The following is a 57,671-nucleotide window of genomic DNA, read 5'->3' as shown; positions in this document are numbered from 1 at the left end:
GCCGACGAAAGACGATATGCAAATGTATGGTTATCTTAAATATTTTGAGCTGCCTGTAATTATTGTAGGTACAAAACTTGATAAAATTCCAAAAGGCAAGAGAGTGAAACATTTAAATCAAACCATTCATACCTTACAAGTAGAATCAACGGACATTGTTATTCCCTTTTCAGCTGAAACAGGTGAAGGAAAAGCCGATGTATGGTCAATCTTAAAAAAATATATATAGGCAGATATAAGAAAAATAATCCATTGCTATTTAAATGGATTATTTTTCTTATTTAATAAATAAACTCCTAAAATAATTAAAATGAGGGACCAAAATGTTTCCAGAAAGTGAATCACGTCATAAATCCAATCTAGCCAATCCGGAACATTGGTAAAAAATAGCATGCAGAGAGAAACTCCAATTAAAATAATTCCTGAAAAAAATCCGTTTTTGGTTCTTAAAAAACGTATTAAAAATGCGATACCGATAATTAGCAAGTAAACTGCCCAGTGATCAATCCAAAGTGAATAATGTATGAGGCCGTGAAAATGCACACCCAGCCCCAAAAGAAGCGTACCACTAAATAAATTTTGATAATCCTTTGCAGCATAACTATGTATAAGCAGTGTAGCCCCGACAATAATTAACAATGTAGGCCATGAATTGAATTTCGATAAAATAGGTAAATTAATTTGTTTTAATAAAAAGTAAAATCCAATACCAATTAAGATATAAGCGGAAAATGAATTTTGTTTTTTCAATTTTTCACCTCTTTCATTCTCATTAAATCAATTTCTTGATTACCAGTATATGCTATGGTAAAGTACATTCGATAATAAAAATATATGAACTATCCTATCATAATTTTTTCGAATTCTGTTCATTTTTTTAGGAATAGTAACTGTTATTTCGTGTTATAATAGATGAAGTTATATTTTTACTACGAAAAAACTTGATTTATCTTATTATACATTGTTTAAGTTTCGTTGGGGGTAAAAAAATGCATATTATTAAAGTAGGATTTAATTACAAAACGGCCCCTGTAGAAATTAGGGAAAAACTTACATTTTCTGAAAATAATATAGAAGAGGCAATGAAACAATTAAATTTGCAAAAAAGTATTTTAGAAAATGTGATTGTTTCTACATGTAACCGTACAGAAATTTATGCGGTTGTTGATCAAATCCACACAGGACGTTATTATATCAAGCAGTTTTTAGCAGAATGGTTTCAGGTTAAAAAGGAACAATTTACTGCTTTCTTACAAATCGCAGAAAGTGATGAGGCGATTGAACATTTATTTCGCGTATCAGCCGGATTAGATTCCATGATTCTAGGCGAAACGCAAATATTAGGTCAGGTAAGAGAGGCTTTTTTCACTGCACAACAAGCATATACGACAGGGACTATTTTTAATGAGTTGTTTAAACAAGCCATTAGTTTTGCTAAACGAGCGCATAAGGAAACAGCAATTGGGGAACATGCTGTCTCGGTGAGCTATGCGGCCGTACAATTAGCTAGAAAGATATTTGGCGACTTGGCAGATAAACATGTAGTTATCAATGGTGCAGGTAAGATGGGTGAATTAGCTGTTAAAAACTTGCAAGGTTCAGGTGCAACTCAAATTACCGTAGTCAACCGTACCCTTGAAAATGCTGAAGTTTTAGCGGGGAAATTTGCGGCAAATGCAGAAGAATCTTCCCATTTGTTAAAGGTTATTCAACATGCAGATATTTTAATCAGTTCAACTGGCTCAGCTTCAACGATCCTAACTAAAGAAGCACTGAAACCTGTTCAAAAAAAGCGTAAGGGAAAGCCTTTGTTCCTTGTTGATATAGCTGTTCCAAGGGATCTAGATCCAAAAATAAGTGAATTAGATAATGTTTTTTTATATGATATTGATGATTTACAGCATGTTGTTGATGAAAATCTGGCATCCAGGGAATCTGCTGCAGAATCTATAGAAGTTCTGCTTGATGCAGAAATTGTTGCATTTAACGAATGGGTAACAACATTAGGTGTTGTTCCAGTAATTTCTGCGTTACGTCACAAGGCATTGTCTATACAATCCGAAACGATGAAAAGTATAGAAAGGAAAATACCGGACTTAACAGTGCGTGAAAAGAAGGTCTTAAATAAACATACGAAAAGTATCATCAATCAGTTACTAAAGGAACCGATCAATCAGGCAAAAGAGCTTGCTGCAAGTGAAAATCCGGAGGAAGCATTGTCGTTATTTGTTGATATTCTAGGAATTAATGAAGAGGTTAAAGAGGAGTTAGTAAAACATGAGGAAAAAAAAGACGCTAATAAAACAAACGCAACGAAAAAGTTATCCTCTCGATTGATTAGAAATCTTTTGACGAGTAACTAGAAAGGATTTCATATATGTTTGAAACAGTTTGGATGTATGAAGTTATCCTATTTATTTATGGTTTAAGTTTGATCGGTTACTTTATCGATTTTATCCAACATAACCAGAAGGCGAACCGAATTGCTTTCTGGTTACTTAGTCTAGTTTGGATTTTACAAACAGCTATTTTAATAGATGAAATTCTGATTGAAAAAAATCTGCCGGTACAAACTGTAAATGACGGGTTATTTTTTTATGCCTGGGTTCTGATAACATTTTCGCTTATCATCAATCGACTGTTCAACATTTATTTTATAGTGTTTTTTTTAAATCTTTTTAGCTTTTGTATCTTGCTCTTATATTTTTTGACCAATGCACAGATTGACACTTATTCTAACGATATACCATTAGTGCATGAAATATTAATCACCCATATTACTTTAACGATTGTCTCTTACGGTTTTTTCACATTATCATTTATTTTTGCGTTAATGTATTTGATGCAATATCGTTTTTTAAAGAACAAAAAAGGATTAAAATGGATCATGCGCTTTGCAGACTTAAGGCAGTTAGATACTCATTCCATTAAAACTGTTACACTTGGGGTGCCGCTATTATTAATTGGAATTATTCTTGGTTTCGTATGGGCTTTTGTAGCTAATGCAGAATTTTATTGGTTTGATTTAAAAACAATCGGTTCTGTTTGTGTATTGGTCGTTTATATTATTTATTTATTTTTATATGTAAGAAGAGGTCAGCGTGGAAGAGTGATAGCTGTATATAATTTCGCAGCGTTTTTAGTCTTATTAATTAATTTCTTTTTATTTAGCATACTATCAAATTTTCATTTTTAATCTATTGGAGGAAAATAAATGCGCAAAATTATTGTTGGATCCAGAGGAAGCAAATTAGCTATCACACAAACAAAATGGGTCATTAATGCTTTGAAAAAAGCTGGAGTCAAAAACGAAATTAAAATTAAAGAGATAGTGACAAAGGGTGACCGCAATTTAAACGTAGCCTTGTCCAAAGTAGGCGGCAACAATATCTTTACACAAGAACTTGAACAAGCGATGTATGATCAAGAAATTGATTTTGCTGTTCATAGTATGAAAGATCTTCCATCGGTTGAACCGGAAGGACTTGTTATTGTTGGAATACCAGAAAGAGAAGATCCCCGTGATGCATATATTGCGAAAAATTCTGTTGCGTTAAAAGACCTGCCTGCTGGTTCAATTGTAGGAACAAGCAGTTTACGGCGTGCTGCACAAATTTTAGCAGTTAGACCTGATCTGAAAACAAAATGGATTAGGGGAGCAATTGATGCTCGTCTCCAAAAATTACATGATGAAGATTATGATGCAATAATATTGGCTGTTGCTGGCTTGAAGCGACTAGGCTTAAGTGAAAATATAACAGAATACTTACCAGTCGATCCATTTGTTCCCTCGGTTGGTCAAGGAGCTCTAGCTATTGAATGTCGTTCAAAGGACAAAGAGTTACGTGAAATTTTGGCAAAGATCAATGATAAAGTTGCTTTGAAAACAGTTAAAGCAGAAAGAAAATTCCTTGATTTATTACAAGGCAGCGACCAATTTCCAATAGGGGCTTATGCTTATATGGAGAACGATGAAATTATTTTGCATGCCACTGTGCTAACAACGGATGGAAAGGTCGCCTTAAAAGAGATCGTTCGAGGTGAAGATCCAGACATCGTAGGTACAGAAGCAGCAGAAAGGTTAATTAAACAAGGTGCAGCAGATATTATTAAAGAAGTTAAAGCTGAGTTAGATAAGTAATGGAGAAGATATTGCAAGATAAAAAAATTCTAATCACTAGAGAACGCAAACAAGCAAAAGCATTTTCTGAAAAAATAATGAGATTTGGCGGGATTCCGATTGAAGTACCCTTGCTGAAAATATCCTGTAAAGAGCGGGAAGAAGACAAAACTGTATTTCAAACGCTGTCAAAATATAAATGGATTTTTTTTACAAGCGCGAATGGAGTCGAATGCTTTTTCCAACTTTTAAAAAACTATAAAATCAGCTCCGGTGTTTTCAAACATATTAGGATAGCAGTTGTAGGCCATAAAACGGAAGAAGCATTAAAAAATTATGGTTATCATGCAGATTTTATTCCGACCATTTATAGTGCCGACCAAATGGTGAATGAATTTGTAAACAACTTTGCATTAAAGGATCCATTTTTACTTGTAAGAGGGAACAGGTCAAGAAATGTACTCCCTGATTTCTTTTCACGTCTTGGTATCGAGTTTGATACCGTAGAAGTATATGAAACTTTATATAATGATGAGGTAGCGGATAAATTAAATGACGTCCTGATGAATCAGCAATTGGATTTTATTACATTTACAAGTCCATCTACCGTAGATGCTTTTATAAAAATGCGAAATAGAATTCTCATGGACGGAACAATCTGTGTTTGTATAGGCACCACAACACAGCAGCGTGCTACCGAAGCAGGTTTTAATGACACAATCACTCCAGATATATTTACGATCGAAGGCATGGTAAACTGTATGAAAGACTATATTGAAAGGATAGAATATCATGGAAAATAAATTTGCACGACATCGTCGCTTACGGTCTTCAAACGCGATGCGTTCTTTGGTAAGAGAAAATCATTTACGTACAGAGGATTTAATTTACCCCATCTTTGTGACCGAGGGAGAAAACATAAAAAATGAAGTAGTTTCTATGCCTGGAATATTCCAGGTTTCTCTAGACCGCCTGGTTGAAGAGATGAAAGAGGTTGAATCATTGGATATTCGAGCTGTAATGCTGTTCGGTGTCCCTTCTGAAAAAGATGAACAAGGCTCTGGTGCTTTTATAGAAAATGGCATTGTGCAACAAGCAACTCGACTTATTAAAAAGGAAATTCCAGACTTACTCGTTATTGCCGACACATGTTTATGTGAATACACTTCACACGGGCACTGTGGTGTAATACATAATCACGATGTAGATAATGATGCGTCTCTTAAATTATTAGCTAAAACAGCTGTTAGTCAGGCTGAAGCTGGAGCAGATATTATAGCACCCTCTAATATGATGGATGGATTTGTTGCTGTGATTCGGGACGCTTTAGATGAAGCAGGGTTTTCAAATGTTCCAATTATGTCCTACGCAGTGAAATATGCTTCAGCATATTACGGTCCATTTCGTGATGCGGCAGATAGTACACCACAATTTGGGGATCGAAAGACATATCAAATGGACCCTTCTAATCGCTTAGAGGCTCTCCGTGAAGCTGAATCAGATGTAGAAGAAGGTGCAGACTTTCTTATTGTAAAACCAGCTCTTTCTTATCTTGATATTGTTCGTGATGTTAAAAACAATTTCAATGCACCGATCGTTGCTTATAATGTTAGCGGCGAATATTCAATGGTAAAAGCAGCAGCGATGAATGGATGGATTAATGAGAGGGAACTGGTTATGGAAAAGTTAACCGCAATGAAACGTGCAGGTGCAGACATGATCATAACCTATTTCGCAAAAGATGCAGCAAAATGGTTAGGAAAGTAAATTAAAATATAGGAGTGAAAAATTATGAGAAAATTTGATCATTCAGTTGACGCCTATAAAGAAGCAGTTGATTTGATGCCCGGCGGAGTGAACTCCCCTGTACGAGCATTTAAATCAGTGGAAATGTCCCCAATATTCATGCAGGAAGGCAAAGGCTCCAAAATCATCGACATTGATGGAAATGAATACATTGATTATGTTCTTAGTTGGGGACCACTAATCTTAGGACATGCTGATGAGCGTGTAGTGACTAAACTACAGGAAACAGCAGCAAAAGGGACAAGCTTTGGTGCACCGACAACGCTAGAAAATAAGCTAGCTCAACTTGTGATTGATCGTGTACCCTCTGTAGAAATGCTTCGCATGGTAAACTCTGGAACAGAAGCTACCATGAGTGCTTTACGTGTTGCTAGAGGTTATACAGGTAGAGATAAGATTCTTAAATTTGAAGGAAATTATCATGGACATGGGGATTCTTTATTAATTAAAGCTGGCTCTGGTGTAGCTACATTAGGACTTCCTGATAGCCCCGGTGTTCCTGAATCCATTGCCAGTAACACAATAACTGTACCCTATAATGATATTGCAAGTGTTCGTTCTGCATTTGAACGTTATGGTAAGGATATAGCGGCAGTAATCGTTGAGCCTGTATCAGGGAATATGGGTGTTGTACCCCCGGTAGAAAACTTCCTGCAAGACCTTCGTACGATAACAGAAGAAAATGGCTCTCTTCTTATTATGGATGAGGTAATGACGGGCTTTCGCGTAGGGTATAATTGCGCACAAGGACACTTTGGAGTAACACCTGACTTAACCTGCTTAGGAAAAGTTATCGGCGGGGGATTACCAGTAGGTGCTTATGGCGGTAAACGTGAAATTATGGAGAATGTTGCACCAACTGGAACAATATATCAGGCGGGTACATTATCAGGGAATCCATTAGCTATGACAGCTGGATATGAAACGTTAAATGCTTTGGACGAATCTTCGTATAAAGAAATTAACCAAAAGGTAGATAAATTAGTTGAAGGTTTTAGACAAGCAGCAGCAGAATTTGATATTCCTTTACACATTAATCGTTCGGGCTCTATGTTTGGGGTGTTTTTTACAGATGACTCTGTAATTAATTATGAAACCGCCCAAAAATCCAATCTTGATTATTTTGCTCAATATTACAGGGCAATGATTGAAGAAGGAGTGTTTCTTCCGCCTTCTCAGTTTGAAGGATTGTTTCTGTCTACAGCTCATACAGATGAAGACATTGAGTATACAATTAAAGCCGTACACAATGCATTTTCTAAAATTGAAAAGTGATCACATAAAAAACTATTCTAAAAGAATAGTTTTTTATTTTTGTAAAAGCTTCATTAATAAAATGCGCATAACTTATGTTTCTTACACATATAGTGATTTAAGACAGATAATTATCGAAGAGTTAGGTTGAAGGGAGGAATTTTTGAATTGTCACACGATCAACAAAAATTTAGTTTTGAGTTAAATGAGTCTCTTTATTTTGAAAAGGGACAGGAAGTTGAAGAAATGATACAAATAGCCTTAGAACCCGAAATTTCCATACAACCTTTTAATGAATATGTTTCAATCAGAGGAGTAATTGAATTACAAGGAGAATATCAAAAAGTTGAAGGGAGTGAGGAAAACCAGCAAAAAATTGCTGATATTGACAATACCCCCTCCCAGCGATTTATGGAAAGAATTACAGATATAGATGTCAATACAGCAAGCTTTTCTCATCGTTTTCCTGTAGAAATATCAGTACCTTCCTATCGGGTGAAAGACATGAATCAAATAACAGTAAGTATTGAGTCATTTGATTACGAGGTGCCTATGAATAATCAATTAAACCTAACATCAACGATTGATATTCATGGGCTAAATACTGAAAATAGTGAACCTCAACCAGTTGATACCCGCAAGACAATTGATCATGAATCGATTGAGAATCATGATTCTATCGAGCCGGCTGATGTAATAGAAGAACAACAAAAAGTAAGTAATTCCCATGAAAATGAAACACGAAACGAAATTATAGAGAACGAAGTTGATACAGATCCTGATGAAATAAAGAAACTTTCCGAAAAGAATGACGAAGAGATAAAACAAACCCCAGCTATACGTAGTATGGAACATGATGTAATGGAGGAAACGAATACTGAAGATAGGAAAAATTTTTCGGAATCTGAGCCTATAATCTCCAATGAAGAAGAAAGCTTCACATTTGATCTAAAAGCAGAAAATCAATATGAACCAGCGACTGATGGGGACACAACGAGTTCCGCTTTGGAAACACAAGATGCAGACGAGACATCATTAGAAAAAGATAGAGAAAAAAATAAAAAATCACAAACACTAGAAGAATTTTTTGAAAGTACTGCTCCTTCTGAAGGCGCTAGTAAGTTGCAAGAGGAAGAATATCTAGAGCTGGAATCAACAAACGAGGAAGCTGAAGATACATTGACTTCCCTTGAAAGCAGTTTAGAGTCTAAAGCGGATGTCAGCTATCTATCAGATATGTTTAGAGATGATGATAGCGAGGAGCAGTATGCTCGGATGAGACTTTGTATTGTACAAGATAAAGATACAATCGAATCCATTGCTGAACGTTATCAAATACCAACCTTGCAGTTATTAAAACAAAATCAACTAGATGGAGATGACCTATTTGCAGGACAATTATTATATATACCAAATAGGAAGAAATAAGAAATGATACCCCTTGCAAATGCTAGGGGTATCTTCATCCTTTCGAGGAAGAGGGATAAATATTGGAAAAAATTAATGACGTTTTGGAAGCATATGCTATTTCTCCTTTAAAAATGGATCAAATATCAAGTAACACGGTTCGAATTGAGGATGCACAGAAAATGTATGCGCTCAAAAGAAGTGCATTAACAAAGGAATCTATTGAAAATTGGGAACATGTATTGCATCAAGCAAAAGTGAAAAATATAGTTAATGTATTGCCTGTATATTTAACAAAACAAGGCCATCTTTATAAAGAAATAGATGGTACAATATTTTATTTAACCCCCTGGATAAAAGCTGGAAAATTCAACGTGAAACAATTATACCAGAGTATAGGAAGGGTTCATGCTGCAACAAAGGTTACATATTCCGTTGAAACAGAAAACATGAATAATCAATTTCATACATATATGAATCGCTGTGAAGAAGCGCAGCAAATACTTCTACATTATCTGGGGGATTTTGAGAAAGTTCGATATATGTCCCCATTTGAATTGTTGGTTTGCACGCAATACAAAGACTTGGAATTGATATTAAAGGAAAATCAAAAGAGAGTGAAACAATTTTTAGAAGAATTCAATAGAGATCCTACATGGAATTATTGTCTATGTCATGGTAATTTACTGACATCTCATCATCTTGATGTACAAATTATAAATTGGGAAAAAGCACATTATGAGAATCCCATACATGATCTCGCATATTTTTTCAATCATGAAGTAAATTCTTATGACATAGACATTGAGGCTCTTTTGGAATCATTTTCTACTTATATGAAGGAAAATGAATTAACGTTGAGTGAGCTTTATTTACTAGCAATTTATTTATTAGACACTTCAGAATATATAACAGTTGTGGAGCAATATATCAATAGAAATTCGTCACTTTCAATGATTAATCAAGTAAAAGCTTTACAACGTATCTATCGGAGATTAACTTTTGGATTACGCTTTTCAGAGTACGTTGGGAAAGTATATGACACAATTGATTTAGACGATATAGAAAGTTAAATCCATTCCAAATAAAAAGCTACAAATAAACCAACTAATATCCCTAATAAAAATACATCAAGCGTTGTTGGAAAAAACAAGGTACGTATTAACTGAAATATCATAATAGGTAATGTAACTTTTTCTACTACAATAATACAATGTCGTGCCCACGGAGGTAATCGATGTCGATAAAATCTTGCCATATGGTTCACCTCTTTGATAATAATGATGCACTTTAAGAAGTATTTCTAATAAGATATGTATATAAAAACGCTTTTGGTACAAAAATGAGGTTAAAATTTGCTTTTATAAGGAGTAATAGGTAAAATAAAACCATAAATGAATCCCAAATGCAATGATAAGGAAAAAGTACAAAGTATTACCTAAAGAGAGGGAAATAGCAGCTGAGAATTTCCTAGGAAATAAATACTCTTGGAAAGTCGCCCTTGTAGCAGCTTCTTTGAAAAGGAGTAGAAGAAGCCGGACATTGACCGTTATCAATCATTGAGTGTGCAAGTTTATTATAACTTGTAAACAAAGGTGGTACCACGGAAATATAGCCTTTTCGTCCTTTTATGGATGAAAGGGCTTTTTATATTTTAAATAGGAGGAGTAAGGTATGAATGAACAATCGAATTCCCTACCATCAAAATACAATCCAAATGAGGTAGAGAAAAATCGGTATAAATTTTGGTTAGATGGTAAATTTTTCGAAGCTACAGAAGACAGTAAAAAGGATCCGTATACGATCGTTATTCCACCGCCTAACGTCACAGGTAAATTACATTTAGGTCATGCCTGGGATACAACGATGCAAGATACCATATCCCGGATGAAACGTATGCAAGGATATGATGTATTATGGCTGCCTGGAATGGACCATGCAGGAATTGCGACACAAGCAAAAGTGGAAGCCAAATTAAGAGAGCAAGGAAAGACCCGTCATGATTTGGGACGTGATAAATTTTTAGAAACTGTATGGGAATGGAAGGAAGAATATGCGGACTTTATTCGACAGCAGTGGGAAAAATTAGGTCTTGGCCTTGATTATTCCCGCGAGCGATTTACGATGGATAAAGGATTATCTAATGCAGTACGTGAAGTTTTTGTGAAATTGTATGAAAAGGGAATCATATACCGTGGTGAGTACATTATTAATTGGGACCCGCAAACTAAAACAGCTTTATCAGATATTGAGGTTATTTATGAAGAAATACAGGGCTATTTTTACCATATGCGCTATCCGTTAAAAGATAGTGATGAATATATTGAAATAGCAACAACACGTCCCGAAACCATGTTAGGTGACACAGCCATAGCTGTTCATCCGGAAGATGATCGGTATAAACATCTTATAGGAAAAACGGTAATCTTACCAATTGTCGGCAGGGAAATCAAAATTGTTGCGGACAGCTATGTAGATATGGAACTTGGTTCTGGTGCTGTTAAGATTACCCCTGCGCATGATCCGAATGACTTTGAAATCGGTAATCGTCATGAATTAGAACGAATATTAGTCATGCATGAAGATGGCACAATGAATGAAAACGCTGGAAAATATGCAGGACTTGATCGATTTGAATGCCGCAAGCAAATTGTAAAAGATTTGCAAGATCAGGGAGTTTTATTTGAAATCGAAGATCATACGCATCAAGTAGGACATTCAGAACGCAGTGGAGCTGTTGTCGAGCCATATTTATCAACACAATGGTTTGTAGACATGAAACCACTGGCTGAAGCGGCCGTTCAACTACAACAAGGAAATAAAAAAGTCAATTTCGTCCCTGAACGGTTTGAGCGAACTTATTTACATTGGATGGAAAACATACGTGATTGGTGTATTTCTCGTCAATTGTGGTGGGGACATCGTATTCCAGCTTGGTATCATAAAGAAACAAATGAAATATATGTAGGCAAAGAAGCCCCATCTGATAGCGAAAATTGGGAGCAGGATGAGGATGTTTTAGACACTTGGTTCTCATCTGCTTTATGGCCTTTCTCCACAATGGGGTGGCCAGATGAAGGAGCAAAGGATTATAAGCGCTATTTTCCGACTGATGCGTTAGTAACGGGGTACGATATTATCTTCTTTTGGGTATCACGAATGATTTTTCAATCGATCGAATTTACCAATGAGCGGCCATTTAAAGATGTCCTAATTCACGGGCTTATTCGCGATGCAGAGGGAAGGAAAATGAGTAAATCACTTGGAAATGGTGTTGACCCGATGGATGTTATCGATAAATATGGTGCGGATTCGCTGCGTTATTTCTTATTAACTGGATCATCACCAGGGCAAGATTTACGTTTTCATTGGGAAAAAGTGGAAGCCACATGGAATTTTGCTAATAAGATTTGGAATGCTTCAAGGTTCTCGTTAATGAATTTAGAAGGTTTCACTTATGAAGACATTGATTTGTCGGGTGAAATGTTATTAGCAGATAAGTGGATTTTAACTCGTTTAAATGAAACGATCGAACAGGTTACGAAGAATACTAATAAATATGAGTTTGGGGAAGCAGGGCGTTATTTATATAATTTCATCTGGGATGAATTGTGTGATTGGTATATTGAAATGGCGAAGCTCCCAATTTACGGTGAAGATGAGAGAGAAAAGAATACAACAAGATCTGTCCTTGCTTATGTTTTAGATCAGACAATGCGTATGCTCCATCCGTATATGCCTTTTATTACGGAGGAAATATGGCAAAAGCTTCCGCATTCTGGAAAATCGATTACCGTAGCTTCGTGGCCTAAAGTAAGAGAAGAATTTCATGATGAAGAAGCTTCAAGTCAAATGAAAAGACTTGTTGAGATCATTAAATCCGTGAGAAATATCCGAGCTGAAGTGGATACACCAATGTCTAAACAAATAAAATTGCTCATTCACGCAGAAAATGATGAAATAGTAACAGAACTTGAAAATGAACGTGATTATTTAGAAAAATTTTGTAATCCGAGTGAGTTAAAAATTGGAACAGACGTAGATGTTCCGGAAAAAGCCATGACTGCAGTTGTTACAGGAGTTGAGCTATTTTTGCCTCTTGAAGGGCTCATTGATTTTGATAAGGAAATTGAACGATTAGAAAAAGAATTAACGAAATGGAACAAAGAAGTAGAACGCGTGCAGAAGAAATTGGCGAACGAAGGATTTGTCAACAAAGCACCCAAGGCTGTGGTTGATCAGGAAAAACAGAAAGAAAAAGATTATTTGGATAAACATTCAAAAGTTAAGGCACGACTAGCAGAACTAAAAAAGTAATAAAAAATAGGCTGTATAAAAAGTTACAGCCTATTTTTTGTCTAATTGCTGAGTTTTTGTTTGATATGTTTCACGTATTCCCGCAAAATATTTATATGACTAACAGAACTTAATGTCCTAGACCCTACCACATCTTCGATTTCATTGAACAACATTTCTCCATTTGCACCAATTAAAAAATCAATACCTACCATATCGAAATCAAAATAATTTATTATTTTGTTGATCATGGATGTTTCATTATCATTTAATTCATACCAGCGGGCAGACCCACCAAGTTTGAAATTTGCTCTAAAATCATTAGTACTCATTCTTAACACTGCCCCTATAATTTCTTTGCCGACCACAAAAACGCGGATATCTTTTCCGAGTTGTACATCACATCTTTGAATAATTATGTCATTCTCGATATATTTTTCTATACCTTCCAACCATTCTTGGTAGTTTTCGATCATGTAAACCTGTTTTCCCCCGCGCCCTAAGACGTCTTTGATAACAAATGGATATGAAATAGGAGGAGTAGCAGTTATCAATTCTTTTTTTATGTAGATTGTATCTACCATTGGGATGGATAAATCTGTTATATAATGATGTGTCAAAGCTTTATTATTACAAATTCGAGCTACATTAGAAGAGTTAAAAGCTGTTATGCCGCAAGCTTCTAAGTGTTTATTTAATAGTGGCTCAATCGTACGAACGATTGCAAAATCCGGTTGCGTAATACGTTTGCCATTTTTATAAATGATACGTTCATTATTCATGATACCAATGGTTAATTCTTCTCTAAAAATTAATTTGAGTGATAGATTTTGTAAATACGCTTCACCGATAAACCAATCAATAAAGGTTTTGTTTTTTTCTGCATCTTGTTTGTTATAAATTAACCAGCCCTCTTGCATCATGCTACACCCACTCACTTTTCTTTTAATCTATCTAAAATATAGTCGATCATAAAGTCTGCTACATTAATATTTGTACAATCAAACATATTTCGTATATGTGCATTAGAGTTAACTTCACAAACTATTGGTTTCCCCGTTGGTCCTAATAATAGATCTACTCCTGCAAAATCAGCTCCAATTGCTTTTGTAGCAGCAATTGCCAGCTCTTTCTCAAGCTTTGTAGGATGGTATGATTCCATCATTCCACCAGTTGTGATATTTGCTCGAAAATCATTTGTCGAATATCTTCTCATAGCTGCAACTACTTCATCTCCTACGACATGTAATCGCATATCTTGTCCATAGCTGGAAGCAATGAATTCTTGAAATATAAACGGTTTTCCTCGAAGCTCATTTACTTTGTTAATCAATTCCGGCTCGTTATGGATGAGATAAACTTGCTCGCCAAACGAACCAAAAGCTTCTTTTACAATCATAGGAAATTCGAATGTGTCTATGGCTACTTGAATGGTTTGCGAAGCAAATGATGATATTCCAGGAAACGTTTTAGGCGCAATGATTGTTTTAGGTATAGGTATGTTATACCGAGCTAATTGTTGGTAAGACAAAATCTTATCATCGCTTACAGCAATTGCTTCTGAGCTGTTAAACACATGCACACCTTGTAATTCAAGCTGTTTTGCTAAATAAATATCTTTATCTGTAAACACTACATAATCTGGCAAATCATCTTGGTTGTTTTTTAAAAATGTTACTTTTTTACTACTGATCAATGAATGCAATTCATTATTTTTATAAATTTGAGTATGACTGTCTTTTCGATCCGCTGAGCATTTAATCCATTCTGCAAAATCAAGGAATTTACTCCCCGGTATCTGGCCATTATATATAATCCACCCTTGTAAACTCACAATCTGATTTCCTTTCTATACTTAAATTGATATACTGTTTTTGTATTTAAAACTGATTTTTGAGAGTGGTGTACAAATGTTTGAAACGATTCAACAAGTGGAAGACTTTTTTGAATACAGAAGAAAAATAGGAATAAAACCAGGTTTAGAACGCATGAGACAGTTGTTAGAATTGGTCGGTAATCCGCAAGAACAGATACAAGCTATTCATATTGCGGGTACAAACGGAAAAGGGTCAACACTATCTTATTTAGATCATGCTCTGAGAGCTAATAGCTATCTTGTTGGAGTTTTCACTTCTCCAAGCCTTACAGGTTTATGTGGATACATGAAAATCAACGATCGTCCAATATCTGAAAATACTTTCATAACTATCTTAAATGATATTTACCATCTGATTCAACGGCTAGACAGAGAACAAAGGCATCCATCCGAGTTTGAGATTATTACTGTGATTGCTTTTTTGTATTTCGCAAAACATGTCGATATTGCCTTAATAGAAGCCGGGATGGGGGGCCGTGAAGATACAACAAACTGTATTCAACCTATTATATCCATTATAACAAATGTTGCAAAAGACCATACTGTTTTTTTAGGAAATAGCATAAAAGAGATAGCTCATCATAAAGCTGGAATCATTAAGAGTGATCGGCCGGTCATTATTGGCGATATGCATCAAGACGCTCTTAAGGTAATCAAGGAGGAAGCGGTCTTAAATCAGGCCGACCTCTACCAATTAGGTGTGAATTTCACTTATGAATCTATTCGAAATGACATATTCGAACAAAGTTTTATGTGGCGTATCAATTCATTTGAATTGCAAGTTCACATACAAATGCAAGGAGAACATCAGCTAAAAAATGTTTCCATTGCAATAATGGCTTTAGTGAAATTAATAGAAGATGGGTATAGTCTTCAGTGGAATAAGGTGCTTCAAGCAATGAGGAAAACAGTTATTGCTGGCAGATTTGAAATAGTTCATCATGATCCTATGATTATCGTGGATGGAGCGCATAATCCTGCAGGAGTTCAGTCTTTTTTACATACAGTAAATGAAAATTATGAAAACATGGATAAGCATCTTATATTTGCAGCCTTTAAAGATAAGGATTTAAAAACGATGCTTGATGAACTTCATAAGCATTTCATTTCAATAACATTAACAAGTTTTGACCATCCAAGAGCAGCAAGCACAAAGACTTTATACGAACTAACTCCAGCAACTAATAAATATCAGCTTCCAAATTGGAAAGATGCAATTAAAAGGATTAGTGAAAATTCTTTTCATAAACAGTGTTATTTTGTAACAGGTTCCATTCATTTTATATCTCTTGTTCGAACATATTTTCAGTAAAATGATGTGCTGCATATTACAAATAAAAGGCATATTTTGTTGAACGAATTTTAGAAGCATTGACAAAAATCGGCTTTCTTTTTGAATTTCCTATGCTAGAGTAAAACTATTACAACTAGCAAAGCGAGGGAAGAAAAGATGGAAAATAAAAAACCAATTGTCGTGCGCATGAATGGAAAGCGGGCGAAGTCAAATCGAAAAAAAGATAACTTTGCTGCAGGCTCTAAAACGAATAATGAACAGGCAGCTACCATTGAAAAAACTGACGCTCCAGTCCCAACATTTGCTAGAGGGTACAAAAATATGAAGTCTGATAATAAAAGTATAAAGGGATCTTTGAAGCCTATTGTGATAGCTATTTTAGCTGCAATTATTACAGGTTCTATACTAGGTTTTATTATGCTGAATATGTTTGGAAGTATACAAGACAATGCAGGCAATAAGGGAGTAGGAGATAATAATGATAATGTGGCTGCAACAAATGATTCCGGCAATGAAAGCAAGAATACTTCAACTGCAATGGATAATAAATCTTTAACTGCTTATGTAATACAGGGAGGTGTTTTCTCAGAAAAGGAGAACGCTGATAAATGGGCAAAAAAGTTCAAGCAATCTGGATTTCCAGTGATTATATGGGAAAGAGATAATCAGTATTATTTACTGACAGGTATTGCAAGTACGAAGGAAAAGGCTAATCAGGATACAGCTTCAATGAAAGAGGAAAACATGGAACTGTATGTTAAGGAATGGGAAACAGGTAAAATAGAAGCCGAACTTAATAAAGGGGAAATGAATTGGTTAAAGACATACCAGAAGCAATGGGAAGATACACTTACATCATTGAATCATAAAGAAGCATTTCCAAAAAAAGAATGGGAAAAATTAGCTGAAAATCCACCACAGAATTCAAAAATGATTTCAAAATTTGCTGATTATATGACCGATTCGCTTAATGACCTGGACCATAAAAATAAGAAGCAAATACAGAAGTTCTTGCTCGTGTTATGGCAACAATATGAAAAAATATTAACATAACTATAATTATGAAATGATGTAAAATAGATAGAAAGCAGAAAATAAGTATTTTTTCAGCTAGGCAAAAAATTAAAATTGAATTTCCATTATGTGTTTTTGCAATTTAGTACCAAAATATTGCCTTAAAAGATGGTTTTGCAGATTGGTTCAAAAATATATTATCAACTATTATTGATAATATATTTTAAAAGGAGGAACCATAATGACAACTTCATCGATTATGATTAAGGATGTACCAAAGGAGGACCGCCCAAGAGAAAGATTATTAAAACTAGGGGCCAGCTATTTATCTAATCAGGAATTATTAGCTATTTTACTCGGGAGTGGAACCAAACAAGAATCCGTTATGTCTTTATCCAATCGGATACTTATGCATTTTGAAGGACTAAAATTATTAAACGATGCGACTATTGAGGAGTTAACAGCTATTAAAGGAATAGGCATAGCAAAGGGGGTTGTAATATTATCAGCAATTGAACTTGGTAAAAGAATGAATGAATATAAGCCAAACGAACGATATACAATCCGTTCACCAGAGGATGGCGCTGATTATGTCATGGAGGAGATGCGTAATCTACCTCAGGAACATTTTGTAGTTCTCTTTCTTAATACAAAAAATCAGATCATTCACAGACAAACAATTTTTATCGGAAGTTTAAATGCCTCAATCGTACATCCCCGGGAAGTATATAGGGAAGCGGTAAAACGTTCTGCAGCTTCTATTATATGCGCCCATAATCACCCTTCTGGAGTGCGCCTGCAAGGTGCGTAATTTTAGCGATTTCTTTTGAAATCTAGAACTCCTTACAATGTTCTATGGTCAGCATCTTACCTTGAGGGGAAACCCATAGAGGAAACAGAGCATGATGTGAAAAGGAGAAAAGACGACAAAACTATCTAATGTCGAGTCAGTTCTTCAGACCAAGTGGTGTACGGTAAAAGCTAAACTGCTTAAATCCTAGACGAATGAGCGATGGGTGCGCCGTTGTCTACGATAGTTAACAGGCAATGAGGGCAAAATGGGAGACACATTGCTTGTGTGTCTGCTGGGTATCTCCTGAACTCTGCCCATAGTAAGGTTTTGTCCTTCAATCCTCAACTAGAGGAAAACGTCGAAAGGGATACCTAACCATCACGTATCTAAAATTAAGACATAATGCAGGGATTACCTAAATGCAAACGCCACACGGCTATTAGATTTTGGTCTCTGAAAATTGCATATGGTAACGGAGTCTCCGTAGTACCCAACGTTCGCTTGTAATGAGTTTAGCATGGGGAAGGGAGACAGGTTGATGTTAACGTCAATGAGAAAGGAGTCATGAATATGGCGACAGATCCATTTCATCAGTTAGACGTTATAAGGAAAGCTTCTCATAACGGAAAATTCATTACTGATTGTTACCGCTTAATGTATAAAAAAGAGTTGTGGATGAATGCTTATGCCAAACTATATCCAAATCCAGGAAAACTAACGCAAGGAATATCGGATGACACGATAGATGGTTTCAGTCTACAAAAAATTGAAGGTATCATAGAGCAATTAAAAGCTGGAACATTCCGTTTTGCACCTGTAAGAAGGGTTTATATCCCTAAATCTAATGGGAAAAAGAGACCACTAGGAATTCCTAGTTTCAAAGATAAGCTAGTACAAGAAGTTATGAGAATGATATTGGAAAATGTATATGAACCGACATTCTCAGAAAACTCCCATGGTTTTAGGGGGGAAAGAAGCTGTCATACAGCCCTATCCCAAATTAAAAGCACGTGGAAGGGTCTAACATGGTGCATTGAAGGAGATATCAAAGGCTTCTTCGACCATATTGACCATAAGGTACTAATAAAACTTATCTCAAAGAAAATAAATGACCATCGTTTCTTGCTTCTCGTTCATAATGCACTTACTAGTGGCGTAATGGAGAACTGGATGTATCGTAAAACCTACAGTGGCACACCACAGGGTGGGATTATATCACCTATTTTAGCTAACATCTATCTCCATGAGTTTGACCTTTTTATGGAAAAACAATTGAAGGAATTTGATAAAGGAGCAAGAAATGGGGAATATAGAAAGATCCGTTCAAAAATTAGCACGTTATCACAAAAGATTAAAAGACTCGATCAAAGAAACGATCACATGCAATGGAAAGGTAGAGGTGAGTTAATCCTTGAGATTCAGAAACTTAAAGCAAAACAAGTAAAAGTTACCTCTATTATCGATCCAAGGGGCAGAAACTACCAAAGAATGAAATATGTACGTTATGCAGATGATTTTGTGATTGGGATTGCTGGTTCAAAGCAAAGTGCAGTGAACATGAAGAATACAATCAAACGATTTCTTAAAGATGAATTAAACCTTGACCTTAGCGATGAAAAAACTCTCATTACCCATTTAGAAAAGCCGATTCCTTTTCTTGGATATCAATTTCGTAGTTGGGATGAAATAAAGATCAAAAAGGTCACTTACAAGAATCAAAAACATCCATTGAAAAAGAGAATTTTATCAGGTGTTATTAAGTTAGAAATTCCTGAAAAGAAAATTAAAGAATTTGCAACAAAAAACAGATATGGTAATTTAGACAGCTTTAAAATTATACATCGAGCAAAACTTATTAATAATTCGGAGTTAGAAATTCTGTATATCTATAACGCTGAACTACGTGGAATTGCAAACTACTATAAGTTAGCCAATAACTATCATCATTTAGATAGGTTATTTTATCTAGCTGAAAGTAGTTTCGTTAAAACTATAGCTAATAAACGTAGAAGTACTTCTATGAAGGTTGCAACCAGCATGCGAACACATAAACAGGCAAGTTTATGCCTTATTATGAAAGGCAAACATGGAAATGAAAAACTTCATCAGTTCGTAAAGCTAAAAGATCTACCAAAGCATAAAGGTTCAATAAAAGCAGATTCCCCCGATATAGATGTCTTGATAAATGCATAAAATATTCGGGCAGAACTGAACTTGAACAGCGTTTAATGGCGAATAAATGTGAAGCGTGTGGTACGACAGAAGGTGTGATGGAAGTTCATCATGTTCGTAAATGAAAGGACTTGAAGAGTTAAAAACATTTAACATACTTGAACAAGAAAATGATAGAACACAACAGGAAAACCATTGTCCTTTGTTATAAATTCCATCATGACCACCATGAGAAGCAAATACCGATTAGTCAACTGACGAGCCGTATACGCTGAAAGGTGTACGTACGGTTCTGAGGGGGGAGTTGTGAAACCTGATTTGGGACAAAACAAGGCGCATGGCTCCTACCCTACGATCCTACACCTTCCCAAGAGGATATTAGTGTAACAAGACGATTAGTTGAATCGGGGAAAATGATAGGTATAGAACTTTTAGATCATTTAATCATTGGAAACAGAAAATTCGTATCTTTAAAAGAAAAAGGATATCTCTAACACTATCTATTTTTTTCTTTTTTTCGTATAATTGAATAGATGTATTGTAATCTAGCGCCATTTTTCGATGATTTATTGAAAGTGGCGCTATTAGCTTCATAATATAAAAAATCATTTACAAAAATTGAACTCGGTGTAAAATAAAAAAGAAGAAGTTTCATTGCCACAAATATTATAAATCGATATAGTAGTGAAGGATGAAAGAAACGAACTGTGATTGGAAAGGAAGATACTTTTTGGGAAGATTTAGTTTGTCACAAGATCTCGGAATAGACTTAGGTACCGCTAATACCCTCGTTTTTGCTAAAAGTAAAGGTGTGATTGTCAGAGAACCTACTGTAGTGGCTAAAAATATAAATACTGGAGATATAGAAGCTGTAGGGAGTTCTGCTCGAAAGATGATTGGCCGAACTCCAGGAAATATATCTGTTGTTCGCCCAATGAAAGACGGGGTAATAGCGGATTATGATACAACAGCTGTCATGATGAAATATTATCTGAAGCAAGCAATGAAAAATCGTTCTTTTTTAGCGAGTAAGCCAAATGTAATCATATGTGTACCTTCTGGTATTACAATGGTTGAAGAACGTGCAGTTGTGGATGCTACAAAACAAGCTGGAGCTAAAGACGTGTTCCCAATCGCTGAACCTTTTGCTGCAGCTATAGGATCCGGATTACCGGTATGGGAACCTACAGGAAGTATGATTGTGGATGTTGGAGGTGGGACGACAGAGGTAGCAGTTGTTTCCCTGGGCGGTATAGTTACCAGCCGTTCTATTCGTATAGCAGGAGATAATATGGATGAAGCAATTATTCAATATGTTCGTAAACATTATAATTTAATGATTGGGGAAAGATCTGCCGAATCAATTAAAATGGATGTTGGCTCAGCAAGTGAGGCTGTAGAAGATAAAGAAATGGAAATTCGCGGCCGGGATTTGGTAACGGGTTTACCAAAAACAGTTACGATCAATGCTAAAGAAATAACAATCTCTTTGCAAGACAATATCAGCGAAATTGTAGAGGCAGTAAAAAACACATTAGAAAATACGCCACCCGAATTAGTAGCTGATATTATGGATCGCGGTATAGTGTTATCTGGCGGCGGTTCTCTTTTAAGAAATTTAGATCAAGTTATTAGCGATGAGACAAAAATGCCTGTGTTCACTGCAGATAATCCTTTAGATAGTGTAGCAATTGGAACAGGCAAATCATTAGAATACATTCAGTATTTCCGAACCCATCCGAATGTTTCTTCTCGTCCTAGTACGGATACGTAAGTAGGTGTTTCTATGTCTTTTTTTCATAAACGTCGATTCTTTGTTTTACTAATTGGTATAATCATTTTGATTGCATTAATCGGTTATTCTCTAAATAATAGGGAAAATTTAACAACACCAGAGAAATTTATACAGGATGCAGTAGGATGGGTTCAAAATGTTATCCATGCTCCGGTTACATTTGTTACAAATATCTTTGGGAATCTAGATGATTTAAAAAATACGTACAATGAAAATCAAATATTGAAAGAAAAGTTAGCTGAGTACAAAAGTCTTATTTACGAAGTTCAAGAATTGAAAGAAGATAATGATGAATTGAGAAAAACCCTGGAAAAAACAGAGTCGATACAAGATTTTGACCCAATTCAAGCTACGGTTATATCCCGTTCTCCTGAACGTTGGGTGGAGCGTGTAACTATTAATAAAGGTTCACAACATGGAATAGAGCCTAATATGGCTGTTATTACTGCCGAAGGCATGATAGGCAAAGTACAGACGGTTTCTAAATTGACATCTACCGTTCAGCTGATTACTGGTTTCGATGAATTTAACCGGATATCTGCAACGATTTCTCGTGAAGAAGGAAAAGACATTTTCGGCTTAATTGAGGAATTTGATGAAGAAAGTAACTCCTTATCATTTAAAATTATTGAAGAATCTAAGAAAGATCTTGAAGAAGGAGAATTGGTAATTTCTTCAGGAATGGGAGGGGTATTTCCGGCAGGCTTATTAATTGGTACAGTTAAGGAAGTTGTTTCAGACCAATATGGTTTGACTCGTACCGCCCTTATAAAACCAGCTGCTAATATGTATGACATTAATCATGTCATTGTTGTAGATAGAAAACTACAAAAGGATGATAAACAAAATGAAGAGCAGGAGGAAAAAGAGTAATGAAACGACTATATCTACCACTTATCCTCTTCTTTCTAATGACTTTAGAAGGTGTAGCACTGGAATTATTGCCTGCAAAATTGGTCATTAATAATTCATGGATTATCCCTCACTGGGTTTTTATGTTTTTAGTGCTTATAGCCGTATATTATGATTTGGAAAGCTCCCATTTTTCCGTTATTTACGGTGTTATATTTGGTTTATTAATTGATATTGTTTATACAGGCGTCCTAGGCGTATACATGTTTTCTTACGCCTTTTCTATATCCATCATTTATGGATTGAAAAAAATGATTCACGCTAATATTTATGGAGTTCTTTTTTTAGGGTTGATTGGTACGGTGTTAACAGATATATCCATTAATTTTATTTATACTGTAGTTGGGATGACGGATATGGGATGGGGTAATTATTTTCTTTATCGCTTATTCCCCACAATTCTAGCTAATCTGTTATTTTTGATTGTTTTGTATCCACTTATAACAAAACAACTGGTTGAATGGAGAAGAGAACAAATAAATAGAAATCGTATATTGTAATGCTGTTATCTTGGTTGAATACATTCTATAACTCTTCTAAAATTACATAATAAATTCTATTAAAAATGAATGAATATTAAAGTATAGAACAGAGTTTTTTAATGAGGTGAACTTATCATGCTTGACAGTAAACAGAGGATAACGATTAAAGGTACAAGAGATGGGCTCACTCTGCTTATTGACGATTCTTGTTCATTTGAAGAAGCGGTTAATGAACTTCGTGAAAAAATAGCTGAAAGTCGTCCGAACAAGGAAGAACCGATTGTTTCTGTAACAGTTCAATTAGGAAATCGTTATTTAAATAATGTACAAAAAGAACATTTACGATATTTAATAAGTGAAGAAAATCGATTTACAATTCATTCTTTTGAATCAAATGTTGTTCACAAGGATGAAGCGTTAGCTTGGCGGGAAGAAAGCGAAATTAAGTCCGTTAATAAAATAGTTCGATCTGGACAAATTTTAAACGTAACTGGGGATCTATTGTTAATTGGCGATGTAAATCCAGGAGGCAAAGTAATTTCCACTGGAAATATTTATATCTTAGGGAATTTGCGAGGAATCGCACATGCAGGGAAAGAAGGAGATAGAAATGCAATAATAGCAGCATCTTATATGAAGCCAAGTCAGCTTCGGATCGCAGACTATATCAGCCGTGCTCCTGATTATGAAGCTGATGGTGTGTACATGGAATGTGGTCTTGTAGATGAAAAACAAGATAAAATAATTATTGATCGTATTCAGGTTCTTCCACACTTGCGAAAAGATTTAAGCGGTTTTGAGAGGAGAATGCATAATGGGTGAGGCAATTGTTATAACCTCAGGAAAAGGCGGCGTAGGGAAGACTACTACAACTGCAAATATTGGTACAGCTTTAGCCTTAATGGAAAAAAAAGTATGTTTAATTGATACCGATATTGGTTTACGTAATCTGGACGTTGTCATGGGCCTTGAGAACCGAATTATATATGATATTGTGGATGTTATCGAAGAAAGATGTAAATTAAAACAAGCTCTTATTAAAGATAAACGCTTTGAATCCTTGTTTGTTTTACCAGCTGCACAAACAAGTGATAAGTCATCTGTGACAAGTACGGGTATGCAAAAGATTATCAATGAATTAAAGCAGGACTATGATTATATTGTAATTGATTGTCCGGCAGGTATTGAACAAGGCTTTCAAAATGCGATTGTTGGAGCAGATAAAGCAATTGTTGTAACCACCCCGGAAAAGTCTAGTGTCCGCGATGGGGACCGGATAATTGGCCTTTTGGAAAAAGAAGATATAGACCCTCCAAGTCTAGTTATTAATCGGATACGTAACCATATGATGAAAAATGGTGACATGCTTGATGTGGATGATATTGTACAAATCCTCTCCATTGATTTAATTGGAATTGTTACTGATGACGATGAGGTTATCAAAGCATCAAACCAAGGTGAGCCCGTTGTAATTCACCCTAGCTCCAAAGCTTCGATTGCCTACCGAAATATTGCTCGTAGAATTTTAGGAGAAACAGTACCTCTTCAATCTTTAGAAGAGAAGAAAAGTATATTCCAAAAAGTAAAAAGTTTCTTTGGACAAAGAGCATAAAAAAACAGAGATTCATATCTTGTCCATTAGCCACATATCCTAGTATAAATATTTACAAAGGATTGTGAGGATGATGAATAAAAAAATCAAAAAAATTAGACAGTCAATTGAAAAACGAAAAAAAATGCGTAATGTTTCTGCCAATGCCAATGAGGATTTGAATAAGTATTTATTCACAACATTACCTCAAGATGAAGAGAGACATGGCAATTTTTCAACGTTTCCTGATGCAGCGTTTTCAAGCAAAGACAGTCGTAAGGTAGCCTCTGGATTAATTCTGAAAAGCTTTTTATCTGTAATGCTTTTTTTTGGTGTAGCCTTATTATTACAAACAGATAAAGAAATCCTAGATAAACCTAAGGGTTGGACGAGTAATGCATTAACAGAGGAATTTCCATTTGCTCGTGTAAATCTTTGGTATCAAGAAACATTTGGTTCCCCCTTGACTTTTTCACCGAAATCAACTGAAGCTACAGAAAGAGAGCCATCAATGGCACTACCAGTGTCTGGAAGTGTAACGGAATCATTTCAGGCTAATGGAACAGGAGTTATGATCACTCCAAGCGAAACCGATACTGTGAACGCATTTCAAGATGGGGTTGTGGTATTTGCAGGTAATGATCGTGAAACAGATAAAACAGTGATTGTACAGCATGCGGATGGCAGCGAATCAACATATGGCCATTTAAGTTCTATCGAAGTTCATCCATATCAATTCATTACGGCTGATCAAAAGCTAGGGAAATTTAAACCATCAGACCATAATAAAACAGTTTATTTTTCAATTGAGAAAGATAAAGAATATATCGATCCTGTTCAGGTGATCAAAGTTGACGACAATTTTTAAAAATATACCATCTATCCATATTCATCCTATTTTGCTTTTTTTTATTTTAATTGCAATCCTGACTGGTACATTTATGGAGCTAGCAATCATCTTGTCCATTATCTTCATTCATGAGCTTGGTCATTATACGATGGCGCAAATTTTACAATGGCGGATCAGACGTATCATGTTATGGGTGTTTGGAGGGGTCATGGATACAGATGAACATGGTAATAAACCAATATATGAGGAAGTGTTGGTTACCATTGCAGGACCTTTTCAACACATAATTATATTTTTCATCGTTTTTCTTTTCACTACTGGTGATATACTGCCTACATCTATTTTACATTTGATTGTTTATTATAATACTGCAATATTGCTTTTTAACTTATTACCAATATGGCCATTAGACGGTGGTAGATTATTCTTTTTATATTTATCATCTTTTTTACCATACCGAAAAGCTTATCATGCGATTATTATATTTTCGATTAGTTTAAGTTTACTAATCATAATATTGCAGTTTATCTTTCTTCCATTTACATTAAGTGCTTTTCTTTTAATGATTTTTCTTTGTATGGAAAATAGGACAGAGTGGAAGTACCGATACTACGTATTTATTCGGTTTTTGTTAAATCGTTATGAAGGAAAATCAACTGTTAAAGGGATACAGCCAATCACTGTTTCATCAGAAAATTCTTTAATGAATGTCTTTTTTCTTTTTAGGCGTGAAAAAAAACATCCAATATACATTATGTTTTCTAATCGAAAACGAATAGCAATTGATGAAAATGATTGTTTGCGAAGTTATTTTTATGAAAATCAATATAATAAAAAAATAGGGGAAGTTGCCAAGTCTATCCTATAGCACATGTTATTGAACGTGTAAATGTGCTTGACAAATATTTTGAATTCATGTTAATATATTAACGTTATTCATTGTAGCACCAGTGCTACAACCGCACAGAACAGGTGGGAAATTCATTCAGAATACCTGTATGGCGAGTCTTAGTTAATTGAGGAGGTGCAAAGTATGTACGCAATTATTGAAACAGGTGGTAAACAACTCAAAGTTGTTGAAGGACAAGAGATTTACGTAGAGAAAGTGGATGCGGAAGCAGATGAAACGATAACTTTTGATAAGGTACTTTTCGTTGGTGGTGACAATGTTAAGGTTGGCACTCCATATGTTGAAGGTGCAACTGTAACTGCAAAAGTTGAAAAGCAAGGACGTCAGAAAAAAATTACTGTGTTCAAGTATAAACGCAGAAAAAATTACCATCGAACACAGGGACACCGTCAACCTTATACAAAATTAGTAGTTGATAAAATTAATCAATAAGGTTAATGTTTATGATTAGTATTACTGTTTTTCGTAAAGATCATAAAATAACAGCATTTGAACTTTCAGGTCATGCCGAAAGCGGACCTTATGGATATGACCTTGTTTGTGCAGGCGTATCAGCTATTTCTTTTGGTACGGTAAATGCAATTATGCAAATATGTGAAATAAACCTCGAAATTAACCAAGAAGAAAATGGTGGGTACCTTTATGTAGCTTTTCCTGCGTCAATAGACGATAATACAAAAGAGAAGAGTCAACTTCTACTTGAAGGTATGATTATTTCACTGCAAACGATAGAACGTGAATATCATCAATTTATTAAAATTGAAAATAAGTAAGGAGGTGCAGCCAAATGCTACGTCTAGATTTACAATTCTTTGCACAGAAAAAAGGTGCTGGTAGTACAAGAAACGGTCGTGACTCTCATGCAAAACGCCTTGGTGCAAAGCGCGCAGACGGACAGTTTGTTACCGGTGGCTCCATTTTATATCGCCAACGCGGGACTAAGATATATCCAGGTGAAAATGTAGGACGCGGCGGAGATGATACACTTTTTGCAAAGGTCGATGGTGTTGTTAAATTTGAACGCATTGGTCGTGACCGTAAAAAAGTAAGTGTCTATTCAACTGTTCAAGAAGCATAATAAATATATTAGTTCACACTCCAACCAATCTAATGGTTGGAGTTTTTTTGTTCGCCCAGCATGGGCGAACTCTAACGGGTGAAAGTCCCCAGTGCGACCATGTAGCGGTAAGCACATAGCCGACAGTAAGGGTGTCTATAGCGATGTGGAATCTGAAGGAAACTCGAGGCAAACCTCTGGTCTGACGAACAGAAACCATATAGGAGGCAACATATGAGGATAAGTCTACAAAAGAAGCTGAAGTCCAATAGCTGCAACATCATGTGGTGTATATATGGCAGATAGATGGAGGGAAAGAGTTCGTACCTTAACTGGGGAGGTCTCGTATAAATGTCAAGATAAGAATGTACAGTTGTGACTATTTAAGAATGTCCACTTTTGATCTTTCTTCTGATGGAAAATGATTTTTAAGTCTGTATGAATCTCCAACAATATTTATGACTGATGCGTGATGGAGAACACGATCTAAAATCGCATTCGCAATCTTAGGATCTTGAAATACCTCTCCCCACGATTTAAAATTCGCATTGGTTGTAAGAATAGTACTACGTAATTCATAACGCACGTCGATTAACTGAAAGAATAACTTCGCATCTTCTTTACTAATAGGTAAATAACCGATTTCATCAATGATTAAAAGTTTATATTTTCTAAATGTTTAATACGTAATTCTAGCCGATTTTCAGCTTGTGCCTTTTTTAAATTTAAGATTAAATCATGGCATTTAATAAAGTAGGTACTTGTACGCTTTTTAGCTGCTGCTATCCCAATCGATGTTGCTAAGTGTGTTTTACCTACACCACTTGTACCTAGGAAAACGATGTTTTCCTTTTGTTCTATAAATCGTAATGTCATAAAGTCTAGTATTTGCTCTTTATTGATGGAGGGTTGAAATTCAAATTCAAAATCTTTTATTTCCCTTAAATGTGGAAAAGCCGCAACCTTCACCATCGATTTGACCATATTTATTTCTTTCATGTCTATTTCATAATCGGTTAATTTGATAAGGGCATCTATAAAAGATAAATCATTATTATTCATAAAATCAATTGTCTCATCTAAATGAAGATCCATTTGATTTAGTTTTAAATATTTTAGGTTTTCTTTTAATTTTAAATAACTAGTATTCATCGTTATACACCTCATTAATCGCTTCTAAGTTTTTAAGAGCTAAATCTTCTATCTCATCCTTTTCTTTATATGGAAGCTGTCTAGAAAGCAAATCAGCGTAATGATCAGGGTGATAATTAAGTTTTTTCTCACTTAAATGATGTTGTGCAATAAGATTCATGTTAGAATAAATATATAATGTTTTATCATATACTTGTAAGCCAACGGCTTTTCCAATATATCCTGGTGGTACAGAATATTGGTTGGATTGATAATTGACCATATTAGATGGGGTTACTTTCACAAGTGTATGTTTTATCCTATAGAAATCTCTTATTCTGTTACTGGGTAGTGCGGATAGGAGGTTTCTTTCTTTTTCTAGACCTAGGATTGGAATAACTCCTGTTCCTTGATGATAGCTATGATTAATTCTATTACATAATTTCTGAACAAAATGATGTAGTTCTTCATCTGAACAATTTAGTCCATGATTATCTTTCAAATATTGCCATAAAATACGCTTATAATAAAACTTTTGTGGTGATTCATCTGATAGTAATCTTTTAATATGAAATGTTTAACTCCGTGTTGATATCGATTGCGATATGCATAATATTCACCTCATAAAAATTATGCAATAATTTATCACAATTGTACATTGTCTATTCAATCATTTCTGTACATTCTTAAACTATCATTTATAGTCTCGTTTATCTGATGAATATAAGGAAACGGTAATCGGAACGCCACAAGGGGGAAACCTTTCTCCACTACTTAGTAACATCATGTTAAATGAACTTGATAAAGAGTTAGAAAGTCGTGGATTACGTTTTGTGAGGTATGCAGACGATTGCATTATCATGGTCAAAAGTGAAATGGCAGCTAGACGTGTAATGAGGTCAGTGACGAAATATATTGAGGAAAAGCTTGGTCTAATAGTGAATATGATAAAATCTAAAGTAACTAACCAAATAATCCGGATTTGAAATTCTTGGGATTTGGATTCTTTAAAGACTATCAGAACCCTCTATACAAAGCTAAACCACACAGAAAATCAGTGGAGAACTTTAAGTATAAACTAAAGCAACTAACACGAAAGAACTGGAGTATTGATACGAAGTATCAAGTGGAAAGAATAAATCAGCTAATTCGTGGCTGGGTAAACTACTTCAAAGTGGGTTACATGAAGAAATTACTGACACAAATTGATTCGCACACAAGGGTACGACTGAGCACACAAAAATAGCCACACGAGTAAAGGGGCAATAAGAATCGCATATTCATGGGTTCTCACAACCACAATTACAAACGAGAGGCTATCAAGATTTGGATTAATATTTTGTATTGAACATTATAACAAAGTACATGTATAGAATAAAATTAAACCGCCGTATACGGGTCCGTATGTATGGTGGTGTGAGAGGTCGACTAATCAAATAATGATTAGTCACCTACTCGATAAATTTTATTATAATAAAAAATTTTTATTTAATGAATTTCATTTGTTTATCTGCTATACTTTTCATACTGTGGAGGGGGAAAAATCATGAATGAGAAGGATGTTATTCAACTCTTGCAATATCAGCGTCATGAAATAATGAATGAATTACAAATTATTCAGGGATATTTGAGTATGGGGAACTCAAAAAAGGTAAAAGATAAAATTGAAACATGGATGGAATCGTTTCATAAAGAAAGGAAGCTGTTCAGTCTACAAGCTCCTCTTTTTACTTTATGGATGATTCAATTTAACGATACATATCAAAATGTACGCTTAACTTATAACATACATACCAAAAACAAAAATTTACAAGCTAGTGACCGACTACTTGTAGATGCATGTGAAAAGATAATAGATTCTATTGTTGGGACTGGCGATGCCTTAGAGTTATATCAAGCACATATACAATTAAATGAAACCACGAGTTCATCAGTTAAAGTAGAAATTTCAATTGAAGGACGTTTTATAAGTATAAAACAATTTGAAGCTAGTTTACAAAATTTGGGACAAAATTGTCCTATCAATGTTAGAAAAAATGAAAATGGTATTACATGTAGCTTAACGATTTCATGTGATAGGTGAGGTGAGTAATGGTGTTTGTAGATCAAGTAAGTGTATATGTCAAAGCGGGTGACGGCGGAAATGGCCTTGTCGCCTATCGCCGTGAGAAATATATTCCAAAAGGTGGCCCTGCAGGAGGAGATGGAGGTGACGGAGCTGACATTATATTTAAAGCGGACGAAGGTCTAAATACGTTGATGGACTTTCGCTATAACCGCCATTTTAAAGCAAAACGTGGAGAAAATGGCATGAACCAAAAACAGCATGGTAAAAACGCATCACCACTTATTTTGTCGGTCCCTCCGGGAACAATTGTGAAAGATGAAGAGACAGACGAGGTTATAGCTGACTTAATCACACATCAGCAGCAAGCAATTATTGCGAAAGGCGGCAGAGGAGGACGTGGAAATGCACGATTTGCTAGCCCTCGAAATCCGGCTCCAGACTTTGCTGAAAATGGGGAGCCAGGTCAGGAGCGTAATATCAAAGTCGAATTAAAATTAATTGCTGATGTGGGATTAGTAGGATTCCCAAGTGTTGGCAAATCCACATTACTATCTGTAGTTAGCGCTGCAAAGCCAAAAATTGCCGATTATCACTTTACTACTTTGTCTCCTAACCTTGGTGTGGTTGATACAAGCGATCATCGGAGCTTTGTTATTGCGGATTTACCGGGACTAATCGAAGGAGCACATGAAGGGATTGGCCTCGGTCATCAGTTTCTGCGACATATTGAGAGAACGCGTGTCATTGTTCATGTTATAGATATGGCTGGTATGGAAGGAAGAGATCCTTACGATGATTATTTAAAAATTAATGAAGAATTAAAAAATTATGACGAAAATCTGATGAATCGTCCTCAATTGATCGCTGCTAACAAGATGGACATGCCTGACGCAGCTGCAAATCTTAAAACTTTCATTAATAAATTAGAGCAAGAAACTCCTGTGTACGCTATCTCAACATTGACGAAAGAAGGTATAAAGGAATTATTATTTACTATAGCAGATACTTTAGAAACAATACCTAAAGAGTCCCCTAAAACAGAAGAAGAAAATGAAAAAGTCATTTACAGATATCATCGTAAAGACAAAGCTTTTGAAATAACACGTGAAGATGATGGTGCATTTGTTATCTCAGGAGAGAAAGTTGAAACATTGTTCAAAATGACAGATTTTTCTAGAGATGAGGCTGTTCAGCGCTTTGCCCGACAACTAAGAGGAATGGGTGTAGATGAAGCGCTACGAAAACGTGGTGCCAAAGATGGAGAAACCGTTCGTATATTAGACTTTGAATTTGACTTTATTGAGTAAATAATTTATTTGAGGATTTCATTAAAATATTAGATAGAAATATAAGAGAAAGGAAAGGGGAAGCATTCTTGAGTAAAATAGGCTATTTAGGACCAAAAGGGACATTCACAAAATTAGCGGTTGACACTGCATTTAACGGAGAGGAAAAACAAAGCTTTGAAACAATACCTGAATGCATTGATGCTGTTTATGAAAATCAAATTGATATTGGTGTTGTACCAATAGAAAATGCAATCGAAGGAACTGTACAACTAACCGTGGATTACCTTGTCCATCAAGTTAGATTACCAATTACTGCAGAAATAGTGGTTCCTATTCAACAACACTTCCTTGTACATGGAAATTTCACAGGACAGTTAGATGAAATTCAAGAGGTCTATTCTCATAGTCATGCGATTGCGCAGTGCCAACAGTATTTACATAAATTCATTCCTAATGCGACAATTCATTTTTCATCTTCCACAGGTAAAGCTGCAGAAATAGTGAGTAAAGCAAATAAACCAATTGCTGCGATTGGAAATAAGCTCGCTGCAAAAGAATATGACCTTAATATATATAAGGAAAATATTCACGATTATCCAAATAATCATACAAGATTTGTGGTTTTATCTAAGGATAAAAATATTATAAATATCAATCATCCTGTTAAAATGGAAAAAACAACTTTACTGATAACATTACCTAGCGATTACGCAGGTGCACTCCATCAGGTGATTTCAGCCTTTGCTTGGCGAAAAATGAATTTATCAAAAATAGAATCCAGACCAACCAAAACAGGATTGGGTAATTACTTTTTTATTATTGATGTGAACCAGTCTCTAGATGATGTACTATTCCCAAGCGTTAAAGCTGAATTGGAAGCATTGGGATGCTCCGTAACACTTCTTGGCTCTTATCCGGTTTTTCAAATGCACTTATAAAATCATTCAAAAATAAAGGGACTAACTATATAAAGTCAATAGTGCTAGCGATAAAATTTAATACTATTTTTATTGGGAATTTGGACATGGCAAATAAGCTTGGTGGTTAATGATTTTAAAATTAATCATCAAGCTGTGTATTTTTGTTAAACTTTAGTATTTTATAACGGTCAAAATATTACGTATAAACAACTTCTTTATATAATTCGCCTGTCCGCATGAAATGGAATATGACTCTAATTAATTTCTTCGCTACATGGCTGAACACCGCATTATAATGTTTGCCTTCTAAGAGCTTCTTTTCATAATATGCCTTGAACGTCGGTGAATATATAGAAATCAATCTCGAGGCATGATACATCGCCCATCGGAGGTGTGGTGATCCACGTTTCGCCATTTTTCCAGTTCCTTGATACTGGCTTGATAAATGGATGGTTCCATTCCAGCAAAAGCTAATAGCTGACCTGGGTTATTAAAGTTGTGGATGTCACCTATTTCTGCTATGATTATACTTCCAAGTCGATAGGAAATTCCGGGAATAGTTACGATTGGTGAATCGAGTTTATCCATCATTTCCTGAATTTTTTTATCGACTTCTTTTATTTGCTTATCATACAAATATATTTGTTGTATGGTTTGAGTTAATTCAAATTCCGTGATTTCGGAATAGCACCCAATACTTTCTTTCGCTAGTTGTTTAAGCATTTGAGATTGCAGGCTACTGTTGTTCACTCCCAATAATTCGGAAAGTGTTTTTTCATGAGCCTTCGCTATTCTCCTGGGGCTTGGATACTTTTTTAATAGTCGCATCATATAGTCCGAATAACGAACTTGGCCATAACTAGCTAGCTCTGGAAAACCTTTTTCAAGAATTCGAGTGTACTGCGTCTGCGTCTTAAAAAGGGCGTGGTGCTTCCCCAATCTCCTTCTGTGCCTCGTCAATTCTTTAAGCTCTACGGTAATCTTATCTTGTATTTGTTCTCTTTTTTCTAAATCGACCATGAATATCTTTGTGATTACTAAGGCATCTGCTTTATCCGTAGACTGGGACATAACTAGCCAAAATATCTTAAAAAAGGTTCCAATCATCAAAAATTGATGGTTGGAACCTTTTGAGTTTGAGTTATTTTCATCATCTATGGTTGGATTTGTGTTCATGGCGGTATACTTTCTTAAGTTTACTGCCATGAACACAAATCGTAATTCATTTTCTACCTTTTTCTTTACCTTTCACTGAAAAACGTATGAAATACAAATTAGCTTTCAAAAATCCGAAGACTGGTCCACATCTATTTTACGTTTTCCAGATCTCCCCAGTTTTCCCTTCTGAAAAGCTTCTGTCTTATATATTCTTTTTGTTGCTCCCATTTCTCGTTATCGTAAATTTTGAAAATTAGCCCACTATTACGTTGACTGGAACGAAAGGTGGCTGACTCCCTCCTGCGAGAAAAGAACGGGTCTGAAGACCGCGCAGGAAGTGGTTTTCTTCCGAGGAGGCTGAGGCCGTGCCCGCGGAAAGCAGCCACCTGCAGTGCAAATCAACGGGATTACTAAATAAGTATAAATCGCACGGAAAAGTAAAATGAAAAAGTTCGGGAGTTCCATCTAGAGATGGGACTCCCGAACTTTTTTTACATTTACTGGGGTTTTGTCCCAGCCTTTTTATTTTTAGTTTGAAGACAAAATTATTTTGATTGTCGCATAAAAGTAGATATAAGTTTCAACTTTTTCGGATTATATGCATATGTTGGTAAAGAGCAAATAGCCCACATAGTGAAAAACGAAAGGAGAATGATTTGCTTGAAAATCCATATCGTACAAAAAGGAGATACGTTGTGGGAAATCGCAAAAAAATATAATGTTGATTTCGAAGAAATGAAACAAATTAATTCACAACTCTCAAGCCCAGATATGATTATGCCAGGTATGAAAGTAAAGATTCCTAGCTCAACAAAAGTGGTCAAAAAAGAAAGTAAGGTACCGAAGGAGAAGCAAAAATCCCATTTAGAGCATCCATATAAGGATATATCCCCAAAGCCTCTTCCAACAATTGCGGAAGATGATCATAAAAAACCAAAAGAGGTCAAAGTGGAGAAACCCAAAATGGATCTATCAAAAAAACCAGAAATGCCCAAGATGGAAATGCCACAAATGCCAATGCCCGAACTACAAGAACACGAATTACAGACAACACCAAATAATTATCCAGAAGTACAACAAGAACCGCAATTTCCTAAAGGAGAGATGCCATTACAAGATCAGCAAATGATGTTTCAACCTATACCCGTGCAAATAATACCAGTATGTTGTTGCCATATGAAGAATCCATGTCACGCTGGAGCATATCATGCACACTTTTCTGAAAATATGGGAGGAGGGCCACCACATCCATATCATCACATGCCTATGCAGCAGGTGATGCACTCAGCTGATAAAGGAAATTTTGAATATTATGATTGCCCATCTCCAAGCATTGAAATGGGAGTAAAACCAGGTTATCCAAAATATGAAAATCATTATGATTGCATGGATCATCAGTATCATCCATTGAATTTCCCAATCCATACTAATCCTGTTGAAGTGCAGCATGGCTATCCATTCCGCCCTGTCTCTCATGCATCATATTTTGAGCCGGATTATTTACATGAACCGCAAAGTTGGTATGATTCCGACCATCCTAATCATATGTATCCAACACCTCCTGAGTTTCCAGGTTCAGGACTTAACCCTCAGAGGGATAAGGATAATTCAAAAGGTGAATAAGTTTAAACAAAGAGACGAAGTCCTTAAAGCTCGTCTCTCTTCTTTTTTACGTAAGGAAGGAGAATTAACGGTTCAAAGGATAACTCCTATTAAAAATCATGTCTTTTATATAGAATCCGCTTTGGGGAAAGCACTTATTTTAAAATCATACCGAAAGTTGAAAGTGATTGAACAACAATGGCATTTTTTTGAACAATTACAAGCATCTTTTGTTATTCCTTTTATTAAATATCCAAATGGAAAAAAGACAATTACAGATGGGAACTATTTTTGGACCATTGCCCCTTTCGTGCGAGGTAGACAGCTAGATTACCAGCATAAAAAGGACAGAATTACAGCAATTAAGACATTACATGCTTTCCATAAAAAAGCAAATCATATTTACTTTCCCAACCAAATAAAAAAAGATTTATTTATTTTACGTTGGAAGCACAGGTTAGCTGCTTTTAAAAAAACAGAACATGTCTTTCAGAAAAATGGTTTTGAAATGTTGTATAAGGATATGGTAACAACCATGCACTATTACTTAAAAACAGCAGAAAATCTTTCCTGGGATAAGAATGAAAAAGATGCAAACATTCATGGTAAATGGATTCATGGAGACGTTGCTTCACATAACTTTATTCAAAATGAACAAACATATATGATTGATTTTGATTTATTGTCATGTGGAACACAATTATATGATTATATCCAGCTAGGTCAGCGCTTTTTGCCTTATATCAATTGGGACCTTAATGAGTTATGTTCATATCAAATGGTTAAAGATAAAAATCAAAAGAAATGGCTAACCTCTATTATGATTCCGAGTGATATGATTAGAGAATGGATGTTCTTTCTTTCTTATGGTTCATCGTTTGCAAGAAAACAATATTTATCACAAATGGAAAAAACATGGGGAAAGCGCCAGTTCTTTTTGAAAAATGCTAAATCAATGCTAAAATCATTATAGTTATTCCATATAAAGGAGCTGTAATTGTGGAGAAAATAGTTGAAGATATAGTTAAATGGTTACAGAAACAGGCAAAGCTTGCAAAAGTTAATGGTTTATTAGTAGGAGTAAGTGGCGGCCTTGATTCAGCTGTGGTTGCTCACCTCATAAAACGGGCATTTCCAGATGAATCATTAGGCGTGATTCTTCCGTTGAATAGTAATCCTGAAGGTATGAAAGATGCGCATAACGTATTAAAAAGTTGTGATATAAAAGGCTTAAACATCGATTTATCAAAGACACATGAACTTTTGTTTTCACAAATACAAGAGCAATTGAAGCAAGAAAATGATTTTAAGCAAGAAAATGAACAACTTGCTGACGCCAATTTACGTGCAAGATTGCGCATGAGTACATTATATACAATTGCGACCAATTACAATTATTTAGTTGTTGGAACAGATAACGCTTCAGAGTGGTATACAGGATATTTCACTAAGTATGGAGATGGTGGAGTAGATATTTTACCTATCGTTGATTTTACTAAAGAAGAAGTACGACAAATGGCTTCGATTTTGGGCGTTCCTAAGGAAATTATTCATAAAAATCCTAGTGCGGATTTATGGGAAGGTCAAACGGATGAAGATGAAATGGGAATAACTTATGATAAAATTGACGCCTACTTAAAAGGTGAAAAAATCCCTGAAGCAGATGAAGAAATTATTGAAAGTATGCATAAACGTACAAATCATAAACGAAGCCTTGTCTCGAAATATAAACGGATAGATAGAACTTCCTTAATTTAACTGTGTAAAATAATCTTCCTTAAACAAACTAAATGTAAGGGAGGTTATTTAATGAAAGCAAAAATAATAACAACAATAAGTATTATTATGCTTTTTACTATTGGATGTACAAATATGAATACGGATGAAAAAAATGAAACAGGGAGTAACAATGAGACAACACATCCAATTAATTACGAGACAAAAGAACAAGAGCAAAATCGCTTAGGGGTAAATAAACAGAATACAAATGAAAATGATTATTATAAAGGGGATAACCCCGAAAGAATTAACTCAGGTAAAGATGGAAATCATAATACGGATATTTTTACAACAGATGAAGCTAAAAAAATATCCGAACAGCTTTCAAAACGAAAAGATATTAAACAAACACAAGTAGCTACAACTGAGAAAAGTGTTATAGTAGGGATTATGTTGAATGAGCAAAGTAAACAAATTGACAACCAAAATATTGTAAATGATATAGAAAAAGAAGTCAGCAAGTTATCACCAAATAAAGAAATAGTTGTATATACGGATAATATTCATTGGAACCAAATGAAAAATTTAGATTCAACGATAAGAAATAAGGATAATGGAGATAATAATATAGATTAAAACCTTTGTTTTACTACAAAGGTTTTTTTAAGTATGATTGAATTTTACTTACCATATCATCGTATTTTTGATATACTAAAAAAGGAATTTTTTAGAGAGGAGAATGTCCGATGGCAGGTCATTCTAAGTGGCATAATATACAAAGAAGAAAAAATGCGCAAGATGCCAAAAGAGGTAAAATTTTTATGCGTCATGCAAAGTTAATATACTCAGCTGCCAAACAAGGTGGGGGAGATCCTGACATGAATCCTGCTTTACGATTAGCGATAGATAAAGCAAAAACGGACAACATGCCAAATGATAATATAGATCGGGCTATTAAAAAAGCAACCGGAACATTGGATGGCGCTAGTTATGAAGAAATTACCTATGAGGGATATGGCCCCGGAGGTGTCGCTGTCATTGTTCAAGTACTAACTGACAACAAAAATAGAACTGCGGCAGAAATTAGGCATGCCTTTAATAAAAATAATGGTAATTTAGGCGAGAACGGTTGTGTTTCATTTATGTTTGATCGCAAAGGCTATATTATTATTCTAAATGAAAATGGAAAAATTAATGAAGATGAAATGACCCTGGAAGCGATAGAGGCTGGAGCGGATGATATAGCCGTTCAAGATGGAGCGTTTGAAATCTTTACGTCTCCTGACAGCTTTGAAGCTGTTTGCGCATATCTACGGGAAGCTGGGTATAGCTTAGCGGATGAAGAAATTACATTGATTCCTCAAACATATAGCAGTATAGATGAAGATAATGAGGAAAAAATGATGAATTTGATTGATATGCTTGAGGAAAGTGAAGATGTGCAAGATGTTTTTCACAACATGGAAATTTCCAGTTAAATAGGTACATTATGTAAACTTCCATTTCTTTTATTTAAGAGGTGGAAGTTTCACTTTACTACATCTTCTATGTGTAAATATGTTAATATAGAAGAAGGAGTGTAAAGGAGAAGGTCAATGATTGCATTTATAAAAGGTAATCTTACATACATATTAGAAGAGTCTATCATAGTTGATGTGCATGGGGTTGGGTATGAAATATTTTGTGCTGATCCCTTCATGTTTCAATCATCAATAAATCAAGAAATGAAGATCTATACATATCATCATGTACGAGATGATGCTCAAGTTTTGTATGGTTTTAAGAATGAAGATGAAAAATATTTATTTACCAGGCTCATCTCTGTCTCGGGAATAGGACCAAAAGGAGCTTTAGCAATTCAAGGCAGCGTTGATGTGGAGTCATTTGTTTCTGCGGTGGAACGTGAGGACGAAAAATTTTTAACGAAGTTTCCAGGTGTTGGTAAAAAAACAGCGAGGCAAATAATCCTTGATCTTAAGGGGAAATTAACTTCAATGATATCGATTGCGCATGAATCGGAAAGCAAAGTAGATACTAATCAGGAAAATGCAGATAGTTTGAAAGAAGCACAAGAGGCATTGAAAGCTCTCGGATATACAGAAAAAGAAATTAAAGCAGTGCTGCCAAAATTGCCAAAAGATCAGAATGTGAGCACAGATGAACTCATACGTAAAGCGTTAAATTTATTTATGAAAAACTAACAAATGGGGGATAATAATGGAGGATCGAATGGTCACAGGTGAATTTCAAGCAGAAGATGCTTCTGATGAGCTTAGTCTTCGCCCCACAACATTAAGTCAATATATTGGTCAATCAAAAATAAAGGAAAATTTAGGCATTTTTATCCAGGCAGCGAAAATGCGCGAGGAACCTTTAGATCATGTATTGTTATATGGCCCTCCCGGCTTAGGGAAAACAACTTTAGCAGCAATCATTGCAAATGAAATGGGTGTGGAGTTTCGGACAACATCAGGACCATCTATTGAACGATCCGGTGATTTAGCAGCAATACTTTCCTCACTAGAACCGGGTGATGTTCTGTTTATTGACGAAATTCATAGACTCCCACGTGCTGTTGAAGAAATTTTGTATCCAGCTATGGAAGACTTCTTTCTTGATATTGTTATTGGTACTGGTCCTAGTGCAAGATCAGTTCGCATTGATTTACCCCCTTTTACCTTGGTGGGCGCCACCACAAGAGCAGGATTGCTATCAGCTCCATTGAGGGATCGTTTTGGTGTATTGAGCAGACTAGAATTTTATGAAGCTGTTGATCTTTGTGAAATTGTTAAGCGGTCTGCAGATATCTTCCAAACGTCAATAACAAAAGAAGCAGCAATAGAAGTCGCTCGCAGAGCAAGAGGCACACCTAGGATAGCCAATCGGCTCTTAAAGCGCATTCGTGATATTTCACAAGTAAAAGAAGAAAAGACAATAAGTTTAGAAACAGCGGATTTAGCTTTAAATATGCTTCAAGTTGATGATGTTGGTTTGGATCACATTGATCATAAACTTTTAAAAGGGATTATTGAGGATTTTAAAGGTGGACCTGTAGGTTTAGATACGATAGCAGCAACTATTGGTGAGGAACCCCAAACAATAGAAGATGTATATGAACCATATTTGCTGCAAATTAGCTTTATCCAGCGTACGCCGAGAGGAAGAATTGCAACCCCCAGAGCTTACAACCATTTCGGTTTAAAAACGGAGGCGCAGGAATGAACCCTGGAAAGCTTTTTATTTTAATCGGAGTTCTATTGATTGTAGTTGGGATTATTTGGACATTTATTGGAAAGCTTCCTGGCGATATTAGCTTCAAAAAGGGAAATATGTCTTTTCATTTTCCTATTATGACATCGATTGTCATAAGTATAATATTATCGCTTATTTTATTTATAATTGGAAAGTTCCGTTAGAAGTTAGTGAGGAGAACAGCATATGAATATAGACGACTTTGACTTTAATTTGCCCCAAGAACTGATTGCTCAAACACCATTAAAGGAGAGAGATTCCTCTCGTCTACTAGTGTTAAATAGGAAAGCAAGAAAAATAACGCATAAATATTTTTCCGATATTAAGAACTACCTTAAAAAGGGAGACTGTCTTGTTTTAAATGATACTCGTGTACTTCCAGCACGACTTTATGGAGTAAAGGAAGATACAGGTGCAAAAATAGAGATATTACTTCTTCACCAAAAGGAGCAAAATTATTGGGAAGTGCTTGCAAAGCCTGCAAAAAAAGTGAAATTAGGAACAGAAATGATATTTGGGAATGGTGAATTACGTGCGACTTGCACTGAAATTAAGGACCATGGCGGACGTATTTTTCATTTTACTTATGAGGGAATTTTTTATGAAGTGTTAGATAAATTGGGAGAAATGCCATTACCCCCTTATATTAAAGAACAATTACCAGAGAGAGAACGTTATCAAACTGTTTTTGCTAAAGAGGAAGGTTCAGCTGCAGCCCCAACAGCTGGTCTGCACTTTACAAATGCACTATTAGAAGAAATAAAAGCAATGGGGGTAAAACTAGCGTTTATTACACTTCATGTGGGACTTGGTACCTTCCGTCCCGTAAGCGCAGAAAAAATTGATGAACATGAGATGCATGCGGAATTTTATCATATGTCTGAAGAGACAGCTCAGCTACTTACGGAAGTAAAAGAAAAAAATGGAAGAATAATTGCGGTAGGAACAACATCGACCAGAACACTGGAAACAATCGCTGGAAAAAACGATGGAACATTTGTAGCCTCAAGCGGATGGACAGATATCTTTATTCACCCGCCTTACAAATTTCAAGCCGTTGACGGCCTACTAACAAATTTCCATTTACCAAAATCAACGTTGCTCATGTTAGTAAGTGCGTTTGCAGATAGAGAAATTATTCTACAGGCATATGAGCAGGCCGTAACGAACCGCTATCGCTTCTTTAGCTTCGGAGATGCCATGTTAATTTTATAAAAAGCTTATATGCTGATATTTTAAAAGAAAAGGATCGAATTAAAATGAAGCCGATAACATATGAATTAATGAAAACTTGTAAACAAACTGGAGCCCGTCTTGGACGAGTCCACACCCCCCATGGCTCATTTGATACCCCCACATTTATGCCTGTTGGCACATTAGCCACAGTAAAAACAATGAGTCCTGAAGAACTGGAGGAATTGAATGCAAATATTATTCTCTCCAACACCTATCATTTATGGTTAAGACCTGGGGATGATATTATTGGTGAAGCTGGAGGCTTACATCAATTTATGAATTGGAATAAAGCAATTCTAACAGATTCAGGGGGTTTTCAAGTTTTTAGTTTAAGTGACAGGCGTGAGATCAAAGAAGAAGGGGTTCATTTTCGCCATCATTTAAGCGGGGAAAAATTATTTTTATCTCCTGAAAAAGCGATGCAAATTCAAAATGTCCTTGGTTCAGATATAATGATGGCATTTGATGAATGTCCCCCATATCCTGCGACATACGATTATATGAAAGCATCTGTAGAAAGAACGTCACGTTGGGCGGAGAGATGTTTAGAGGCACATCTAAGGCAAAATGATCAAGGATTATTTGGCATTATCCAAGGAGGCGAATATGAGGATTTAAGAAAGCAAAGTATAGAAGATTTAACATCCTTAGATTTTCCCGGATATGCAGTTGGCGGTCTTTCCGTTGGTGAGCCGAAGCATATCATGAATGAGGTGTTGGAGTTTACAACACCACTTATGCCAAGTAACAAACCACGCTATTTAATGGGGGTAGGCTCACCGGATTCATTGATTGACGGAGCTATACGCGGAATCGATATGTTTGACTGTGTACTTCCAACTCGGATTGCGCGTAACGGAACGTGCATGACTTCATTTGGTCGGCTTGTAGTTAGAAATGCAAAATATGCCCGCGATTTTCGCCCGATCGACGAAAAATGCGAATGCCATGTTTGCAAAAATTATTCACGCGCTTATATTAGGCATTTGATCAAATGTAACGAAACATTCGGTTTTAGGCTTACTACTTATCATAATTTATATTTTCTGTTAAACTTAATGAGGAAAGTTCGAAAAGCGATAAGTGAAGATCGACTTGGCGACTTTAAAAAAGCATTCTTTGAACAATATGGCTTGAATCAGCCTAATGCAAAAAACTTTTAGCGAAAGGAGGAACTTAAATGGAAGCATTGTCTCCCTTTATTATGATTGCATTAATGTTTGTGATTTTTTACTTTTTGCTTATCCGACCACAGCAAAAACGTCAAAAGCAAGTAAAACAAATGCAAGATAATTTACAAAAAGGTGATGCTATTGTCACCATCGGTGGTTTACATGGTGAAATTCATGCAATTGATGAATCGACGGTAGTAATTGTTACGGAAGGTACAAAACTTACATATGATCGTTCAGCAATTCGCGAAGTCAAAAATAATTAATAAAATGGAGTAGAGGGAGGACATTGGCCTCCTTCTACTCCATTCTTCATGCTTCATCATTTGCAACAACATTTACTCCTATCACACCACCGAATAGTGCTGCTGCAATGTAGCCAACGTGATGAAGTGCCTGTTCAAATGAAAAAATCTGTTGGTATCCTAAATATTGTACTAAAAAAGTGAACAGGGTAAATCCAAAACCAGTAATTCCTCCAATGATCCATCCTTTTGCTTTTCCCTTTACACCTGCAACAATCCCGCCAATGAACAAACATATTAAGCCAATTACTAAGGTAACCCATGAGAGCATAGGTTCACTGAAAGATGTAAAGCGCAGTAATAATGCTAAAACAATACTTGAGGCAAAGATTAAGCCTAAAACTACAATCCAACCATACAATAATGCAGTTAATTGTTGTTTCTTCATTTAAATCCCTCCAGTACGGTTTGTCCTTATATCTTATTCAGACACTAAAAAAAATAGACGCATGGTTTTCGCTTTTTATATCATTCTTTTTATATCCACTTTTGTATAAATGGAATTTGTTTTAATTCTTCTTTCGTAATAAATCTTAGGAAGAAAAGCAATAAGATATAAACAATAGTCAATACAAGTAACACCAAAAGAAAAAGGAAAATATTAGGAATCGTTGATACATAGATATTTTTCAATGCAAGTCCAACTCCAAATGTTAACAAAAGAAGAATACCCATCTTAACTAAATCTTTGAAGGGAATTGAAAAGTGTATGATCTTTTTAAGTGAAAATAAATGCAGCAATGTTACCAAAACAACTCCCATACACATTGCAAGAGCAACTCCCATAATTCCAAATTTTTCGTTAGATGCTAGTAAAAAAAGCATAATAAGTTTACAACCTGCTCCAATTAAACTGTTCCACATCGCGGGCTTTGCTAAATCAAGCGCTTGTAGTGTTGCTTGTAAAGGGGCTTGTATATAAAGTAAAATAAAAAAAGGAGCCATTAAAATTAAAAATTTGCTTGCATTATCGGTCCCATACATATAAATTAAAATTGGTTCTGCAAAAAGAGATAGTACGATTGTTGCGATAGCTCCTGATGCAAATGAAATCCTAATAGATTGGTGAATACGATAATGAATTAAATCGTTATACTTGTTCGCTTCTGCTTCAGAGATGGAGGGTACTAACGCAACTGATAAAGATTGGGTGATAAAAGTAGGTAAAAATAAAAGCGGCATCACGTAACCAGTCAACTCTCCGTATTGCTTTGTTGCCAATGTGGTAGAAATTCCAGCAATCGCTAAACTCTGAGCTACTAAAATAGGCTCTAAAAAATGTGTAAGGGACCCAATCATACGACTGCCCGTACTAGGTAAAGCAATTGAAAATAATTCTTTTAAGGTTTTCTTACTTGTTTTCAAATAAGAAAAGAAACGATATCTTATTTTTATTGTTTTTTTCCGTTTAAATAAATAGATCATGAATAAAAGGGAAGCAAGCTCACCTAATATAACACTAAACATTGCTCCTCCTGCTGCATATTCAATGCCAAAGGGAAGAAATAATTTAATGAATAACGCAACACATGTAATGCGCACAATTTGTTCAATAACCATTGAATAGCTTTGGGGTTTCATATTTTGCTTCCCTTGAAAGTACCCTCTCAAAATGGAAGAGATTGCTATGATAGGAATAATTGGACTAATTGCTAATAACGGATATAATGTACGATCATCTGTGAGTAATGTTTTTGCTATAATAGGTGCTCCCAGCATCATCCCTGTAGTGAAAATGATACTGGAGATACCAGTTATGATAAGTGACACAGTTAAAATTTTTTTCACTTTGTAGGGATCATTTTTGGCATCAGCCTCAGCAACCCGTTTCGATATTGCAATAGGCAATCCCAACTGAGTTAATGTCATGACTAAAAACAAAGTTGGTAAGGCCATCATATAAAGTCCAACCCCTTCTTCACCGAGAAAACGAGCAAGAACAAGGCGGTTGACAAATCCTAAGAATCGAGTAATCATTCCTGCGAAAATTAATATTAATGTACCTTGTAAAAAAGATTGTTTGGTCATTGCTTAAGACCTGCCTTCTCAAAAAATTAAATTTAATATACAATGATATATATGCAATAGAGTGGGCCAAGCATGACAAGAAGGTACATAATTTCATTGAAACGTAATGCAGGAGGTAATAAAGTGAAGACTTTTAAATCTGTTTCAGAATGGAAAACCTTTGTTAAACCAGCTTTAGAGAGCAAGGCTAATGAATTCCGTTTGCTAGGCTATACACAAGTAACCGATGAAGATATATGGGGCTGTTTAGAACATAAGATTTGGAAAGGTGATCCTAAAAAACGTTTATATGAAGTAGTCGGAGATATATTTCATCTCGGGTCAAATATTTATATGAGTTACCTGACATTGAATGCTCAACAGGATAATGATTTAATGAATTCCATTACCGCTTTAATGGGTGAAAACAGAAAAAATTAGTATTTTCAATGTGAATTGTATTACGTATGGATAAGTGGGAGGCAATCATAAATGAAAAACAGGGGTAAGATCGCTGCCTTTTTTCTAATTGTATTATTATTTGCTGGTACGATTGGAACAACGGTTACAGGAATAACAAAAGACATAAAGCTAGGACTGGATTTACAAGGCGGATTTGAAGTATTATACGAGGTTGAGCCTGTTGATGAAGGTCAAGAAGTTACAAAAAGTCTATTAGAAGGAACAGTGGAAACTTTAAATGACCGTGTAAATCGACTTGGCATTAGTGAAGCAAATATTGATATCGAGGGTAAAGATCGAATACGCGTTCAATTAGCAGGGGTTGAAGATCAAAATGAAGCTAGAGAAATGCTAGCCACTTCTGCCAGGCTTTCGTTTCGTGATGTAAATGACAAGGAATATTTAGATGGCTCTGATATTAAAGAAGGAAGTGCGAAACAAGATTTTGATCCACAGACAAATGAACCCATCGTTACTTTAAAGTTAAAAGATGCCAAAAAGTTCGGTGAAGTAACTGAAACAATTAAGAATATGGGAATACCGAATAATTTACTGGTCATTTGGATGGATTATGAGAAAGGTGACTCTTATGCAAAGGAAAGTCAGCAAGAAGATCCGAAATATATATATGCACCAAGTGTAACAAAAAGATTAAATACAACGGATGTACAAATAAATGGTGATTTTACAGTTGAATCTGCAAAGCAATTAGCTGACATCATAAATTCAGGTTCACTCCCTGTACATATGAAGGAACTTTATTCAACATCAGTAGGTGCTCAATTTGGTGAACATGCACTAAATAAAACTGTTTTTGCTGCATTTATTGGGATCGGTTTAATTTTTATTTATATGATATTTGTTTACCGTTTCCCAGGATTTATAGCAGCAATCAATTTAAGTATTTATATTTATTTAATCCTTTTGGTATTTGAATTGATGAACGGTGTTTTAACATTACCAGGAATAGCCGCTTTGATATTAGGGGTAGGTATGGCAGTTGATGCAAACGTAATTACGTTTGAGCGGATTAAAGAAGAAATAAGAGCTGGAAAATCAATGGTAGCATCGTTTAAAACAGGTACCAAAAACTCTTTAGCAACGATTGTTGATGCTAATATTACGACTTTATTAGCAGCCGGAATTTTATTTATGTTTGGTACAAGCTCGATAAAAGGCTTTGCTACCATGTTAATTGCAAGTATTCTGATCAGCTTTATTACCGCTGTCTTCGGTACAAGGTTATTATTAAGTTTATGGATAAGAATGAAATTTTTAAAGAATCGTCCTGGATGGTTCGGAGTAAACAAGAAAGATATTAAAGATATTAAAGATACAAAAGAAGAAACTCCAACGTTATTTAATCGTGAAGTTAACTTAATTCAACATCGAAAGAAATATTTTGTTGCTACGATTGTGTTAGTAGTAATAGGGATAGCGTCTTTAGCGATTTTTAAACTAAATCCAGGAATTGATTTTACCAGTGGGTCACGTATTGAAGTTTTAGCTGATCAAAGCTTGACAACGGAAACTATTAAAGAAGACTTAGAAAAGACCAATTTAGAAGCAAAATCTATTGTACTATCCGGTGAGAATAACGATATCGGTGTTGTCAGATTTGATTCTGTTTTATCTAAGGATAAAATAGCAGAAGTTAAGGAGCATTTTGAAAAAGAGTATGGCAATGAGCCTAGCGTTAGTGTCGTATCACCAATAGTAGGGCAAGAACTTGTGAAAAATGCGATAAAAGCGTTAGGTATTGCGGCTGTAGGAATGATTATTTACGTTACCATAAGATTTGAAATGTTTTTTGCACTTACAGCAATAATTGCTTTATTGCACGATGCATTTATTATTCTTGCTATTTTTAGTTTTACACGAATCGAATTTGATGTAACGATTGTTGCTGCTATATTAACGATCATTGGTTATTCCATTAATAATACAATTGTCGTGTTTGATCGGATTAGGGAAAATCTAAGAAAAATAAATAAGCGAATTCGTTCAACAACGGAGCTTGCAAAAATCGTGAATAGAAGTATCGTGCAAACTTTTTGGCGAAGTATAAATACATCCATAACAACAATGGTTGCTGTGCTGGCATTTTTATTCCTGGGTGCGGAGTCTATTACATCTTTCGCAATAGCTCTTGCTATTGGATTAATTGCTGGTACATACTCTTCTTTACTTCTCTCATCACAAATATGGCTCGCTTGGCGAGGGAAAAATATTAAAGAAAAGCCGGTATCTTTTGTTAAAAAGAAACGTGTGGAAGGTCCACAGGTTTAACGAAACCTTAAAGGTCTTTATAGCGTTTATATACGTTATAAGGACTTTTTTGTTAAAAAGACAGGGTTAAATTTTTTAAAAAAGGGTATTTTACGAACTAGTTAAAGGAGGATTTATATGAAAGGACAATCTTATGCTATTCTAGTAATAATATTTGTTATTATTGTTGCCATTTTTGCTGTGACAAACGTAGATACTGTAGAAGTTAATTATCTGTTTTGGAGTGCGGAATCACCATTGATATTCATTATATTATTTTCAGTCTTAATGGGAGGTATAATTACTGCAACCGCTGGTTTATTTAAGATGTATCGATTGCAGCGTGAAAATGGAACACTAAAAAAAGAAAACCAAAACTTGCAACATACAGTGAAGAAATATCTTCCAGCTGAAGAACAAGAAAAAATAATTGAAACAAAACAACAACCAGAAGGAAAGGAAAATAGGAATAAGTAAATCAGAATAATACGGATTGCGCCCCTTGACCCGCTTTAGTATAATGAATGGGTCAGGGGTGAATTTATGTTACAAAGTAAGTTGAAATGGAATTTTGCTGAATTGCAAGAAGGTAAAATAATTGAGAACCATGAATTAGATAATTTATCTCCCGTTATTAGAGAATTATTGTTACAGCGAGGTATTGCAACTAAAGAAGAAATGTACAATTTTTTACATCCTAATTTGGATAATTTATATAGTACTTCAGAAATAGATATGATTGATAAGGCTGTGAATCGTATACATATAGCTATCGCGGAAGGTGAAAAAATCTTAGTGTATGGAGACTATGATGCAGATGGAGTATGTTCTACAACTTTACTTTTGAAAACTTTGCAAGAGTTAGGCGCTAATTGTGATTTCTATATACCTAATCGATTCACAGAAGGATATGGACCAAATGAAGAAGCATTTAGAAAAGCCCACGATAATGACATTACATTAATTATTACTGTTGACAATGGTATTGCTGCTGTACATGAGGCTAACATTGCTAAAGAGCTTGGGATTGATCTAATTATAACAGATCACCATGAAATCCAAGAACAGTTACCTGATGCATATGCCATAGTTCATCCTAAATGTTCACCGAATTATTCATTTCAGGAATTGGCAGGAGTAGGTGTTGCTTTTAAACTTTCTGAACATCTGTTGGGATATTTCCCAAAAGATTTTTTAGATTTAGTCGCTATTGGGACAATAGCAGACCTTGTACCATTAGTAAGTGAAAACAGAATTTTAGCCCATTATGGACTGATAGCATTGACAACAACAAAAAACATAGGATTAAACGCTTTAAAGCAAGTATGTGAAATTGAAGGTAATGTTACGGAGGAAGATGTTGGTTTTCGAATCGGACCGAGGATCAACGCTGTGGGAAGGTTACAAAACGCTAGTTTGGCTGTTGAACTGTTAATGACAGAGAATCAATTAGAAGCAGAACAGTTAGCGGAGGAGATCCAGTCCTTAAATGAAGAAAGAAAAAAAATCGTCAGCAGCATCGTAAAAGAAGCAGAGCACATGGTGGAAGAAGACCGGGAAGCGAAAGTTATCATCATTGCAAAAGAAGGATGGAATGAAGGTGTTTTAGGTATTGTAGCTTCAAGGCTGGTTAAGAAGTATGATCGTCCGGCAATCGTTTTAGCTATTAATCCAGAAACCTCCCAAGTCAAAGGATCAGCGAGAAGTATACCGGCATTTGATCTATTTACAAATTGTATGAAGATAAAAAAATACTTTACACATTTCGGAGGCCACTCACAGGCAGCAGGCATGAGTTTCCCTTTGGAAAACTTATCTCTAATACAACATGATTTGAATCAAATTATTATAGAACAGCTTGAGGAAGATGATTTTAAGCAAGTAATCGACATCAGTAAGACTCTTGAAGTACATGAAATAAATGAAAAGCTAGTGAATGACATAAATCAGCTAGCCCCATTTGGTATGGATAACCCTAAACCTGCATTTCATTTAAAGGCTACTCCTAATGATATACGTCAAATAGGTAGTTTAAAAAAACATCTTAAACTTCAATACAAAAACGAAGATAAAAAATTAGAAAGTATAGGGTTTAATATGGGAAGTTTATACCATCATATATCTCCCCAAACACCAATATCAATTGTTGGCGAGTTAAGTATAAACGAATGGAATGGTTATAAAAAAGCCCAACTCATTATGAAAGATCTAAGAATTGACCAATGGCAATTGTTTGATCATCGAGGAAAAAGGAATAAAGATATTGCAGCGTATTGTAACCCAAAAGCAAGGAATTTAGTAATTGGTCATCACAAGGACAGCACACATTTTCCCGGAAGTGCAAGGCATATCACCTATGAAACTGATTTGAATAATATTCCCGTAACGGATGCTTTATACATTGCTGACCTACCTAAGAAGCTAGATCAATTAAAGGCGATTATTCAAACGACAATGCCGATTAACATTCATGCTTGTTATAATATAGAAGATAGCACTTATTTAAAATCTATACCTTCAAGAGATGAATTTAAATGGTTTTATGGACTTATGATGAAACGGAAAATGTTAGATTTAAAGAAAGAATTAAAAGTTATTATGGATGCCAAAAAATGGTCAAAAGAGCGAGTTGTTTTCATAGCGAATGTGTTTTTCGAATTGGGATTTGTTAAGATAGACAATGGAGTAATACAACTGCAACAAAATCCAGTAAAAAAAGACCTAAAAACATCTGTCATATATCAAAAGCGATTACACCAAGTTGAAGTAGAAAAAACATTGTTTTATTCAACATATCATGATTTAAAAAAATGGTTTACAGATTGTACAAAACGCATGGAAGCCCCCAAGGAGGAAGTAATGTATGGATTATAAAAAATATGTTAAAATTGTTAAAGATTGGCCAAAAGAAGGAATTGAATTTAAAGATATTACTCCCTTAATGGATAATGGAGCAGCATATAAGGCTGCGATAGATGAAATCGTCACTTATGCTCGGAGTAAGAAAATTGATATTGTTGTAGGACCTGAAGCAAGGGGATTTATTATTGGTTGTCCAGTATCCTATGCTTTAGAAGTAGGTTTTGCGCCTGTGAGAAAGGAAGGAAAGCTCCCGCGGGAAGTGATAAAAGTTGATTATGGTCTGGAATATGGTGAAAATATACTAACCATCCATAAAGATGCTATAAAACCTGGACAACGTGTACTAATTACAGATGATTTGCTTGCTACAGGAGGTACAATAGAGGCTACAATAAAATTAGTAGAAGCTCTTGGGGGAATCGTCGTAGGTTGTGCTTTTCTTATAGAATTGTCCTATTTAAAAGGTTTACAAAAGCTAGACGGTTACGACGTGTTAACATTGATGAGTTACTAATTTTTACCTTTTAACCATGATTGTGGATAAATCTGTATTTTATTTGTAGAATATAAGAAAGGTCTGGCGGAATTATAATCGTTTATTCGTCAGGCCTATTATTATAAGCATTTAAATTATTTGAATGTTTATTTCTTTACTTTTTCTTAAAATTTATGAATACTATTAAGAAAGATCTTTTAAATTTTGTACAGCGGATAAGGTGGTTATATGGCAAAAGATGATATTTTGACAATAGAAGATGTTATAGGAAAAGCTACACGGTATCTTCCGGACGATGATATTGCTTTTATTCGCAGTGCATATAATTATGCTAAACAGGCACATAAAGATCAATATCGTAAATCTGGCGAGGCTTATATTATCCATCCAATCCAAGTCGCAGGTATCCTGGTTGAATTAGAAATGGATCCAGAAACGATTGCCGGGGGATTTTTACATGATGTTATAGAGGATACAAATATATCCTTTGAATCGATTGAGACGGAATTTAATCATGAGGTAGCAATGCTTGTTGATGGAGTAACGAAATTAGGTAAAATTAAATATAAATCAAAAGAAGCATTACAAGCTGAAAATCACCGTAAAATGTTCGTGGCCATGGCAAAAGATATTCGAGTAATCTTAATTAAATTAGCTGATCGTTTACATAATATGCGCACACTTAAACATTTACCACCTGAGAAACAACGACGTATTTCTAATGAAACATTAGAAATTTTCGCACCATTGGCACACCGCTTAGGTATATCTACTATAAAATGGGAATTAGAAGATACGGCACTTCGCTACCTTAACCCGCAACAATACTATCGCATTGTTCAATTGATGAAACAAAAAAGGGAACAACGAGAATCCTATATTAAAGATGTGATGGATGACCTTAAAGATCAATTTAAGGAAGTTAATATTGATGCAGATTTATCAGGTCGACCGAAGCACTTATATAGCATTTATCGTAAGATGGCTAAACAAAACAAGCAATTTAATGAAATATATGATTTACTCGCAGTTAGAATTATTGTAAATAGCATCAAAGATTGTTATGCAGTATTAGGTATTATTCATACTTGTTGGAAACCAATGCCAGGTAGGTTTAAAGACTATATCGCCATGCCAAAGCCAAATTTGTATCAATCCTTGCACACCACTGTAATAGGTCCTAAGGGAGATCCGCTTGAGGTGCAAATTCGTACGAAAGAAATGCATGAAATCGCGGAATACGGTATCGCAGCACACTGGGCATATAAAGAAGGAAAACAACTAAGTAAGGATAAGCAATCTTTTGAGGAAAAATTAACATGGTTTAGAGAAATTTTGGAATGGCAAAATGAAACGCACGACGCCGAAGAATTTATGGAGTCGTTAAAAGTCGATTTATTTTCCGACATGGTTTATGTATTTACGCCAAAAGGCGATGTGATTGAACTGCCGTCAGGATCTGTTCCTCTTGATTTTGCTTACAAGATTCATACGGAGATCGGCAACCAAACAATTGGGGCAAAAGTGAACGGAAAAATGGAACCACTCGACTATAAGCTAAAAAATGGCGATATTATAGAAGTAATGACTTCCAAACATTCTTATGGACCATCACAAGATTGGTTGAAAATTACCCAAACTTCTCAAGCAAAAAGTAAAATTAAACAATTTTTTAAAAAACAACGCCGCGATGAAAATATTGTTAAAGGAAAAGAAATTGTTGATAAAGAAATTAGAGCACTTAACATTGAACCGAAAGAAGCATTAATACCTGAAAATATGAAACGAGTGTATGAAAAATTTAACTTCACAAATGAAGATGACATGTATGCAGCAGTAGGCTATCAAGGGATAACTGGTGCTCTAATTGCCACAAGACTTACTGATAAAATTCGTCAGACTAGACAGCAGGAGCAGAATCTGGAAAAAACGATTGAAGAGGTAAAAAGTGAATCGAAAGATAAAAAATTACCGAAAAAAAATGCAGGAGTTAATGTTGAAGGTATTGATAATGTATTAGTACGTTTATCAAGATGTTGTAATCCCGTTCCCGGTGATAAAATCGTTGGTTATATAACAAAAGGACGAGGTGTATCTGTCCACCGGGCAGACTGTCCGAATATGCAAACAGAAGAGGCAAAACAACGCCATTTGGATGTTAAATGGGAAAATGAACAAACAACCACCAAACAATATCATGTGGATTTGGAAATCTCCGGTTATGATCGACGAGGCTTATTAAACGAAGTACTACAAGCAATGAATGAGATGAAAACAAATATGACGTTTGTAACTGGCAAATCAGATCGAAATAAAATGGCAGTTATTCAAATAACGATTCTCATTCACAATACAAAGCATTTACGTAAAATTGTAGAAAGAATAAAGCGGATTAAAGATGTATACACAGTAACTCGAACATTACAATAAATCTTTATCATAAAAGGAGTTCTTATTCATGAAGGCAGTAATCCAGCGAGCGAAAAATGCAACTGTAGCAGTTGATGCGGAAACGGTCGGTGAAATCGAGTATGGTTTTGTCGTTTTACTTGGGATAACACATGATGATACGGTGAAAGATATAGAATACCTCGTAAATAAAATTATTCATTTACGTGTTTTTGAAGATGAAAATAAAAAAATGAACCTTTCTTTAAAAGATGTACAGGGAAGCATTTTATCGATTTCACAGTTCACCCTCTATGGGGACACACGTAAAGGAAGAAGACCTAGTTTTATTAAAGCTGCAAAGCCTGATTATGCTAACGATTTATATGAACTGTTTAATCGGCATGTTGAAAAAGAAGGAATTACAGTAGAAACAGGTGAATTCGGAGCAATGATGAATGTCAGTTTTACAAACGAAGGCCCAGTGACATTAATTATAGATAGTAAAGAGCAATAAAAGCTGTCCTAAAAATGGACAGCTTCTTTTAGTTTTAATCCATATTTAATGAGAGAAATACTTCTGCAAGCCATTTACCATTCCTGAAACTATTTTCTGTTGATATCCATCGGTTAAAAGGAGTTGTTCTTTTTCTTTATTAGAAATAAATCCTAGTTCCACTAAAATAGCTGGTTTTAAATTTTGCCTTAGTACTTGGTAATCACCATAAGAAGAGCCTCTATCTTTTGCTTCCGTTTCTTTAATCAATTCTAGTTGTATAGAGTCAGCCAATTTCTTTTGTTGCTCATGGTAATAATAAGTACCTATTCCATTTGCATCTGGAATATTGGGAACACTATTGTAATGAATACTTATAAAAGCATCTATATTTTTCAAGTTAGATAGGCTTGTCCGGCTGGCCAGCGAAATATAATTATCTTTTTTTCTCGTAACGATGACTTCTGCACCAAGCATGTTTAGCTCGTTTTCTAATTCCTGAGCCGTTTTATAGGTCATCTCCTTTTCCAATGTATCACTTGCCCCAACGGCACCAACATCTTGACCTCCGTGACCAGCATCTATAATGATCGTCTTATTATTTAGTCCTTTTGAGCTGTTATCCATTTCCCTTTCTGCAAATTCCCTAAATATATATCCAGTTCGATTTTTATATGAAATCTTATACCAATTTCCCTTAATTGCTAAAATATCTAACACTGTTCCTTTTTTTACAAAATGAATAATCTTAGATTCATTCGAAGGACCTTCCCGAAGATGCGTATTAGCTTGTGAAATAACAATCTGTTTTTTAGTGTTTTTTCCTTTGGTCTGATCAAATTCTTTCTCTTTGATGGTTATAAAATCAGTCTTAACCCAGCCCGTGTCATCATATAGTTGAATTTCTGCCCATTCATTATTTATTTGTATAATCGGATAAACCTCATCCGGATTTGCCTGTTTTATTTTATCATAGGCAGTTCCAGGACCATTTCGAACATTTAAGTTCTCCGTATGAATAATCGCCTGCTTTGCAGAAACAATCATACTTCCTGCGAAAATTGAAATAAAAATGGTAAACATTAAGGAAACAGTTATTTTAGATGTTTTCATTTTATAAACCCCTTCATTTTAGAAAGATGCAATTCTTTCTAAAGTATAATAAAAACGATGCAATTAGGCAAAACTGTACATAGTTGAAGGAGGTTGCAAAAAATGCGAATTCATGACAAACAATGGCAATCCACAATTAACAAAAGTATAAATGATGTAAATTTTCATCGTTTTATTGAAATGGATGGGAAATATAATGCAATGGAAGTGGCTCAAGAATTAGGTATTTCGTTACGAGAAGTAAAAATGTTAAAGAAAAAAATAACACGTACTTGACATTAATTTAGGAAAACATTAATATTATAATCATTCAAACTAATTTGTGATATAATGCTAAGTTGAGATTATAATTGAAACCAATGATGGAAAAAGTAATTAGGGTCCATATGAAAAGAGAGAAAATGTCAATGGCTGAAAACATTTTTACATATTGGTCTAATGAAAGACATTCCTAAGGATCTATATCGAATGAATTCAGATAGTTTTATGAATTTCCTTAGTAGGTATAGACGTCTTGCAGGCGTTAACTGTGAAGAGCGGATGTGTAAAAGATAAATATCCACACATCAACTAGGGTGGCAACGCGGGTAAACTCTCGTCCCTTCTTACTAAGGGATGAGAGTTTTTTTGTGTTGTTTTTTACTTATTTGAAGGAGGTTTGTTGAAAAATGAGCATGCGTGCACCAAGAGGAACCGCCGATATTTTGCCAAATGAGGTAAAAAGGTGGCAATATGTTGAAAGTATTTTAAAGGATATTTGCGATCGATTTAACTATGATGAGATTCGTACTCCTCTATTTGAACATACGGAAGTATTTCAACGTGGAGTAGGGGATTCAACAGACATTGTGCAAAAAGAAATGTATACATTTGAAGACCGTGGAGGCCGGAGTCTTACACTGCGCCCAGAGGGAACGGCTACTGTGGTAAGGGCTTTTGTTGAAAATAAATTATATGGCTCACCAATACAGCCTGTGAAATTATTCTATTTTATGCAATTGTTTCGTTATGAACGACCACAACAAGGAAGAATGCGCCAATTAAATCAATTTGGTGTGGAAGTATTGGGAAGTGCAGATCCTTCGGTGGATGCAGAGGTAATAGCATTAGCGATGACTTGTTATAAAGAGTTAGGCTTATCATCGCTTAAGCTTGTTCTTAATAGTTTAGGTGATAAAGAAAGTCGTCAAAATCATCGCAAAGCCTTAGTTGAACACTTCTCGCCCTATAAAGACGAGCTTTGTTCAGACTGTCAAAAACGATTGAATCAAAATCCTTTACGTATTTTAGATTGTAAAACGGATCGTGATCATCCTGCAATGAAAACAGCACCGTCTATTTTAGATTATTTAAATGAATATTCAGAGCAATATTTCAATCAAGTAAAAGCATATTTAGATATGATGGAGATCCCTTATGTCCTTGATCAAAACCTAGTTCGAGGATTAGATTATTATAATCACACGGCTTTTGAAATAATGAGTGAAGCAGAAGGATTTGGAGCCATCACAACTTTAGCAGGCGGCGGAAGATATAACGGTCTTACTGAAGAATTAGGTGGTCCAAATACACCAGGGATTGGTTTTGCTATGGGCCTTGAACGCCTGTTAATGGCTATTGATGCTGAAAATATTAAACTACCTATAGATAGTAGTGTTGATTGCTTTTTTATAGCTGTTGGAGAAACAGCAGAAAAACAAGCCAGTGAACTTGTTCACAAACTGCGAGTGAACGGAATACAGGTAGATAAGGATTATCAAGGCCGGAAGATGAAGGCGCAATTCAAAGCTGCAGATCGATTAAAAGCTAAGTATGTCATAATTTTAGGTGATAATGAGTTGGAAGATGATATCGTGAACGTTAAAAATATGAAAACAGGCGACCAGACAGAAGTACCGTTGACAGATTTGGTGAAAACAATGCAAGCAGAGCTTTTAGGAGGAAGTCAAAATGAGTGAACGTATATTAGCAGGGACATTAAGTGAGGAGAACGTAGACCAGACGGTGTTACTTAAAGGTTGGGTACAGAAACGGCGTGATTTAGGCGGACTAATCTTTATTGATTTACGAGATAAATCAGGTTTCATTCAAATCGTAT

57 protein-coding genes, 5 pseudogenes and 3 other annotated features (2 of these 65 cut by a window edge) are annotated in these 57,671 nt (G+C 35.2%); of the genes and pseudogenes, 51 read left to right on the top strand and 11 right to left on the bottom strand.

The window, feature by feature from the left end:
- A protein-coding gene (yihA, locus tag J2Z81_RS03025) for a ribosome biogenesis GTP-binding protein YihA/YsxC (RefSeq protein ID WP_029268575.1) crosses the window boundary here: on the top strand, positions 1 to 229 show its 3' end. 353 nt of this gene lie to the left of the window's left edge; only the last 229 of its 582 coding nucleotides appear in the window; its start codon lies beyond the left edge, outside the window; its stop codon occupies positions 227 to 229.
- A 26-nt stretch (positions 230 to 255) separates the two neighbouring features.
- On the opposite strand, the gene J2Z81_RS03020 is transcribed toward yihA, so the two are convergent.
- Positions 256 to 750, bottom strand: a complete 495-nt coding sequence (locus J2Z81_RS03020; RefSeq protein WP_226370676.1) for a LiaI-LiaF-like domain-containing protein — start codon at positions 748 to 750, stop codon at positions 256 to 258.
- A gap of 239 nt (positions 751 to 989) precedes the next feature.
- Here J2Z81_RS03020 and hemA point away from each other — a divergent pair, with 239 nt between their 5' ends.
- From hemA to J2Z81_RS02980, 8 genes are all read left to right on the top strand, one after another.
- Positions 990 to 2,363 carry a glutamyl-tRNA reductase gene (hemA, locus tag J2Z81_RS03015; protein WP_029268578.1) on the top strand — a complete coding sequence of 458 codons (1,374 nt, stop codon included), beginning with the start codon at positions 990 to 992 and terminating at the stop codon, positions 2,361 to 2,363.
- Between the two features lie 14 nt (positions 2,364 to 2,377).
- Positions 2,378 to 3,196 (top strand): cytochrome C assembly family protein, encoded by an 819-nt coding sequence (locus tag J2Z81_RS03010; RefSeq protein ID WP_029268580.1) that lies wholly within the window; start codon positions 2,378 to 2,380, stop codon positions 3,194 to 3,196.
- 18 nt (positions 3,197 to 3,214) lie between these two features.
- Positions 3,215 to 4,141: a hydroxymethylbilane synthase gene (gene hemC, locus J2Z81_RS03005; protein WP_226370675.1), complete on the top strand. Its 927-nt coding sequence runs from the start codon at positions 3,215 to 3,217 to the stop codon at positions 4,139 to 4,141.
- An 11-nt stretch (positions 4,142 to 4,152) separates the two neighbouring features.
- Positions 4,153 to 4,923 (top strand): uroporphyrinogen-III synthase, encoded by a 771-nt coding sequence (locus J2Z81_RS03000; RefSeq protein WP_226981203.1) that lies wholly within the window; start codon positions 4,153 to 4,155, stop codon positions 4,921 to 4,923.
- Entirely contained in the window at positions 4,913 to 5,887 is a 975-nt protein-coding gene (gene hemB, locus J2Z81_RS02995) for a porphobilinogen synthase (protein WP_029268585.1), read from the top strand. The genes J2Z81_RS03000 and hemB overlap by 11 nt, the downstream gene beginning before the upstream one ends.
- Positions 5,888 to 5,911: 24 nt before the next feature.
- Positions 5,912 to 7,201 (top strand): glutamate-1-semialdehyde 2,1-aminomutase, encoded by a 1,290-nt coding sequence (gene hemL, locus J2Z81_RS02990; protein WP_029268588.1) that lies wholly within the window; start codon positions 5,912 to 5,914, stop codon positions 7,199 to 7,201.
- Between the two features lie 147 nt (positions 7,202 to 7,348).
- The gene (locus tag J2Z81_RS02985) at positions 7,349 to 8,608 is read left to right on the top strand and encodes a LysM peptidoglycan-binding domain-containing protein (protein ID WP_226370673.1); all 1,260 of its coding nucleotides are present in this window, start codon (positions 7,349 to 7,351) and stop codon (positions 8,606 to 8,608) included.
- Between the two features lie 62 nt (positions 8,609 to 8,670).
- Positions 8,671 to 9,660 (top strand): phosphotransferase, encoded by a 990-nt coding sequence (locus J2Z81_RS02980; protein ID WP_029268592.1) that lies wholly within the window; start codon positions 8,671 to 8,673, stop codon positions 9,658 to 9,660.
- Here J2Z81_RS02980 and J2Z81_RS02975 read toward each other — a convergent pair.
- On the bottom strand, positions 9,657 to 9,845 hold the full coding sequence (locus tag J2Z81_RS02975) for a hypothetical protein (protein ID WP_029268594.1): 189 nt from the start codon (positions 9,843 to 9,845) through the stop codon (positions 9,657 to 9,659). The genes J2Z81_RS02980 and J2Z81_RS02975 overlap by 4 nt on opposite strands.
- A gap of 143 nt (positions 9,846 to 9,988) precedes the next feature.
- Positions 9,989 to 10,218, top strand: a binding site (T-box leader).
- A gap of 43 nt (positions 10,219 to 10,261) precedes the next feature.
- Here J2Z81_RS02975 and J2Z81_RS02970 point away from each other — a divergent pair.
- A complete protein-coding gene (locus J2Z81_RS02970; protein ID WP_226370672.1) occupies positions 10,262 to 12,904 on the top strand; it encodes a valine--tRNA ligase in 2,643 nt (880 codons plus the stop codon).
- Between the two features lie 41 nt (positions 12,905 to 12,945).
- Here J2Z81_RS02970 and J2Z81_RS02965 read toward each other — a convergent pair whose 3' ends face one another.
- Entirely contained in the window at positions 12,946 to 13,803 is an 858-nt protein-coding gene (locus tag J2Z81_RS02965; RefSeq protein ID WP_029268598.1) for an ATP-grasp domain-containing protein, read from the bottom strand.
- A gap of 14 nt (positions 13,804 to 13,817) precedes the next feature.
- Positions 13,818 to 14,717 carry an ATP-grasp domain-containing protein gene (locus J2Z81_RS02960; protein ID WP_029268599.1) on the bottom strand — a complete coding sequence of 300 codons (900 nt, stop codon included), beginning with the start codon at positions 14,715 to 14,717 and terminating at the stop codon, positions 13,818 to 13,820.
- 76 nt (positions 14,718 to 14,793) lie between these two features.
- Between J2Z81_RS02960 and J2Z81_RS02955 the strand changes: the two genes are divergently transcribed.
- The 15 genes and pseudogenes from J2Z81_RS02955 (at position 14,794) to rpmA (ending at position 27,650) form a co-directional block, all read left to right on the top strand.
- Entirely contained in the window at positions 14,794 to 16,071 is a 1,278-nt protein-coding gene (locus J2Z81_RS02955; RefSeq protein ID WP_226370671.1) for a bifunctional folylpolyglutamate synthase/dihydrofolate synthase, read from the top strand.
- Between the two features lie 138 nt (positions 16,072 to 16,209).
- Entirely contained in the window at positions 16,210 to 17,106 is an 897-nt protein-coding gene (locus J2Z81_RS02950) for an SPOR domain-containing protein (protein WP_029268603.1), read from the top strand.
- A gap of 202 nt (positions 17,107 to 17,308) precedes the next feature.
- Positions 17,309 to 17,878 carry a RadC family protein gene (gene radC / locus J2Z81_RS02945; RefSeq protein WP_029268606.1) on the top strand — a complete coding sequence of 190 codons (570 nt, stop codon included), beginning with the start codon at positions 17,309 to 17,311 and terminating at the stop codon, positions 17,876 to 17,878.
- A gap of 552 nt (positions 17,879 to 18,430) precedes the next feature.
- Positions 18,431 to 20,307: pseudogene (locus J2Z81_RS02940) on the top strand (reverse transcriptase domain-containing protein).
- Between the two features lie 78 nt (positions 20,308 to 20,385).
- A pseudogene (locus tag J2Z81_RS02935) lies at positions 20,386 to 20,526 on the top strand (JAB domain-containing protein); the annotation flags it as partial.
- A 236-nt stretch (positions 20,527 to 20,762) separates the two neighbouring features.
- Positions 20,763 to 21,806 (top strand): rod shape-determining protein, encoded by a 1,044-nt coding sequence (locus J2Z81_RS02930; RefSeq protein ID WP_029268610.1) that lies wholly within the window; start codon positions 20,763 to 20,765, stop codon positions 21,804 to 21,806.
- A gap of 12 nt (positions 21,807 to 21,818) precedes the next feature.
- Positions 21,819 to 22,700: a rod shape-determining protein MreC gene (mreC, locus tag J2Z81_RS02925; RefSeq protein WP_226370670.1), complete on the top strand. Its 882-nt coding sequence runs from the start codon at positions 21,819 to 21,821 to the stop codon at positions 22,698 to 22,700.
- On the top strand, positions 22,700 to 23,239 hold the full coding sequence (gene mreD / locus J2Z81_RS02920) for a rod shape-determining protein MreD (protein ID WP_029268614.1): 540 nt from the start codon (positions 22,700 to 22,702) through the stop codon (positions 23,237 to 23,239). The genes mreC and mreD overlap by 1 nt, the downstream gene beginning before the upstream one ends.
- Before the next feature lie 117 nt (positions 23,240 to 23,356).
- Positions 23,357 to 24,043, top strand: a complete 687-nt coding sequence (minC, locus tag J2Z81_RS02915) for a septum site-determining protein MinC (protein ID WP_226370669.1) — start codon at positions 23,357 to 23,359, stop codon at positions 24,041 to 24,043.
- Positions 24,036 to 24,833: a septum site-determining protein MinD gene (gene minD / locus J2Z81_RS02910; protein ID WP_029268617.1), complete on the top strand. Its 798-nt coding sequence runs from the start codon at positions 24,036 to 24,038 to the stop codon at positions 24,831 to 24,833. Before minC ends, minD begins: the two co-directional genes overlap by 8 nt.
- A 73-nt stretch (positions 24,834 to 24,906) precedes the next feature.
- On the top strand, positions 24,907 to 25,680 hold the full coding sequence (locus J2Z81_RS02905; protein ID WP_226370668.1) for a M23 family metallopeptidase: 774 nt from the start codon (positions 24,907 to 24,909) through the stop codon (positions 25,678 to 25,680).
- Positions 25,664 to 26,530 (top strand): site-2 protease family protein, encoded by an 867-nt coding sequence (locus J2Z81_RS02900; RefSeq protein WP_029268621.1) that lies wholly within the window; start codon positions 25,664 to 25,666, stop codon positions 26,528 to 26,530. Before J2Z81_RS02905 ends, J2Z81_RS02900 begins: the two co-directional genes overlap by 17 nt.
- Positions 26,531 to 26,609: 79 nt before the next feature.
- Positions 26,610 to 26,681, top strand: a sequence feature (ribosomal protein L21 leader region).
- Between the two features lie 14 nt (positions 26,682 to 26,695).
- On the top strand, positions 26,696 to 27,004 hold the full coding sequence (gene rplU / locus J2Z81_RS02895) for a 50S ribosomal protein L21 (RefSeq protein ID WP_029268624.1): 309 nt from the start codon (positions 26,696 to 26,698) through the stop codon (positions 27,002 to 27,004).
- A gap of 11 nt (positions 27,005 to 27,015) precedes the next feature.
- A complete protein-coding gene (locus J2Z81_RS02890; protein ID WP_226370667.1) occupies positions 27,016 to 27,345 on the top strand; it encodes a ribosomal-processing cysteine protease Prp in 330 nt (109 codons plus the stop codon).
- A gap of 14 nt (positions 27,346 to 27,359) precedes the next feature.
- Positions 27,360 to 27,650, top strand: a complete 291-nt coding sequence (gene rpmA, locus J2Z81_RS02885; RefSeq protein WP_226370666.1) for a 50S ribosomal protein L27 — start codon at positions 27,360 to 27,362, stop codon at positions 27,648 to 27,650.
- A gap of 358 nt (positions 27,651 to 28,008) precedes the next feature.
- Here the strand turns inward: rpmA and istB are convergent.
- Positions 28,009 to 28,781: pseudogene (gene istB / locus J2Z81_RS02880) on the bottom strand (IS21-like element helper ATPase IstB).
- Positions 28,771 to 29,064 carry a Mu transposase domain-containing protein gene (locus tag J2Z81_RS02875; RefSeq protein WP_051681434.1) on the bottom strand — a complete coding sequence of 98 codons (294 nt, stop codon included), beginning with the start codon at positions 29,062 to 29,064 and terminating at the stop codon, positions 28,771 to 28,773. Before J2Z81_RS02875 ends, istB begins: the two are co-directional and overlap by 11 nt.
- Before the next feature lie 433 nt (positions 29,065 to 29,497).
- On the opposite strand from J2Z81_RS02875, the gene J2Z81_RS15770 reads away from it, so the two are divergent.
- The 5 genes from J2Z81_RS15770 (at position 29,498) to pheA (ending at position 33,055) form a co-directional block, all read left to right on the top strand.
- Entirely contained in the window at positions 29,498 to 29,746 is a 249-nt protein-coding gene (locus J2Z81_RS15770; protein WP_319023817.1) for a reverse transcriptase domain-containing protein, read from the top strand.
- Between the two features lie 71 nt (positions 29,747 to 29,817).
- Positions 29,818 to 30,006, top strand: a complete 189-nt coding sequence (locus J2Z81_RS15765) for a group II intron maturase-specific domain-containing protein (RefSeq protein WP_226374346.1) — start codon at positions 29,818 to 29,820, stop codon at positions 30,004 to 30,006.
- A gap of 300 nt (positions 30,007 to 30,306) precedes the next feature.
- The gene (locus J2Z81_RS02865) at positions 30,307 to 30,843 is read left to right on the top strand and encodes a Spo0B domain-containing protein (RefSeq protein ID WP_029269705.1); all 537 of its coding nucleotides are present in this window, start codon (positions 30,307 to 30,309) and stop codon (positions 30,841 to 30,843) included.
- Between the two features lie 11 nt (positions 30,844 to 30,854).
- Positions 30,855 to 32,135, top strand: coding sequence for a GTPase ObgE (gene obgE, locus J2Z81_RS02860; protein WP_029269707.1), 1,281 nt, complete (start codon positions 30,855 to 30,857; stop codon positions 32,133 to 32,135).
- A gap of 68 nt (positions 32,136 to 32,203) precedes the next feature.
- A complete protein-coding gene (pheA, locus tag J2Z81_RS02855) occupies positions 32,204 to 33,055 on the top strand; it encodes a prephenate dehydratase (protein WP_226370665.1) in 852 nt (283 codons plus the stop codon).
- 178 nt (positions 33,056 to 33,233) lie between these two features.
- Here the strand turns inward: pheA and J2Z81_RS16145 are convergent.
- Positions 33,234 to 33,625 (bottom strand): annotated as a pseudogene (locus tag J2Z81_RS16145) (transposase).
- A gap of 581 nt (positions 33,626 to 34,206) precedes the next feature.
- Positions 34,207 to 34,443 (bottom strand): annotated as a pseudogene (locus J2Z81_RS02845) (transposase); the annotation flags it as partial.
- 412 nt (positions 34,444 to 34,855) lie between these two features.
- Here J2Z81_RS02845 and safA point away from each other — a divergent pair.
- The 11 genes from safA (at position 34,856) to yajC (ending at position 43,442) form a co-directional block, all read left to right on the top strand.
- Complete coding sequence (gene safA, locus J2Z81_RS16045) at positions 34,856 to 35,818, top strand: SafA/ExsA family spore coat assembly protein (RefSeq protein WP_226370664.1); 963 nt, start codon at positions 34,856 to 34,858, stop codon at positions 35,816 to 35,818.
- A complete protein-coding gene (locus tag J2Z81_RS02835) occupies positions 35,811 to 36,770 on the top strand; it encodes a phosphotransferase (protein WP_029271304.1) in 960 nt (319 codons plus the stop codon). The genes safA and J2Z81_RS02835 overlap by 8 nt, the downstream gene beginning before the upstream one ends.
- Before the next feature lie 26 nt (positions 36,771 to 36,796).
- The gene (gene nadE, locus J2Z81_RS02830) at positions 36,797 to 37,555 is read left to right on the top strand and encodes an NAD(+) synthase (RefSeq protein WP_029271306.1); all 759 of its coding nucleotides are present in this window, start codon (positions 36,797 to 36,799) and stop codon (positions 37,553 to 37,555) included.
- Positions 37,556 to 37,606: 51 nt separating this feature from the next.
- Complete coding sequence (locus J2Z81_RS02825; protein ID WP_029271308.1) at positions 37,607 to 38,152, top strand: YhcN/YlaJ family sporulation lipoprotein; 546 nt, start codon at positions 37,607 to 37,609, stop codon at positions 38,150 to 38,152.
- A 110-nt stretch (positions 38,153 to 38,262) separates the two neighbouring features.
- Positions 38,263 to 38,994 carry a YebC/PmpR family DNA-binding transcriptional regulator gene (locus tag J2Z81_RS02820; RefSeq protein ID WP_226370663.1) on the top strand — a complete coding sequence of 244 codons (732 nt, stop codon included), beginning with the start codon at positions 38,263 to 38,265 and terminating at the stop codon, positions 38,992 to 38,994.
- Positions 38,995 to 39,111: 117 nt separating this feature from the next.
- Positions 39,112 to 39,717, top strand: a complete 606-nt coding sequence (gene ruvA / locus J2Z81_RS02815; RefSeq protein ID WP_029271312.1) for a Holliday junction branch migration protein RuvA — start codon at positions 39,112 to 39,114, stop codon at positions 39,715 to 39,717.
- Positions 39,718 to 39,733: 16 nt separating this feature from the next.
- The gene (gene ruvB, locus J2Z81_RS02810) at positions 39,734 to 40,738 is read left to right on the top strand and encodes a Holliday junction branch migration DNA helicase RuvB (RefSeq protein WP_029271314.1); all 1,005 of its coding nucleotides are present in this window, start codon (positions 39,734 to 39,736) and stop codon (positions 40,736 to 40,738) included.
- Positions 40,735 to 40,932: a DUF2905 domain-containing protein gene (locus tag J2Z81_RS02805; protein WP_029271316.1), complete on the top strand. Its 198-nt coding sequence runs from the start codon at positions 40,735 to 40,737 to the stop codon at positions 40,930 to 40,932. Before ruvB ends, J2Z81_RS02805 begins: the two co-directional genes overlap by 4 nt.
- A 22-nt stretch (positions 40,933 to 40,954) precedes the next feature.
- Positions 40,955 to 41,983: a tRNA preQ1(34) S-adenosylmethionine ribosyltransferase-isomerase QueA gene (queA, locus tag J2Z81_RS02800; RefSeq protein WP_029271318.1), complete on the top strand. Its 1,029-nt coding sequence runs from the start codon at positions 40,955 to 40,957 to the stop codon at positions 41,981 to 41,983.
- Positions 41,984 to 42,027: 44 nt separating this feature from the next.
- Entirely contained in the window at positions 42,028 to 43,167 is a 1,140-nt protein-coding gene (gene tgt, locus J2Z81_RS02795) for a tRNA guanosine(34) transglycosylase Tgt (protein WP_029271320.1), read from the top strand.
- Positions 43,168 to 43,184: 17 nt separating this feature from the next.
- Complete coding sequence (yajC, locus tag J2Z81_RS02790) at positions 43,185 to 43,442, top strand: preprotein translocase subunit YajC (RefSeq protein ID WP_029271322.1); 258 nt, start codon at positions 43,185 to 43,187, stop codon at positions 43,440 to 43,442.
- 46 nt (positions 43,443 to 43,488) lie between these two features.
- Here yajC and J2Z81_RS02785 read toward each other — a convergent pair whose 3' ends face one another.
- Positions 43,489 to 43,869 carry a TIGR04086 family membrane protein gene (locus J2Z81_RS02785; protein ID WP_226370662.1) on the bottom strand — a complete coding sequence of 127 codons (381 nt, stop codon included), beginning with the start codon at positions 43,867 to 43,869 and terminating at the stop codon, positions 43,489 to 43,491.
- An 89-nt stretch (positions 43,870 to 43,958) separates the two neighbouring features.
- On the bottom strand, positions 43,959 to 45,509 hold the full coding sequence (gene spoVB / locus J2Z81_RS02780) for a stage V sporulation protein B (protein ID WP_029269177.1): 1,551 nt from the start codon (positions 45,507 to 45,509) through the stop codon (positions 43,959 to 43,961).
- Positions 45,510 to 45,632: 123 nt separating this feature from the next.
- Between spoVB and J2Z81_RS02775 the strand changes: the two genes are divergently transcribed.
- The 7 genes from J2Z81_RS02775 to dtd all read left to right on the top strand — a co-directional run bounded on the left by J2Z81_RS02775 (position 45,633) and on the right by dtd (position 54,481).
- Positions 45,633 to 45,929, top strand: coding sequence for a post-transcriptional regulator (locus tag J2Z81_RS02775; RefSeq protein WP_038221162.1), 297 nt, complete (start codon positions 45,633 to 45,635; stop codon positions 45,927 to 45,929).
- A 51-nt stretch (positions 45,930 to 45,980) separates the two neighbouring features.
- Complete coding sequence (gene secDF / locus J2Z81_RS02770) at positions 45,981 to 48,239, top strand: protein translocase subunit SecDF (protein WP_226370661.1); 2,259 nt, start codon at positions 45,981 to 45,983, stop codon at positions 48,237 to 48,239.
- A gap of 117 nt (positions 48,240 to 48,356) precedes the next feature.
- A complete protein-coding gene (locus J2Z81_RS02765; protein ID WP_029269183.1) occupies positions 48,357 to 48,695 on the top strand; it encodes a LapA family protein in 339 nt (112 codons plus the stop codon).
- A gap of 66 nt (positions 48,696 to 48,761) precedes the next feature.
- Positions 48,762 to 51,092 (top strand): single-stranded-DNA-specific exonuclease RecJ, encoded by a 2,331-nt coding sequence (recJ, locus tag J2Z81_RS02760; RefSeq protein ID WP_226370660.1) that lies wholly within the window; start codon positions 48,762 to 48,764, stop codon positions 51,090 to 51,092.
- Complete coding sequence (locus J2Z81_RS02755) at positions 51,082 to 51,594, top strand: adenine phosphoribosyltransferase (protein ID WP_029269187.1); 513 nt, start codon at positions 51,082 to 51,084, stop codon at positions 51,592 to 51,594. The genes recJ and J2Z81_RS02755 overlap by 11 nt, the downstream gene beginning before the upstream one ends.
- Before the next feature lie 210 nt (positions 51,595 to 51,804).
- On the top strand, positions 51,805 to 54,006 hold the full coding sequence (locus J2Z81_RS02750) for a RelA/SpoT family protein (RefSeq protein WP_029269189.1): 2,202 nt from the start codon (positions 51,805 to 51,807) through the stop codon (positions 54,004 to 54,006).
- A 28-nt stretch (positions 54,007 to 54,034) separates the two neighbouring features.
- A complete protein-coding gene (gene dtd, locus J2Z81_RS02745) occupies positions 54,035 to 54,481 on the top strand; it encodes a D-aminoacyl-tRNA deacylase (protein WP_029269191.1) in 447 nt (148 codons plus the stop codon).
- A gap of 45 nt (positions 54,482 to 54,526) precedes the next feature.
- On the opposite strand, the gene J2Z81_RS02740 is transcribed toward dtd, so the two are convergent.
- The gene (locus tag J2Z81_RS02740; protein WP_029269193.1) at positions 54,527 to 55,573 is read right to left on the bottom strand and encodes an N-acetylmuramoyl-L-alanine amidase; all 1,047 of its coding nucleotides are present in this window, start codon (positions 55,571 to 55,573) and stop codon (positions 54,527 to 54,529) included.
- Positions 55,574 to 55,675: 102 nt separating this feature from the next.
- Between J2Z81_RS02740 and J2Z81_RS02735 the strand changes: the two genes are divergently transcribed.
- The 3 genes from J2Z81_RS02735 to aspS all read left to right on the top strand — a co-directional run.
- Positions 55,676 to 55,849, top strand: a complete 174-nt coding sequence (locus tag J2Z81_RS02735) for a hypothetical protein (RefSeq protein WP_198020933.1) — start codon at positions 55,676 to 55,678, stop codon at positions 55,847 to 55,849.
- Between the two features lie 74 nt (positions 55,850 to 55,923).
- Positions 55,924 to 56,179 (top strand) — a binding site (T-box leader).
- Between the two features lie 62 nt (positions 56,180 to 56,241).
- Complete coding sequence (gene hisS / locus J2Z81_RS02730; protein ID WP_226370659.1) at positions 56,242 to 57,531, top strand: histidine--tRNA ligase; 1,290 nt, start codon at positions 56,242 to 56,244, stop codon at positions 57,529 to 57,531.
- Positions 57,524 to 57,671 carry the start of an aspartate--tRNA ligase gene (aspS, locus tag J2Z81_RS02725; protein WP_226370658.1) on the top strand. It continues 1,637 nt past the right edge of the window, so the window shows 148 of its 1,785 coding nt (coding positions 1-148); the start codon lies at positions 57,524 to 57,526; the stop codon falls past the right edge of the window. Before hisS ends, aspS begins: the two co-directional genes overlap by 8 nt.

It is taken from the genome of Virgibacillus alimentarius (assembly GCF_017874635.1).
Classification (GTDB): Bacteria; Bacillota; Bacilli; order Bacillales; family Amphibacillaceae; genus Virgibacillus_B; species Virgibacillus_B alimentarius.
The sequence above is the reverse complement of the archived record's forward strand: the minus strand, read 5'-3'. Positions and strand labels throughout refer to the sequence as shown.

Bases quoted from the DNA above. Each gene is read 5' to 3' on its own strand.
- hemA (WP_029268578.1), top strand. From the start codon at position 990: ATGCATATTATTAAAGTAGGATTTAATTACAAAACGGCCCCTGTAGAA.
- J2Z81_RS03010 (WP_029268580.1), top strand. From the start codon at position 2,378: ATGTTTGAAACAGTTTGGATGTATGAAGTTATCCTATTTATTTATGGT.
- hemC (WP_226370675.1), top strand. From the start codon at position 3,215: ATGCGCAAAATTATTGTTGGATCCAGAGGAAGCAAATTAGCTATCACA.
- hemB (WP_029268585.1), top strand. From the start codon at position 4,913: ATGGAAAATAAATTTGCACGACATCGTCGCTTACGGTCTTCAAACGCG.
- hemL (WP_029268588.1), top strand. From the start codon at position 5,912: ATGAGAAAATTTGATCATTCAGTTGACGCCTATAAAGAAGCAGTTGAT.
- J2Z81_RS02975 (WP_029268594.1), bottom strand. From the start codon at position 9,845: ATGGCAAGATTTTATCGACATCGATTACCTCCGTGGGCACGACATTGT.
- J2Z81_RS02970 (WP_226370672.1), top strand. From the start codon at position 10,262: ATGAATGAACAATCGAATTCCCTACCATCAAAATACAATCCAAATGAG.
- J2Z81_RS02965 (WP_029268598.1), bottom strand. From the start codon at position 13,803: ATGCAAGAGGGCTGGTTAATTTATAACAAACAAGATGCAGAAAAAAAC.
- J2Z81_RS02955 (WP_226370671.1), top strand. From the start codon at position 14,794: ATGTTTGAAACGATTCAACAAGTGGAAGACTTTTTTGAATACAGAAGA.
- J2Z81_RS02950 (WP_029268603.1), top strand. From the start codon at position 16,210: ATGGAAAATAAAAAACCAATTGTCGTGCGCATGAATGGAAAGCGGGCG.
- radC (WP_029268606.1), top strand. From the start codon at position 17,309: ATGACAACTTCATCGATTATGATTAAGGATGTACCAAAGGAGGACCGC.
- mreC (WP_226370670.1), top strand. From the start codon at position 21,819: ATGTCTTTTTTTCATAAACGTCGATTCTTTGTTTTACTAATTGGTATA.
- mreD (WP_029268614.1), top strand. From the start codon at position 22,700: ATGAAACGACTATATCTACCACTTATCCTCTTCTTTCTAATGACTTTA.
- minC (WP_226370669.1), top strand. From the start codon at position 23,357: ATGCTTGACAGTAAACAGAGGATAACGATTAAAGGTACAAGAGATGGG.
- minD (WP_029268617.1), top strand. From the start codon at position 24,036: ATGGGTGAGGCAATTGTTATAACCTCAGGAAAAGGCGGCGTAGGGAAG.
- J2Z81_RS02905 (WP_226370668.1), top strand. From the start codon at position 24,907: ATGAATAAAAAAATCAAAAAAATTAGACAGTCAATTGAAAAACGAAAA.
- rplU (WP_029268624.1), top strand. From the start codon at position 26,696: ATGTACGCAATTATTGAAACAGGTGGTAAACAACTCAAAGTTGTTGAA.
- J2Z81_RS02890 (WP_226370667.1), top strand. From the start codon at position 27,016: ATGATTAGTATTACTGTTTTTCGTAAAGATCATAAAATAACAGCATTT.
- rpmA (WP_226370666.1), top strand. From the start codon at position 27,360: ATGCTACGTCTAGATTTACAATTCTTTGCACAGAAAAAAGGTGCTGGT.
- J2Z81_RS02865 (WP_029269705.1), top strand. From the start codon at position 30,307: ATGAATGAGAAGGATGTTATTCAACTCTTGCAATATCAGCGTCATGAA.
- J2Z81_RS02825 (WP_029271308.1), top strand. From the start codon at position 37,607: ATGAAAGCAAAAATAATAACAACAATAAGTATTATTATGCTTTTTACT.
- J2Z81_RS02820 (WP_226370663.1), top strand. From the start codon at position 38,263: ATGGCAGGTCATTCTAAGTGGCATAATATACAAAGAAGAAAAAATGCG.
- ruvA (WP_029271312.1), top strand. From the start codon at position 39,112: ATGATTGCATTTATAAAAGGTAATCTTACATACATATTAGAAGAGTCT.
- ruvB (WP_029271314.1), top strand. From the start codon at position 39,734: ATGGAGGATCGAATGGTCACAGGTGAATTTCAAGCAGAAGATGCTTCT.
- J2Z81_RS02805 (WP_029271316.1), top strand. From the start codon at position 40,735: ATGAACCCTGGAAAGCTTTTTATTTTAATCGGAGTTCTATTGATTGTA.
- queA (WP_029271318.1), top strand. From the start codon at position 40,955: ATGAATATAGACGACTTTGACTTTAATTTGCCCCAAGAACTGATTGCT.
- tgt (WP_029271320.1), top strand. From the start codon at position 42,028: ATGAAGCCGATAACATATGAATTAATGAAAACTTGTAAACAAACTGGA.
- yajC (WP_029271322.1), top strand. From the start codon at position 43,185: ATGGAAGCATTGTCTCCCTTTATTATGATTGCATTAATGTTTGTGATT.
- J2Z81_RS02785 (WP_226370662.1), bottom strand. From the start codon at position 43,869: ATGAAGAAACAACAATTAACTGCATTATTGTATGGTTGGATTGTAGTT.
- spoVB (WP_029269177.1), bottom strand. From the start codon at position 45,509: ATGACCAAACAATCTTTTTTACAAGGTACATTAATATTAATTTTCGCA.
- secDF (WP_226370661.1), top strand. From the start codon at position 45,981: ATGAAAAACAGGGGTAAGATCGCTGCCTTTTTTCTAATTGTATTATTA.
- J2Z81_RS02765 (WP_029269183.1), top strand. From the start codon at position 48,357: ATGAAAGGACAATCTTATGCTATTCTAGTAATAATATTTGTTATTATT.
- recJ (WP_226370660.1), top strand. From the start codon at position 48,762: ATGTTACAAAGTAAGTTGAAATGGAATTTTGCTGAATTGCAAGAAGGT.
- J2Z81_RS02755 (WP_029269187.1), top strand. From the start codon at position 51,082: ATGGATTATAAAAAATATGTTAAAATTGTTAAAGATTGGCCAAAAGAA.
- J2Z81_RS02750 (WP_029269189.1), top strand. From the start codon at position 51,805: ATGGCAAAAGATGATATTTTGACAATAGAAGATGTTATAGGAAAAGCT.
- dtd (WP_029269191.1), top strand. From the start codon at position 54,035: ATGAAGGCAGTAATCCAGCGAGCGAAAAATGCAACTGTAGCAGTTGAT.
- J2Z81_RS02740 (WP_029269193.1), bottom strand. From the start codon at position 55,573: ATGAAAACATCTAAAATAACTGTTTCCTTAATGTTTACCATTTTTATT.
- J2Z81_RS02735 (WP_198020933.1), top strand. From the start codon at position 55,676: ATGCGAATTCATGACAAACAATGGCAATCCACAATTAACAAAAGTATA.
- hisS (WP_226370659.1), top strand. From the start codon at position 56,242: ATGAGCATGCGTGCACCAAGAGGAACCGCCGATATTTTGCCAAATGAG.